Annotated in this window: 50 protein-coding genes and 1 pseudogene (1 of these 51 running past the window's edge); 33 read left to right on the top strand and 18 right to left on the bottom strand. The window is 72.4% G+C overall.

All coding sequences use genetic code 11. The features are described from left to right. From EAO76_RS28100 to glmM, 4 genes are all read left to right on the top strand, one after another. A protein-coding gene (locus tag EAO76_RS28100) for an ATP-binding cassette domain-containing protein (protein WP_187438819.1) crosses the window boundary here: on the top strand, positions 1–1,022 show its 3' portion. The gene continues 607 nt to the left of window position 1, outside the view; 1,022 of the gene's 1,629 nt are visible here — the last part of the coding sequence; the start codon falls outside the window, past its left edge; the stop codon is at positions 1,020–1,022. Positions 1,023–1,283: 261 nt separating this feature from the next. Then, on the top strand, positions 1,284–1,727 hold the full coding sequence (gene rplM / locus EAO76_RS28105) for a 50S ribosomal protein L13 (RefSeq protein ID WP_148838718.1): 444 nt from the start codon (positions 1,284–1,286) through the stop codon (positions 1,725–1,727). Between the two features lie 44 nt (positions 1,728–1,771). Beyond that, a complete protein-coding gene (gene rpsI / locus EAO76_RS28110; protein ID WP_148838719.1) occupies positions 1,772–2,299 on the top strand; it encodes a 30S ribosomal protein S9 in 528 nt (175 codons plus the stop codon). Positions 2,300–2,530: 231 nt separating this feature from the next. Next, positions 2,531–3,889 (top strand): phosphoglucosamine mutase, encoded by a 1,359-nt coding sequence (gene glmM, locus EAO76_RS28115; protein WP_148838720.1) that lies wholly within the window; start codon positions 2,531–2,533, stop codon positions 3,887–3,889. 127 nt (positions 3,890–4,016) lie between these two features. Here glmM and EAO76_RS28120 read toward each other — a convergent pair whose 3' ends face one another. The 3 genes from EAO76_RS28120 to EAO76_RS28130 form a co-directional block, all read right to left on the bottom strand. Continuing rightward, positions 4,017–4,988 (bottom strand): DUF389 domain-containing protein, encoded by a 972-nt coding sequence (locus tag EAO76_RS28120; protein ID WP_148838721.1) that lies wholly within the window; start codon positions 4,986–4,988, stop codon positions 4,017–4,019. 114 nt (positions 4,989–5,102) lie between these two features. Then, the gene (coaA, locus tag EAO76_RS28125; RefSeq protein ID WP_148838722.1) at positions 5,103–6,098 is read right to left on the bottom strand and encodes a type I pantothenate kinase; all 996 of its coding nucleotides are present in this window, start codon (positions 6,096–6,098) and stop codon (positions 5,103–5,105) included. Between the two features lie 68 nt (positions 6,099–6,166). After that, complete coding sequence (locus tag EAO76_RS28130) at positions 6,167–6,673, bottom strand: hypothetical protein (RefSeq protein WP_148838723.1); 507 nt, start codon at positions 6,671–6,673, stop codon at positions 6,167–6,169. A 515-nt stretch (positions 6,674–7,188) separates the two neighbouring features. Here EAO76_RS28130 and glmS point away from each other — a divergent pair. The 8 genes and pseudogenes from glmS (at position 7,189) to EAO76_RS28170 (ending at position 14,960) form a co-directional block, all read left to right on the top strand. Beyond that, positions 7,189–9,036 (top strand): glutamine--fructose-6-phosphate transaminase (isomerizing), encoded by a 1,848-nt coding sequence (glmS, locus tag EAO76_RS28135; protein ID WP_148838724.1) that lies wholly within the window; start codon positions 7,189–7,191, stop codon positions 9,034–9,036. 20 nt (positions 9,037–9,056) lie between these two features. Beyond that, on the top strand, positions 9,057–9,425 hold the full coding sequence (locus EAO76_RS28140) for a holo-ACP synthase (protein ID WP_148838725.1): 369 nt from the start codon (positions 9,057–9,059) through the stop codon (positions 9,423–9,425). Positions 9,426–9,429: 4 nt separating this feature from the next. Further along, positions 9,430–10,932 (top strand): NAD(P)H-hydrate dehydratase, encoded by a 1,503-nt coding sequence (locus EAO76_RS28145; RefSeq protein WP_148838726.1) that lies wholly within the window; start codon positions 9,430–9,432, stop codon positions 10,930–10,932. 60 nt (positions 10,933–10,992) lie between these two features. After that, complete coding sequence (locus tag EAO76_RS28150; protein WP_148838727.1) at positions 10,993–11,379, top strand: DUF488 domain-containing protein; 387 nt, start codon at positions 10,993–10,995, stop codon at positions 11,377–11,379. Positions 11,380–11,485: 106 nt separating this feature from the next. Next, the gene (gene alr / locus EAO76_RS28155) at positions 11,486–12,640 is read left to right on the top strand and encodes an alanine racemase (protein ID WP_148838728.1); all 1,155 of its coding nucleotides are present in this window, start codon (positions 11,486–11,488) and stop codon (positions 12,638–12,640) included. Positions 12,641–12,748: 108 nt separating this feature from the next. Then, positions 12,749–14,063, top strand: a pseudogene (locus EAO76_RS28160) (alpha/beta fold hydrolase); the annotation flags it as partial. Continuing rightward, entirely contained in the window at positions 14,032–14,562 is a 531-nt protein-coding gene (tsaE, locus tag EAO76_RS28165) for a tRNA (adenosine(37)-N6)-threonylcarbamoyltransferase complex ATPase subunit type 1 TsaE (RefSeq protein ID WP_148838730.1), read from the top strand. The pseudogene EAO76_RS28160 and the gene tsaE, both read left to right, overlap by 32 nt. A gap of 215 nt (positions 14,563–14,777) precedes the next feature. Further along, complete coding sequence (locus EAO76_RS28170; RefSeq protein WP_148838731.1) at positions 14,778–14,960, top strand: hypothetical protein; 183 nt, start codon at positions 14,778–14,780, stop codon at positions 14,958–14,960. Between the two features lie 91 nt (positions 14,961–15,051). On the opposite strand, the gene EAO76_RS28175 is transcribed toward EAO76_RS28170, so the two are convergent. Further along, positions 15,052–15,621 (bottom strand): L,D-transpeptidase, encoded by a 570-nt coding sequence (locus EAO76_RS28175; RefSeq protein WP_376038217.1) that lies wholly within the window; start codon positions 15,619–15,621, stop codon positions 15,052–15,054. A 155-nt stretch (positions 15,622–15,776) separates the two neighbouring features. On the opposite strand from EAO76_RS28175, the gene tsaB reads away from it, so the two are divergent. Genes tsaB through EAO76_RS28195 form a run of 4 tightly spaced genes read left to right on the top strand, consistent with a single transcriptional unit; the run spans position 15,777 to position 18,341 of the window. Then, complete coding sequence (gene tsaB, locus EAO76_RS28180) at positions 15,777–16,439, top strand: tRNA (adenosine(37)-N6)-threonylcarbamoyltransferase complex dimerization subunit type 1 TsaB (protein WP_262375801.1); 663 nt, start codon at positions 15,777–15,779, stop codon at positions 16,437–16,439. A 29-nt stretch (positions 16,440–16,468) separates the two neighbouring features. After that, positions 16,469–16,954 carry a ribosomal protein S18-alanine N-acetyltransferase gene (gene rimI, locus EAO76_RS28185; protein WP_148840348.1) on the top strand — a complete coding sequence of 162 codons (486 nt, stop codon included), beginning with the start codon at positions 16,469–16,471 and terminating at the stop codon, positions 16,952–16,954. Next, positions 16,954–18,060: a tRNA (adenosine(37)-N6)-threonylcarbamoyltransferase complex transferase subunit TsaD gene (tsaD, locus tag EAO76_RS28190; RefSeq protein WP_148838732.1), complete on the top strand. Its 1,107-nt coding sequence runs from the start codon at positions 16,954–16,956 to the stop codon at positions 18,058–18,060. The genes rimI and tsaD overlap by 1 nt, the downstream gene beginning before the upstream one ends. Before the next feature lie 20 nt (positions 18,061–18,080). Further along, positions 18,081–18,341, top strand: coding sequence for a hypothetical protein (locus EAO76_RS28195; protein ID WP_148840350.1), 261 nt, complete (start codon positions 18,081–18,083; stop codon positions 18,339–18,341). 77 nt (positions 18,342–18,418) lie between these two features. Here EAO76_RS28195 and EAO76_RS28200 read toward each other — a convergent pair whose 3' ends face one another. After that, complete coding sequence (locus EAO76_RS28200; protein WP_376298209.1) at positions 18,419–19,216, bottom strand: TetR/AcrR family transcriptional regulator; 798 nt, start codon at positions 19,214–19,216, stop codon at positions 18,419–18,421. Between the two features lie 77 nt (positions 19,217–19,293). On the opposite strand from EAO76_RS28200, the gene EAO76_RS28205 reads away from it, so the two are divergent. From EAO76_RS28205 to EAO76_RS28225, 5 genes are all read left to right on the top strand, one after another. Then, positions 19,294–20,880, top strand: a complete 1,587-nt coding sequence (locus EAO76_RS28205; RefSeq protein ID WP_187438820.1) for an MFS transporter — start codon at positions 19,294–19,296, stop codon at positions 20,878–20,880. A gap of 40 nt (positions 20,881–20,920) precedes the next feature. Continuing rightward, positions 20,921–21,289, top strand: coding sequence for a YciI family protein (locus tag EAO76_RS28210; protein ID WP_148838734.1), 369 nt, complete (start codon positions 20,921–20,923; stop codon positions 21,287–21,289). 90 nt (positions 21,290–21,379) lie between these two features. Next, complete coding sequence (locus EAO76_RS28215) at positions 21,380–22,732, top strand: RNA polymerase sigma factor (protein ID WP_148838735.1); 1,353 nt, start codon at positions 21,380–21,382, stop codon at positions 22,730–22,732. An 11-nt stretch (positions 22,733–22,743) separates the two neighbouring features. After that, positions 22,744–23,409, top strand: a complete 666-nt coding sequence (locus EAO76_RS28220; RefSeq protein WP_148838736.1) for a hypothetical protein — start codon at positions 22,744–22,746, stop codon at positions 23,407–23,409. Between the two features lie 47 nt (positions 23,410–23,456). Continuing rightward, the gene (locus EAO76_RS28225) at positions 23,457–23,822 is read left to right on the top strand and encodes a hypothetical protein (RefSeq protein ID WP_148838737.1); all 366 of its coding nucleotides are present in this window, start codon (positions 23,457–23,459) and stop codon (positions 23,820–23,822) included. Positions 23,823–23,865: 43 nt separating this feature from the next. Here the strand turns inward: EAO76_RS28225 and EAO76_RS28230 are convergent, their stop codons facing one another. Further along, entirely contained in the window at positions 23,866–25,146 is a 1,281-nt protein-coding gene (locus EAO76_RS28230; protein WP_148838738.1) for a class I SAM-dependent methyltransferase, read from the bottom strand. Between the two features lie 118 nt (positions 25,147–25,264). Here EAO76_RS28230 and EAO76_RS28235 point away from each other — a divergent pair, with 118 nt between their 5' ends. From EAO76_RS28235 to groL, 4 genes are all read left to right on the top strand, one after another. After that, positions 25,265–26,242 carry a polysaccharide deacetylase family protein gene (locus EAO76_RS28235; RefSeq protein ID WP_148838739.1) on the top strand — a complete coding sequence of 326 codons (978 nt, stop codon included), beginning with the start codon at positions 25,265–25,267 and terminating at the stop codon, positions 26,240–26,242. Next, positions 26,239–26,523: a hypothetical protein gene (locus tag EAO76_RS28240; protein WP_148838740.1), complete on the top strand. Its 285-nt coding sequence runs from the start codon at positions 26,239–26,241 to the stop codon at positions 26,521–26,523. Before EAO76_RS28235 ends, EAO76_RS28240 begins: the two co-directional genes overlap by 4 nt. Positions 26,524–26,674: 151 nt before the next feature. Continuing rightward, positions 26,675–26,983, top strand: coding sequence for a co-chaperone GroES (gene groES / locus EAO76_RS28245; RefSeq protein ID WP_148838741.1), 309 nt, complete (start codon positions 26,675–26,677; stop codon positions 26,981–26,983). Positions 26,984–27,081: 98 nt separating this feature from the next. Then, positions 27,082–28,707, top strand: coding sequence for a chaperonin GroEL (gene groL, locus EAO76_RS28250; protein WP_148838742.1), 1,626 nt, complete (start codon positions 27,082–27,084; stop codon positions 28,705–28,707). A 149-nt stretch (positions 28,708–28,856) separates the two neighbouring features. On the opposite strand, the gene EAO76_RS28255 is transcribed toward groL, so the two are convergent. From EAO76_RS28255 to EAO76_RS28285, 6 genes are all read right to left on the bottom strand, one after another. Beyond that, on the bottom strand, positions 28,857–29,570 hold the full coding sequence (locus EAO76_RS28255; protein WP_148838743.1) for an ester cyclase: 714 nt from the start codon (positions 29,568–29,570) through the stop codon (positions 28,857–28,859). A 147-nt stretch (positions 29,571–29,717) separates the two neighbouring features. Then, positions 29,718–30,746 carry a hydroxyacid dehydrogenase gene (locus EAO76_RS28260; RefSeq protein WP_148838744.1) on the bottom strand — a complete coding sequence of 343 codons (1,029 nt, stop codon included), beginning with the start codon at positions 30,744–30,746 and terminating at the stop codon, positions 29,718–29,720. Between the two features lie 35 nt (positions 30,747–30,781). Beyond that, entirely contained in the window at positions 30,782–31,636 is an 855-nt protein-coding gene (locus tag EAO76_RS28265) for a carbohydrate ABC transporter permease (RefSeq protein WP_148838745.1), read from the bottom strand. Continuing rightward, on the bottom strand, positions 31,633–32,526 hold the full coding sequence (locus tag EAO76_RS28270; protein WP_148838746.1) for a carbohydrate ABC transporter permease: 894 nt from the start codon (positions 32,524–32,526) through the stop codon (positions 31,633–31,635). Before EAO76_RS28270 ends, EAO76_RS28265 begins: the two co-directional genes overlap by 4 nt. Continuing rightward, positions 32,526–33,851, bottom strand: coding sequence for an ABC transporter substrate-binding protein (locus EAO76_RS28275; RefSeq protein ID WP_148838747.1), 1,326 nt, complete (start codon positions 33,849–33,851; stop codon positions 32,526–32,528). The genes EAO76_RS28270 and EAO76_RS28275 overlap by 1 nt, the downstream gene beginning before the upstream one ends. 344 nt (positions 33,852–34,195) lie before the next feature. Beyond that, positions 34,196–35,290 carry a substrate-binding domain-containing protein gene (locus EAO76_RS28285; RefSeq protein ID WP_148838748.1) on the bottom strand — a complete coding sequence of 365 codons (1,095 nt, stop codon included), beginning with the start codon at positions 35,288–35,290 and terminating at the stop codon, positions 34,196–34,198. Positions 35,291–35,493: 203 nt separating this feature from the next. On the opposite strand from EAO76_RS28285, the gene EAO76_RS28290 reads away from it, so the two are divergent. Next, positions 35,494–37,023, top strand: a complete 1,530-nt coding sequence (locus tag EAO76_RS28290) for a right-handed parallel beta-helix repeat-containing protein (protein ID WP_148838749.1) — start codon at positions 35,494–35,496, stop codon at positions 37,021–37,023. A gap of 278 nt (positions 37,024–37,301) precedes the next feature. On the opposite strand, the gene EAO76_RS28295 is transcribed toward EAO76_RS28290, so the two are convergent. Beyond that, complete coding sequence (locus EAO76_RS28295) at positions 37,302–38,075, bottom strand: SDR family oxidoreductase (protein ID WP_148838750.1); 774 nt, start codon at positions 38,073–38,075, stop codon at positions 37,302–37,304. Positions 38,076–38,307: 232 nt separating this feature from the next. Next, positions 38,308–39,003: an MOSC domain-containing protein gene (locus EAO76_RS28300; protein WP_148840351.1), complete on the bottom strand. Its 696-nt coding sequence runs from the start codon at positions 39,001–39,003 to the stop codon at positions 38,308–38,310. 98 nt (positions 39,004–39,101) lie between these two features. Here EAO76_RS28300 and EAO76_RS28305 point away from each other — a divergent pair, with 98 nt between their 5' ends. Next, the gene (locus tag EAO76_RS28305) at positions 39,102–39,992 is read left to right on the top strand and encodes a LysR family transcriptional regulator (RefSeq protein WP_148838751.1); all 891 of its coding nucleotides are present in this window, start codon (positions 39,102–39,104) and stop codon (positions 39,990–39,992) included. A gap of 334 nt (positions 39,993–40,326) precedes the next feature. On the opposite strand, the gene EAO76_RS28310 is transcribed toward EAO76_RS28305, so the two are convergent. After that, positions 40,327–40,650 carry a WhiB family transcriptional regulator gene (locus EAO76_RS28310; RefSeq protein ID WP_148838752.1) on the bottom strand — a complete coding sequence of 108 codons (324 nt, stop codon included), beginning with the start codon at positions 40,648–40,650 and terminating at the stop codon, positions 40,327–40,329. A 411-nt stretch (positions 40,651–41,061) separates the two neighbouring features. On the opposite strand from EAO76_RS28310, the gene EAO76_RS28315 reads away from it, so the two are divergent. The 4 genes from EAO76_RS28315 (at position 41,062) to EAO76_RS28330 (ending at position 45,537) form a co-directional block, all read left to right on the top strand. Continuing rightward, positions 41,062–41,673: a response regulator transcription factor gene (locus EAO76_RS28315; protein WP_003948568.1), complete on the top strand. Its 612-nt coding sequence runs from the start codon at positions 41,062–41,064 to the stop codon at positions 41,671–41,673. Positions 41,674–41,985: 312 nt separating this feature from the next. After that, positions 41,986–42,561, top strand: a complete 576-nt coding sequence (locus EAO76_RS28320; protein ID WP_148838753.1) for a sigma-70 family RNA polymerase sigma factor — start codon at positions 41,986–41,988, stop codon at positions 42,559–42,561. Between the two features lie 238 nt (positions 42,562–42,799). Further along, a complete protein-coding gene (guaB, locus tag EAO76_RS28325; RefSeq protein ID WP_148838754.1) occupies positions 42,800–44,305 on the top strand; it encodes an IMP dehydrogenase in 1,506 nt (501 codons plus the stop codon). Positions 44,306–44,412: 107 nt separating this feature from the next. Continuing rightward, positions 44,413–45,537, top strand: coding sequence for a GuaB3 family IMP dehydrogenase-related protein (locus tag EAO76_RS28330; RefSeq protein WP_148838755.1), 1,125 nt, complete (start codon positions 44,413–44,415; stop codon positions 45,535–45,537). A 145-nt stretch (positions 45,538–45,682) separates the two neighbouring features. Here EAO76_RS28330 and EAO76_RS28335 read toward each other — a convergent pair whose 3' ends face one another. Together EAO76_RS28335 and EAO76_RS28340 are read right to left on the bottom strand one after the other, a co-directional pair. Continuing rightward, complete coding sequence (locus EAO76_RS28335) at positions 45,683–46,282, bottom strand: proline-rich domain-containing protein (protein ID WP_148838756.1); 600 nt, start codon at positions 46,280–46,282, stop codon at positions 45,683–45,685. 105 nt (positions 46,283–46,387) lie between these two features. Next, positions 46,388–47,650, bottom strand: a complete 1,263-nt coding sequence (locus EAO76_RS28340; RefSeq protein ID WP_148838757.1) for a nucleotide sugar dehydrogenase — start codon at positions 47,648–47,650, stop codon at positions 46,388–46,390. 257 nt (positions 47,651–47,907) lie between these two features. On the opposite strand from EAO76_RS28340, the gene EAO76_RS28345 reads away from it, so the two are divergent. Beyond that, the gene (locus EAO76_RS28345) at positions 47,908–49,614 is read left to right on the top strand and encodes a glycerol-3-phosphate dehydrogenase/oxidase (RefSeq protein WP_148838758.1); all 1,707 of its coding nucleotides are present in this window, start codon (positions 47,908–47,910) and stop codon (positions 49,612–49,614) included. Positions 49,615–49,696: 82 nt separating this feature from the next. Here the strand turns inward: EAO76_RS28345 and EAO76_RS28350 are convergent, their stop codons facing one another. Further along, complete coding sequence (locus EAO76_RS28350; protein WP_187438822.1) at positions 49,697–50,788, bottom strand: serine hydrolase domain-containing protein; 1,092 nt, start codon at positions 50,786–50,788, stop codon at positions 49,697–49,699. Positions 50,789–50,908: 120 nt separating this feature from the next. Between EAO76_RS28350 and EAO76_RS28355 the strand changes: the two genes are divergently transcribed. Next, the coding region (locus EAO76_RS28355; RefSeq protein WP_148840353.1) for a serine/threonine-protein kinase at positions 50,909–51,971 on the top strand (1,063 nt) is incomplete at its 3' end.

Here is a 51,971-nt window from a genome sequence, read left to right on the forward strand (position 1 = left end):
GGCTGGAGGAGCGGCTGAAGGAGACCCGCAAGACGGTCCTGTTCGTCTCCCACGACCGCGAGCTGCTGGCCCGCGCCGCCGAGAAGATCGTCAGTGTGGAGCCCAGCCCGGCGGGCAGCGACGTGTGGGTGCACGGTGGCGGCTTCGACACGTACCACCAGGCGCGCAAGGACCGGTTCGCCCGGTTCGAGGAGCTGCTGCGGCGCTGGGAGGAGGAGCACGCCCGGCTGAAGGCGCTGGTCCTCCGGCTCCGGCAGCAGGCGGCGAACAGCCCCGACATGGCGTCCCGCTACCGGGCGATGCAGACCCGCTTCAAGAAGTTCGAGGACGCGGGCCCGCCGCCGGAGCCGCCGCGCGAGCAGGACATCAGGATGCGGCTGCGCGGCGGCCGGACCGGGGTGCGGGCGTTGACCTGCGAGAACCTTGAGCTGACCGGGCTGATGAAGCCGTTCGACCTGGAGGTCTTCTACGGGGAGCGGGTCGCCGTCCTCGGTTCGAACGGCTCCGGCAAGTCGCACTTCCTGCGTCTTCTGGCGGGCGAGCCGGTGGCGCACACGGGGCAGTGGAAGCTCGGGGCGCGGGTCGTGCCCGGACACTTCGCGCAGACCCACGCCCACCCGGAGCTGCTGGGGCACACGCTCGTCGAGATCCTGTGGACCGAGCACGCCAGGGACCGCGGCGGCGCGATGTCCGTGCTGCGCCGCTACGAGCTGGAGCGCCAGGGCGACCAGCCCTTCGAGAAGCTGTCCGGCGGCCAGCAGGCCCGTTTCCAGATCCTGCTCCTGGAGCTGGCCGGCACGACCGCGCTGCTGCTCGACGAGCCCACGGACAACCTCGACCTGGAGTCGGCCGAGGCGCTCCAGGACGGTCTTGAGGTGTACGAGGGGACGGTGCTGGCCGTCACGCACGACCGCTGGTTCGCGAAGTCCTTCGACCGCTATCTGGTCTTCGGCTCCGACGGGGTCGTGCGCGAGACGCGGGAGCCGGTGTGGGACGAGCGCCGGGTGGAGCGGGCGCGGTAGGGCTTCCGGGAGCGGTGGGGCCGGGGCGGCCGGCCCCGGCGCCGCGTTTTGACCCGCCCGGGGCGGGACGGGTAATGTCGACTGCTGTTATGCGTATGGGCTGCGTGTTCTCACGCGAAGAGCCCTTGCGCAAGTTCTCTGGAGCAGTTACCAGTGGCTCGCATACGGGTGTGTTCCCGGCACTGTGGGCCCCAGCTGCATGATCGCTTCAGAGGTGTCGTGTGTATGGACCCCATCCACTGAAGAAGCGAAGGCTACGAAGTGCGTACGTACAGCCCCAAGCCCGGCGATGTCACTCGCCAGTGGCACATCATCGACGCTCAGGACATCGTCCTGGGTCGTCTGGCCACCACGGCTGCGAACCTTCTCCGCGGTAAGCACAAGGCGATCTACGCCCCCCACATGGACATGGGCGACTTCGTCATCATCATCAACGCCGACAAGGTTCACCTGTCCGGCAACAAGAAGACCCAGAAGATGGCGTACCGCCACTCCGGGTTCCCGGGTGGTCTGCGCTCCGTCCGTTACGACGAGCTGCTGGCCAAGAGCCCCGAGAAGGCCGTCGAGAAGGCCATCAAGGGCATGATCCCCAAGAACAGCCTGGGCCGCCAGATGCTCTCGAAGCTCAAGGTCTACGCGGGCGACCAGCACCCGCACGCTGCTCAGCAGCCGGTCCCGTTCGAGATCACCCAGGTCGCGCAGTAGTTCCGGCCTCCCCCTAAGACCAAAAGAAAGATCTGAGGAGAATCGTGGCCGAGACCACTGTTGAGAACCCCGTCGAGGGCACCGAGGGCGAAGAGGTCTTCGCCGAGGTCACCACCTTCGAGTCCGAGGTTCCCGTCGAGGGCGAGTACACCAGCGAGTCGCTGGCGTCCCGCTTCGGCGACCCGCAGCCCGCCGCCGGCCTTGGCCGTCGGAAGAACGCCATCGCCCGCGTCCGGATCGTTCCGGGCACCGGCAAGTGGAAGATCAACGGTCGCACCCTTGAGGACTACTTCCCCAACAAGGTGCACCAGCAGGAAGTCAACGAGCCCTTCAAGGTGCTCGAGCTCGATGACCGCTACGACGTCATCGCCCGCATCTCGGGTGGCGGCGTCTCGGGTCAGGCCGGTGCCCTGCGCCTCGGCGTGGCCCGTGCGCTGAACGAGGCCGACGTGGACAACAACCGTCCCACGCTGAAGAAGGCCGGCTTCCTCTCCCGCGACGACCGTGCGGTCGAGCGCAAGAAGGCCGGCCTCAAGAAGGCCCGTAAGGCCCCGCAGTACAGCAAGCGCTAAACCGCCTGCTCATCTGCTTTACACGCACGCCCCGGCGGCACACCTCGTGCTGCCGGGGCGTTCGTTTATCGACACCTCCGGGCGTATAACGGCATAAGACGTTCATAGTCTTGTTTGCGTGACGTTGTGTTGCTCGGCGTTCGATGCGTGGCGTTGTGCGCATTGTGTCGTTGTGTTGCATTGCTTTGGTCGGTTTGGTTTGCGGTTTCGGAGCATCTTCGGAGGACACCAGTGGGACGACTCTTCGGCACGGACGGCGTGCGCGGTGTCGCCAATGCGGATCTGACGGCGGAGCTGGCGCTCGGCCTCTCGGTGGCCGCGGCGCACGTGCTCACCGAGGGGAGCGCCGCCGACGGCGCCCGGCCGACGGCCGTGGTGGGCCGTGACCCACGCGCCTCCGGGGAATTCCTGGAGGCCGCGGTCGTGGCCGGTCTCGCCAGCGCGGGCGTGGACGTCCTGCGGGTCGGTGTGCTGCCCACCCCCGCGGTGGCGTACCTCACCGGCGCGCTGGGGGCCGACCTCGGCGTGATGCTCTCGGCGAGCCACAACTCCATGCCGGACAACGGTGTCAAGTTCATCGCCCGCGGCGGTCACAAGCTCTCCGACGAGCTGGAGGACCGGATCGAGTCGCTCTACGAGCAGCACCGCACCGGTGAGCCGTGGGCGCGCCCGACCGGTGCCGGCGTGGGACGCGTCACCGAGTACACGGAGGGCTTCGACCGTTACGTGGCCCACCTCGTCGCGGTCCTGCCGAACCGGCTCGACGGGCTGAAGGTGGTGCTCGACGAGGCGCACGGGGCCGCCGCCCGCGTCTCGCCGGAGGCCTTCGCCCGGGCCGGCGCCGAGGTGATCACGATCGGTGCCGACCCGACCGGCCTGAACATCAACGACGGCTGCGGTTCCACCCATCTGGAGCCGCTGAAGGCCGCCGTCGTCGAGCACGGCGCCGACTTCGGCATCGCGCACGACGGCGACGCCGACCGCTGCCTGGCGGTGGACGCCTCCGGCGAGGAGGTCGACGGCGACCAGATCCTCTCCGTCCTGGCCCTCGCCATGCGCGAGGCCGGGCAGCTGCGCAAGGACACCGTGGTCGGCACGGTCATGTCCAACCTCGGCTTCAAGATCGCTATGGAGCGGGAGGGCATCCGGCTCGTCCAGACCGCCGTCGGCGACCGCTACGTGCTGGAGTCGATGAAGGCCGAGGGCTACGCGCTGGGCGGCGAGCAGTCCGGCCACGTCATCGTCCTGGACCACGCCACCACCGGCGACGGCACGCTGACCGGCCTGCTGCTGGCGGCCCGGGTCGCCGCCACCGGCCGTACGCTCGCCGACCTGGCCGGGGTCATGCAGCGGCTGCCGCAGCTGCTGATCAACGTTCCCGACGTGGACAAGTCCCGGGTCGGGACCTCCCCGGAGATCGCCGAGGCGGTCGCCGCGGCCGAGCGCGAGCTGGGCTCCACCGGGCGCGTGCTGCTGCGCCAGTCGGGCACCGAGCCGCTGGTGCGGGTCATGGTCGAGGCGGCCGACATCGAGCAGGCGCGGGCCATCGCCGAGCGGCTGGCCGACGTGGTGAAGTCCGCGCTCGGCTGACCGCCGCCGCACGGATCGGGGCCGTCCCGAGATTCCCGACCGCCGGGGGATCACGGGACGGCCTTTTCCGTCCCCCCGCCCGCGGGCCTCCCTGCCCGCCGACCCCCGCTCCGGCGGCGGGATTCCCTCAGTCCTGCCCGCCGGTCCTCCGGCCCGGGGCGCCGGGCTTCCCGCTCCGGCGGTGGTGCGCCGCCCACAGGACCCGCTGGACCAGCAGCGTCAGGGTGCCCGCGACCACGATCCCGCCGAGGTTGGCCATCAGCTGGGCCGTGGAGCCCCACATCTGGCCGTAGTCGCTGTAGCTGAACGCCACCGCCGCGTTGGCCGCGGCCGGCACGGTCGTCACCGAGATGGCAACCCCGATCAGCGCCCCCGACTTCGCCGAGGTCAGCGAGAGCGTCCCGGCGATCCCGGCCAGGAACGCCACCACGAACGACATCGCGTCCGGCTTCCAGATGAACGCCGTGTTGGGGCGCTCGCCCTCGATCATCGAGCGGGCGAACAGCCCGAAGGAGTCCATCAGCCAGGCGAACCCGGCCGTCAGCACCATCGCGACGGCGAAGCCGCCGACCAGCGCGTACAGGGACCGCAGCGCCAGCCGGGGCGCGCGCTGCACCAGGGCCGTGGAGATCCCGGCCAGCGGACCGAACTCCGGGCCGACCGCCATCGCGCCCACGATCAGAATCGCGTTGTCGAGCATCACACCGCAGGCGGCGAGCATCGTCGCGACCGCGAGGAACGCCACGTACGTGACGCTGAACGTCGACTCCTCGTGGGTCGCCTCCGTCAGCTCCTCCCACAGCACCGCGTCCGCGCCCTCGCCCGGGGCGGCCTCCTCGGCCCGGTCGGCGTGCGCGGAGAGCGTCAGGTCCATGTTCTCGACGGTGATCGAACCGGACTCGTCGATGCCCAGCCCGCGCAGCGCGGAGATCAGCCCGTCGCCCGCCTCGCGGGCCACGTCGCACAGGACCAGGTCGCCGGCGGGGTCGCGGGCGGCCCCCGCCACCACCACGAGGTGCGTCGTGCCGACGGTGTTCTCCACCAGGCGGAGCACCTCGTCCGTGCGGCCGGCGGGGACGATCAGACGCAGGTGCAGCACGCGGGCACTCCCGGGGCGAGGACGGCGAGGACGGCGAGGACGGCGAGGACGGCGAGGACGGCGAGGACGGCGGGGAAGCTGGGGACGGCGGGGCTCAGGGCCTGCGCGGGGACGTCAGAGCTTGCGCAGGGACAGCCGCTGGACCTTGTGGTCCGGGCCCTTGCGCAGCACCAGGGTGGCACGGCCCCGGGTGGGCGCGACGTTCTCCACCAGATTCGGCTTGTTGATGGTCCGCCACATCGTCGCCGCGTACTCCATGGCCTCCTCCTCGGAGACCTGGGTGTACTTGCGGAAGTACGAGGACGGGTCCTGGAACGCGGTGTCGCGCAGCTTGCGGAAGCGGTTGAGGTACCAGGTCTCGATGTCCTCGGTGCGCGCGTCCACGTACACGCTGAAGTCGAAGTAGTCGGCGAGCCCGACCCTGGTCCGGCCGTCCTTGCCGGGCATCGCGGGCTGGAGGACGTTGAGCCCCTCGACGATCAGGATGTCGGGGCGGCGCACGCTGAGCCGCTCGTCCGGGACGATGTCGTAGATCAGGTGCGAGTAGACGGGCGCCGTCACCTCGTCCTTGCCGGCCTTGATGTCGGCGACGAAACGGGTCAGGGCCCGCCGGTCGTACGACTCGGGGAAGCCCTTGCGGGACATCAGACCGCGGGCCCGCAGCTCCTTCATCGGCAGCAGGAAGCCGTCGGTGGTCACCAGCTCGACGCGCGGGTGCTCGGGCCAGCGGGCCAGCAGGGCCTGGAGGATGCGCGCGGTGGTGGACTTGCCGACCGCGACGCTGCCCGCGACGCCTATGACGAACGGGGTGCCGCGCTGCTCGCCGTGGCCGTTCCCGGCGTCCCCGAGGAAGGTGTTCAGCGCGCCGCGCAGGCCCGAGGTGGCCTGGACGTAGAGGTTGAGGAGCCGGGAGAGCGGCAGGTAGACGTCCCGTACCTCGTCCAGGTCGATGACGTCCCCGAGGCCGCGCAGCCGCTCGACCTCGTCGGCGCTCAGCGGCAGCGGGGTCTTGTCGCGCAGGGCGCTCCATTCGGCGCGGGACAGATCGACGTACGGCGTCGCCGCGGGTTCGGCGCGTCGGTGGGTGCTCCGTGGCGGCGAAGTGATCACGGGTTCATTGTCGCGGGAGTTCCGACGGAGTGGGGGGTGGGCTCGGTCACGTGGGGTACGGGTGGCGCCTACGGCCGGTCCACCTTTTCGAGCACGCAGAGGACCCCGCTGTCGGGGTCGCCGACGTAGGTCCACAGGACGGGGGAGCCGCGGTGGCCCCTGGCCTCCAGGAAGCCGCTGACGTCCTCGGCGGCGTACCCGGGGGCGAAGTCGAGGGTGACCCCGGTCGCGCCGTCCCGGTACGAGCCGTCGTCGGAGTCCCACGTCCCGGTGCCGCTCATCCTGGACGGGAGGTCGAAGCCGGAGTGGGTGCCCTCGTCGAAGTCCGCGTAGTCGCCGCAGGCCTCCGTGGTGCTGAAGGTGCCGTCCGCGGCGAGGACGAGGATCCCGCCGCGGTCGTCCTGCCAGGTGCCCGCCAGCTCGCTCGCGGTCAGCGCGAGCGGGGACCCGTCCGGCGGCGGGGCCGCGTTCACGGCGCGCAGGGTGAGGAGCAGGGCGACCAGGACCAGGGGGACGAGGACCACGAGGACCGCCCCGATGGACAGCCCCAGCAGGATGCCGCCCCAGATCGGCATCCGGAGCCTCGGCGGGGGCGGTACGGGCCAGGGACCCCGCGGCGGACGTCCCGACGGTGCCGCCGGTTCTCCGGTGCCGGACATGCGCTCCACCCCCCGGTGCTCGGCCGGCGGGCGTCCGCGACGACCGTCGGCGACGCAATGATGCACCCGGGGGCGCCGGCCGCCGACGGCGGGGCCCGGTGCCGCGTCGCGACGGCCCGGCCCCGGGCCCGTTCCGGCCGGGACCCGGCGGGGCCCGACATCCTCCCGTACCTGCCGGGCGTCCGGTGCGGACGGGCACCGGACGCCCCGGTGCCGCGCCGCCGGCTCGGACGGGCACCGACCGCGCCGCGCCGTCGGCTCGCGGACCGCCGGGCGCGGGACGAGGGACGCCTCCAGGGCCCGTTCCCGCCGTTCCTTCCGCACCGGACGCCCCAGTGCCGCGCCGCCGTCCTCCCTGCCGCCCCGTGCGCCTTCTGCGACGATGCGGAGAGGAGGGGGGTTCGGCCGTGAATGGGCATGAAGGGAACGGTATGTGCGGAATCGTCGGTTACGTCGGTGGGCAGTCGGCGCAGGACGTCGTCGTGGCGGGCCTCAAGCGCCTCGAATACCGGGGCTACGACTCGGCGGGCATCGCCGTCCTCGCGGACGGCGGTCTGGCCGCGACGAAGCGGGCCGGAAAGCTCGTCAACCTGGAGAAGGCACTGGTCGAGGCGCCGCTCCCGGCCGGGAACACGGGCATCGGGCACACCCGCTGGGCCACCCACGGCGCGCCCACCGACGCCAACGCCCACCCGCACCTGGACAACGCGGGACGCGTCGCCGTCGTGCACAACGGGATCATCGAGAACTTCGCCGCCCTGCGCGCCGAACTCGCCGACCGCGGCCACGACCTGGCCTCCGAGACCGACACCGAGGTCGTCGCCCACCTGCTGGCCGAGGCGTTCTCCTCCTGCGCGGACCCGGCGGAGGCGATGCGGCAGGTCTGCCGCCGGCTGGAGGGCGCGTTCACCCTCGTGGCCGTGCACGCCGACGCGCCCGAGGTGGTCGTCGGGGCCCGGCGCAACTCGCCGCTCGTGGTGGGGGTGGGGGAGGACGAGGCGTTCCTGGCCTCCGACGTGGCCGCGTTCATCGCGCACACCCGCTCCGCGATCGAACTGGGCCAGGACCAGGTGGTGGAACTGCGCCGGGAGGGCGTCACCGTCACCGACTTCGACGGGCGCCCCGCCGAGGTCCGCAAGTACCACGTGGACTGGGACGTCTCCGCCGCCGAGAAGGGCGGCCACGACTCCTTCATGCTCAAGGAGATCGCCGAGCAGCCCGGGGCCGTCGCCGACACGCTGCTCGGGAGGATCGACGGCGAGGGCTCGCTCCGCCTCGACGAGGTGCGCATCCCGCCGCACGAGCTGCGGGAGGTCGACAAGGTCGTCGTCGTCGCCTGCGGCACCGCGTTCCACGCCGGGATGATCGCCAAGTACGCCATCGAGCACTGGACCCGCGTCCCCTGCGAGACCGAGCTGGCCAGCGAGTTCCGCTACCGCGACCCGATCCTCGACCACCGCACCCTGGTCGTCGCGATCTCCCAGTCCGGCGAGACGATGGACACCCTGATGGCCGTGCGGCACGCCCGCGAACAGGGCGCGAAGGTCCTGGCCATCTGCAACACCAACGGCTCCACGATCCCCCGGGAGTCCGACGCCGTGCTCTACACGCACGCCGGACCCGAGGTCGCCGTCGCCTCCACCAAGGCGTTCCTCACCCAGTTGGTCGCCTGCTACCTCGTCGCCCTGTACCTCGGACAGGTCCGCGGCACGAAGTGGGGCGACGAGATCCGCACCGTCGTCCGCCAGCTCTCCGAGATCCCCGGGGCGGTCGAACGGGTCCTGGAGACCATGGAGCCGGTGCGCGAACTCGCCCGCTCCCTCGCCGCCCACGACACGGTGCTCTTCCTCGGCCGCCACGTCGGCTACCCGGTGGCCCTGGAGGGCGCGTTGAAGCTCAAGGAACTGGCGTACATGCACGCCGAGGGCTTCGCCGCGGGCGAGCTCAAGCACGGGCCGATCGCGCTCGTCGAGGCCGGGCTGCCGGTCGTGGTGGTGGTGCCCCCGCCGCGCGACCGGTCGGTGCTGCACGACAAGATCGTGTCGAACATCCAGGAGATCCGGGCCCGCGGCGCCCGCACCGTCGTCATCGCCGAGGAGGGCGACGAGGCGGTCGTCCCGTACGCCGACCACCTGATCCGGATCCCCGTTGCGCCTACGCTGCTTCAGCCGCTGGTGTCCACCGTGCCGTTGCAGGTCTTCGCCTGCGAACTGGCCCGGGCCCGCGGCAACGACGTGGACCAGCCGCGCAATCTGGCGAAGTCCGTGACCGTGGAGTAGCGAGGGATGAGGGGACGCCCGTGATCATCGGGGTCGGGATCGACGTGGCCGAGATCGAACGGTTCGACGCGGCGCTGCGGCGCACACCGCAGATGGCCGAACGGCTCTTCGTCGAGAGCGAGTTGCTGCTGCCCAGTGGCGACCGGCGGGGCATCGCCTCGCTCGCCGCCCGGTTCGCCGCGAAGGAGGCCCTGGCGAAGGCGCTCGGCGCGCCGGGCGGACTGCTCTGGACGGACGCCGAAGTGTACGTCGAGGACAGCGGCCGGCCCCGGCTGCGGGTGAGCGGCACGGTCGCCGCCCGCGCGGCCGAACTGGGCGTGCGGCACTGGCACGTCTCGCTCAGCCACGACGCGGGAGTGGCGTCGGCCGTGGTGATCGCGGAGGGTTGAGCACATGCGTACCGCGTACAGCGTCGAGACCGTACGGGCCGCCGAGCGGGCCCTGATGGCCCGCCTCCCCGAGGGCGCCCTGATGCAACGTGCCGCCGCCGGGCTCGCGGCGGCCTGCGCCGACGTGCTGCGCGGGCGCGGCCGGGTGTACGGGGCCCGGATCGTCCTCCTGGTGGGCAGCGGCGACAACGGGGGCGACGCGCTGTACGCGGGCGCCCGGCTGGCCCGCCGGGGCGCGGGCGTGCGCGCCGTGCTCACCGCACCGGGCCGCGCCCACGCGGGCGGACTCGCCGCGCTGCTCGCGGCCGGCGGACGGGTGACGGACGGACCGGCGGACACGGCGGGGGACGGGCCGTCGGACGCGGCCGCGGACGTGGTGGCGGACGCCTGGGGCGGGCACGTCGACCTCGTCGTGGACGGCGTCACCGGCATCGGCGGACGCGGCGGGCTGCGCCCGGGGGCCGCCGCGCTCGTGCGGGCCTTCGCGGCGACCGGCGCGCCCCTGCTCGCCGTCGACCTGCCCAGCGGGGTCGAGGCCGACACCGGCGAGGTGCTCGGCGACGCGGTGCGCGCCGACGCCACCGTCACCTTCGGCACGTACAAGCCGGGCCTGCTCGTCGACCCCGCCGCCGAACTCGCGGGCGCGCTGCGCCTCGTGGACATCGGGCTCGGTCCGGAACTGCCCGCGGTGCCCGACCTGGAGGCGCTCCAGTACGCGGACGTCGCCGCGCTGCTGCCGGTGCCCGGCGGCGGGAGCGACAAGTACCGGCGCGGGGTCGTCGGCGTCGTCGCGGGGTCCGCCCGCTACCCCGGGGCGGCGGTGCTGGCCGTCTCCGGGGCGCTGCGCGGCGGCGCGGGAGCCGTGCGGTACGTCGGTCCGGGCGCCGACGCGGTGATCGCGTGCCATCCGGAGACGCTGGTGCACACGGGACCGCCGTCGAAGGCGGGCCGGGTCCAGGCGTGGGTCGTGGGGCCCGGCCTCGGCGACGGTGCGGAGGCCGCCGGGGCGGTGGACGACGTACTGGCCACCGAGGTGCCGGTGCTCGTCGACGCGGACGGGCTGCGGCTGCTCGACGCCGCCGCCGTGCGCGCCCGCACCGCGCCGACCGTCCTCACCCCGCACGCCGGGGAGGCCGCCGCGCTGCTGGGCGTGGCGCGCGAGGAGGTCGAGGCGGGGCGGCTCGCCGCAGTGCGCGAACTGGCCGCCCGCCACCGCGCCACGGTCCTGCTCAAGGGCTCCACGACGCTGGTCGCCGCCGGCACCGGGGACGCCCCGGTGCGGGTCAATCCGACCGGTACCGCCTGGCTGGCCACGGCCGGCAGCGGCGACGTCCTCTCCGGCCTGATCGGCTCCCTGCTGGCCGCGGGCCTGGCCCCGCGCGACGCCGCGTCGGTCGGCGCCCATCTGCACGGACTGGCCGCCCGGCTCGCCGCCGACGGTGCCCCCGTCGCCGCGCAGGACGTCGCGGAGGCGATCCCGGCGGCGTGGCGGGACGTGGGGGCCTGAGCGATCCTGGGCGCAGGCGGACACCGACCGGACCGAAGGACGCCGACAGGAGGACCGACCGTGGGCAGCAGCGACGAGGTGCGCGTACGCCGGGTGTACGAGCCGAAGGAGGCCGGGGACGGCACCCGCGTCCTGGTCGATCGGCTCTGGCCGCGCGGCGAGTCCAAGGAGAGGGCGGCGATCGACAGGTGGCTCAAGGACATCACCCCGTCCGATGAGCTCCGTGCCTGGTACCACGAGGACCGCACCGCCATCCGCTACGACGAGTTCGTCGACCGCTACCGCGCCGAACTGGCCGACCCCGTCCACACGGCGGCCGTCCGGGAGCTGGTCGAACTGGTCCGGGAGGGCGGCCCGGTGACCCTGGTCACAGCGGTCAAGGACGTGCCGCACAGTCATGTCCCGGTCATCGTCGACCACCTGGAGCACGAACTGCGCAGGCGTTGAGAGCCGGTCGGGGGCCGTCCGGCGGGTCCTGGGGCGCCCCGCGCCCGGCGGGCACCCGGCCCGCCGCCCCGGTACCCCGCCGTAGAGCTCTGAGAGACTGGGCGCGATGAACGAGACAGCGTCCTTGAGAGCCCGTGCCGAGATCGACCTCGCCGCATTGCGTGCCAATGTGCGCGAACTGCGCGCACGGGCGGCGGGCGCGCAACTCATGGCCGTCGTCAAGTCCGACGCCTACGGGCACGGGGCGGTGCCCTGCGCCCGCGCCGCGCTGGAGGCCGGGGCGACCTGGCTGGGCACCGCCACGCCGCAGGAGGCGCTCGCCCTGCGGGCCGCCGGACTCGGCGGCCGGGTGATGTGCTGGCTGTGGACCCCGGGCGGCCCCTGGCGCGAGGCGATCGAGGCCGACATCGACGTGTCGGTGAGCGGGATGTGGGCCCTGCGCGAGGTCCTCGCCGCGGCCGGGGAGGCGGGCGCGCCGGCCCGGGTCCAGCTCAAGGCCGACACCGGCCTCGGACGCAACGGCTGCCAGCCCGCCGACTGGCCGGAACTGGTCGCCGCCGCCCGCGCCGCCGAGGCCGCGGGCAGCATCCGGATCACCGGCCTGTGGTCCCACTTCGCCTGCGCCGACGAGCCCGGCCACCCCTCCATCGCCGCCCAGCTGACCGCGTTCCGGGACATGGTGGCGTACGCGGAGAAGGAGGGCGTCGACCCCGAGGTGCGCCACATGGCCAACTCCCCGGCGACGCTGACGCTCCCCGAGGCGCACTTCGACCTGGTGCGGACCGGGATCGCGATGTACGGCATCTCGCCCAGCCCCGAGCTGGGCACCCCGGCCGACTTCGGGCTGCGCCCCGTCATGACGCTCGCCGCCTCGATCGCCCTGGTCAAGCGGGTGCCGGCCGGGCACGGGATCAGCTACGGCCACCACTACACCACCACCGCCGAGACCACCCTGGGCCTGGTGCCGGTCGGCTACGCGGACGGCATCCCGCGCCACGCCTCCGGCCGCGGCCCGGTCCTGGTCGGCGGCGTCACCCGGCGGATCGCGGGCCGGGTCGCGATGGACCAGTTCGTCGTCGACCTGGGCGGGGACGAGGTCGGGGTGGGCAGCGAGGCGGTGCTCTTCGGCCCGGGGGACCGGGGCGAGCCCACCGCCGAGGACTGGGCGCGGGCCGCCGACACTATCGCGTACGAGATCGTCACCCGGATCGGTACCCGCGTGCCGCGCGTGCACCTGAACGCGACCCCCGCCGAGTCCTGACCGAACGTGCACACCTGACCGGGCACGATTGACCGGGCACGGTCCGAGTCACGGCCGGAACGGGCCGGTCCCGACCTGACGGATACGACCGACGAGGAGCGCGGCACGGTGAGCGAGATCGGTGCGGGGGACGCGGTGACGACGGCCGCCACGGCGGCCGGCTGGCGCCGGGCGGGCATCGCCGGAGCGGCCATAGGCGTGCTCGCGGCGGGCGCGGCGGCCGGTGTCGCGGTCGAACGGCTCACCGTCGGCCGGGGCATGCGCCGCAGGGCCAGGCTGACGCTGGACGCCACGGGCCCGTACGGCTCGCTGCGCGGGATGCCGGGCCGGGCCACGGCCGACGACGGCACCGAGCTGTACTACGAGGTCGACGAGGTCGAGCCGGACGGCGGCACGGCGGACGCCCCGGCCGACGACGACGCCACGGGCACCGGAACGCGCCGCCGCAGGCTCTTCGGCCGCAAGGCCCCCGCGCCCGTCACCGTGATCTTCAGCCACGGCTACTGCCTCGGGCAGGACTCCTGGCACTTCCAGCGGGCGGCGCTGCGCGGACTGGTCCGCACCGTCCACTGGGACCAGCGCAGCCACGGCCGCTCCGAGCGGGGCCGGTCCCAGGCCCAGGGGGTGCCGGTCGGCATCGACCGGCTCGGCCGCGATCTGATGGCCGTGATCGAGGCGGCGGCCCCGGAGGGGCGGCTGGTGCTCGTCGGGCACTCGATGGGCGGCATGACGATGATGGCGCTGGCCGACCAGTACCCCGCACTGATCCGGGACCGGGTCGCCGCCGTCGCGTTCGTCGGCACGTCGAGCGGGAAGCTGGGCGAGGTCAGCTTCGGGCTGCCGGTCGCGGGCGTGAACGCGGTGCGGCGGGTGCTGCCCGGGGTGCTCAGGGCGCTCGGCTCCCAGGCCGAACTGGTGGAGCGGGGCAGGCGGGCGACCGCCGACCTCTTCGCGGGGCTGATCAAGCGGTACTCGTTCGGTTCGCGGGACGTCGACCCGTCGGTCGCGCGGTTCGCCGAGCGGCTCATCGAGTCCACCCCGATCGACGTGGTCGCCGAGTTCTACCCGGCCTTCACCGAACACGACAAGAGCGCCGCGCTGCCCGCCTTCCGGGACGTCCCGGTGCTGATCCTGGCGGGCGACAAGGACCTGGTGACGCCCGCCTCGCACAGCGAGGCCATCGCGGACCGGCTCCCGGACGCGGAGCTGGTGATCGTGCCGGACGCCGGCCACCTGGTGATGCTGGAGCACCCCGAGACGGTCACGGACCGGCTGGCGGACCTGCTGGCCCGGGTCGGCGCGGTGCCGGCGGCGAAGCCGCGGGGCCGGTGACCGGGCGGCGCGTTCCGCCCGCCGCGTCGCCACCGCCCGATCCTCTAACGTTGGCGGGCATGGAAGCACCGCACAACAGCCCTGCGGCCGAGACCGTCGGGAACGCCGCGCCGGACGGCGTCACCGTGAGCCTCCCCGTCGAGTCCCCCGAACAGATGCAGGCCCTGGGGCGCCGGATCGCCGGCATCCTGCGCCCCGGCGACCTCGTGATGCTCACCGGCGAGCTCGGCGCAGGGAAGACGACGCTGACCCGGGGGCTCGGCGAGGGCCTCGGCGTGCGCGGCGCGGTCACCTCTCCCACCTTCGTGATCGCCCGCGTCCACCCGTCGCTGACCGGCGGCCCGGCGCTGGTCCACGTCGACGCGTACCGCCTGGGCGGCGGGCTCGACGAGATGGAGGACCTGGACCTCGACGTGTCGCTGCCGGAGTCGGTGGTGGTCGTGGAGTGGGGCGAGGGCAAGGTCGAGGAGCTGTCGGACGACCGGCTCCACGTGGTGATCGACCGCGCGGTCGGCGACACGGACGACGAGCGGCGCGAGGTGACGCTGATCGGCATCGGCGCGCGCTGGGCGGGGCTGCGCGAGTTCTAGGACGTTCCCGGCCGACCGGGACTTTCGGAACGCGCCCCGACGGCCCCGGGCACCGGGCGGGCCCGAGGGGCGGGAACCCGCCCTCGGCACGTCATCCTTTCCGACAGTCTGTCGGCAAATTGTTGCGCGGGGCGGTGCGGGCGTGGTCACATGGATGGCGAGAGCGGGTTAGGTCTGCCTAACCACGCCTTCCGCCGGAGCCCCAGGAGGCATCCATGACGACGTTCGCCGACCGTGAAGTGCCGCCGCCGCCGACATCGATGAGAGACCTGCTGGCGGCCTGCGCCGCGGCCACGGCGGTCTCCACGCCGCCCACCACCCCGGCGGCCGTCACCCCCGTCACTCCCGTCACCGCCGTGCCCCGGACCGAGGCCGTCCCCGAACGCCGCGCGAGCTGACCGGCACCCCGATCCGGTGAAACGGCCCCGGGATTCCCTCCCGGGGCCGGACCGGATTCCGCGGGGCGGACCGGGGGTTACGGGACAGCCCTCAGCGGACGACGACCACCTTCGTGCCCACCATCGCGAACTCCCACATGGCGTCGCCGTCCTCCCGGGACATCCGCACGCCGCCCGTCTTCAGCGTCGGGTCCGGGCTCTCCATCGAGCCGTCCACCGCCGCGCTGAATCCCACGGCGGCGTCGCCCACCACCGCGAACCGCACCACGTGCTCGATCATCACGCCGTCCGAACCCTTGGTCGGGGCGCCCGAGCGCGTGCCCACCCGGTAGGTGCCGGGCAGCGGGTTCAGCGCGCTGGGCATGACCTCGAAGGTCCGGGTCGCCTTCCCGGACGCGTCCACGAGCCACACCCGCCGGTCGGCCAGCGCGTACACGACCCGCTGCCCGGTGCCGGAGCCCGCGGGGAGCGCGGTCGGCCGCGACTTCTTCTTCTCCTTCGGCTCGGCGTGCTCGGTGGCGGAGGCCGAGGCGGAGGCCTTCGGCCGGGGTGCCGCGAGGTTGTCGGGGACGTTCGCCGAGGCCTGGTAGGCCAGGACGCCGACCGCGACGAGCGCGGCCGCGGTGAGCCCGGCCACGATTCCCGAGCTGCCTCTGGACACCGTGCGCGCCCCTTTCGCTTCCGTATGTCGTACAAGCGTTTAGCGTTTACGTCGTACCCGCGTGTGTGCACGGTGACGGTAGCAGCCGGGGCAGGTCGGACCGGGACGCCGTACGGGGCGCCGTGCATCGGTCGGCGGAGCCGTAGGCTGTTTGCGTGCTCTTGCTCGCCGTGGATACCGCAACCCCCGCCGTCACCGTCGCCCTGCACGACGGGACCTCCGTCGTCGCCGAGTCCGGTCAGGTCGACGCCCGAAGGCACGGGGAGCTGCTGCTGCCCGCCGTCGACCGGGTCCTGGCCGAGGCCGGCCTGAAACTCGACGCGGTGACGGACGTGGTCGTGGGCGTCGGTCCCGGCCCCTACACCGGACTGCGGGTCGGCCTGGTCACGGCCGCGACCTTCGGCTCCGCCCTCTCCGTCCCCGTGCACGGGCTGTGCACCCTGGACGGCCTCGCGTACGCCGCGGGCCGGGCCGGGCTGGAGGGCCCGTTCGCCGTCGCGACGGACGCCCGCCGCAAGGAGGTCTACTGGGCGCGGTACGAGGACTCCCGCACCCGGGTCGCCGGGCCCGCCGTGGACCGGCCCGCCGACATCGCCGAGCAGCTGGCGGGGCTCCCCGTCGTCGGCGCGGGCGCGGTGCTGTACCCGGAGGCGTTCCCGGACGCCCGGGGACCGGAGCACGTCGGCGCCGGGGCGCTCGCCGCGCTCGCCGCCGAGCGCCTCGCCGAGGGCGCCGAACTGATGCCGCCGAGCCCGCTCTACCTGCGCAGGCCCGACGCCCAGGTCCCGAAGAACTACAAGGTGGTCACCCCGCAGTGACGACCACGACCGCCGCCGTGCTGCGCGAGATGCGCTGGTGGGACATCGACCCGGTGCTGGGGCTCGAACAGGAGCTGTTCCCGGACGACGCCTGGTCGGCCGGGATGTTCTGGTCGGAACTGGCGCACTCCAGGGGCCCCCGGGCCACCCGCCGCTACGTCGTCGCCGAGGACCGCGCCACCGGCCGGATCGTCGGGTACGCGGGACTCGCCGCGGCCGGCGACCTCGCCGACGTGCAGACCATCGGGGTCACCCGCGACCACTGGGGCGGCGGCCTGGGCGCGGAACTCCTCACCGACCTGCTGAGGCACGCCACCGCCTTCGAGTGCGCCGAGGTGCTCCTCGAAGTGCGCGTCGACAACACCCGGGCGCAGAAGCTGTACGAACGCTTCGGCTTCGAACCGATCGGCTTCCGCCGCGGCTACTACCAGCCCGGCAACGTCGACGCGCTCGTCATGCGCCTCCACGTACAAGAGCACGTGCAAGAGCACGCACAGGGAACAGAGACTGACTGATGGCTGACGAACCGCTCGTACTCGGCATCGAGACCTCCTGCGACGAGACCGGCGTCGGCATCGTCCGGGGCACGACGCTGCTGGCCGACGCCGTCGCGTCCAGCGTGGACACGCACGCCCGCTTCGGCGGAGTCGTCCCGGAGATCGCCTCCCGCGCGCACCTGGAGGCGATGGTCCCGACCATCGAGCGCGCCCTGAAGGAGGCCGGGGTGAGCGCCCGCGACCTCGACGGCATCTCCGTCACCGCGGGCCCCGGACTCGCGGGCGCGCTGCTCGTCGGCGTGTCGGCGGCGAAGGCGTACGCGTACGCGCTGGGCAAGCCGCTCTACGGGGTGAACCACCTCGCCTCGCACATCTGCGTGGACCAGCTGGAGCACGGCCCGCTGCCCGAGCCGACGATGGCGCTGCTGGTCAGCGGCGGTCACTCCTCGCTGCTGCTCGCGCCGGACATCACCGCGGACGTGCGGCCGCTCGGCGCGACCATCGACGACGCGGCGGGCGAGGCGTTCGACAAGATCGCCCGGGTGCTGAACCTGGGCTTCCCCGGCGGCCCGGTCATCGACCGGCTGGCGAAGGAGGGCGACCCGGCGGCGATCGCGTTCCCGCGCGGGCTGACGGGTTCGCGCGACCCCGCCTACGACTTCTCCTTCTCGGGCCTGAAGACCTCCGTGGCCCGCTGGATCGAGGCCAGGCGCGCGGCGGGCGAGGAGGTGCCGGTACGGGACGTGGCGGCGTCCTTCCAGGAGGCCGTGGTGGACGTCCTCACCCGGAAGGCCGTGCGCGCCTGCAAGGACGAGGGCGTCGACCACCTGATGATCGGTGGCGGCGTCGCGGCCAACTCGCGGCTGCGGGCGCTGGCGGAGGAACGGTGCGAGCGGGCCGGCATCCGGCTGCGGGTGCCGCGGCCCGGACTGTGCACGGACAACGGCGCGATGGTCGCGGCGCTGGGCGCGGAGATGGTGGCCCGCAACCGGCCGGCCTCGGACCTGGAACTGTCCGCGGACTCCTCGCTGCCGGTCACCGACGCCCATGTGCCCGGTGCCCACGCGCACACCCACGACCACGACCACGTGCACGAGATCAGCAAGGACAACCTCTACTCGTGAACCGTACGACCGTCGCCCTGATGTGGGAGGCCCGCGCCACCGCCGGCCGGGGTCCCGAACTGCTGGAGTGGGCGCGGGCCCGCGCGGGCGAGCTGGCCCGCGAGCCGCTCCGCCGCGAGCTGCTGCGCGCCCCGCAGGACCGGGTCCTGGTCATCACCTGGTGGGCGGGCGAGTACGGCGACGAACTGCCCGAACTCCCGGAACCGGAAGCGGAGTTGATCACCCGTCCGGTGCACCGCTGGCGGTTCGAGTCCCTGGAGGCCGTCGAACCCGCCGAGTGAGCCGGCCGGGGCGCCCCGGCCGGGCCCCCGGGGTTCCTCAGGCGGACGGGGCGTCCCGGCCGGGCCCCCGGGGTTCCTCAGGCGGACGGGGCGTCCCGGCCGGGCCCGGTTCCCCGGGCGATCAGCCCCCCGACGATCGCGTCGAGCTCCTCCGCCACCTCGTAGTCGGAGACGTACCCGCGCCACCGGTCCCTCAGCTCGACGAGCCGGGGCAGTTCGTCGGCGTCCTCCTCGGTGACCATCTCCGGGAAGTAGCGCCTGCTCGGCGGGTTCGCCGCACGGCGTTCGGCCGCCCGGCGGAAGATCAGGTCGCCGTAGACGTAGTTCCAGATCGCTCCGTACGCGCGCACCGCGCGGGCGGGGGAGAGACCGCAGGCGATCGCCGAGTCGACGATCTCCTCGACCATCCACAGCGCGTTCCGGTCGGTCAGCCCGCCCAGCGCCAGGACGTCCAGCACCCACGGCAGCCGCGCCAGGATGCCGTGCATGTGCACCGACACCGCGACCAGCCGCTCGCGCGGGTCCTCGGGCAGCTCGGGGCGGGGGAGGGCGGCCGCGGTGCCCGACAGGGTGAGCATCAGCAGCTCGTCCTTGTCCCGCACGTAGTGGTAGAGCGCCATCGGGGTGGAGCCGAGTTCCTTCGCCACCCGCCGCATGCTCAGGGCGTTCACGCCCTCTTCCTCGATGATGCGGCGCGTGGTGGCGACCATCGCGTCCGGGTCGAGCCTGCGCGGCCGCCCCACGGAGCGCTTGGCCGCCGCCCGCTTCTTGGCGGCTTCGGGGGTCTTCGGCTTCCCGGCCGTTCCCGGTTCCTTCGCCGCTCCCGGTTCCTCCGGGTTTTCCGGCGTTCCCGGTTCCTTCTCTGTCCCTGACACCCGGGCATTGTCCCCCGTCCCCCTTCCCGGCCTGCTCGCGATCAATTTCTATACGCGTATAGTAATGGCTCGACCGGATGACCGCGAGGGAAGGGGAAGTCGTGAACGACCAGTCACGGCACACGCGTTGGCTGTTGGTGGCGGCGCTCACCGTGCAGTTCCTGGTGGCGTTGGACATGTCCGTGGTGAACGTGGCGCTGCCGGACATGCGCCGGGACCTCGGCTTCACGCCCCAGGGACTGCTGTGGGTGGTGAACGCCTACGCCCTGGCGTTCGGCGGGCTGCTGATGCTCGGCGGACGCCTCGCCGACCTGCTCGGCAGCCGCCGGGTCCTGACGGCGGGCCTGGCGCTGTTCGGCGCGGCGAGCCTGGCCGGGGGAGTGGCCTGGTCACCGGCCGGGCTGGTGGCCGCGCGGGCGGTGCAGGGGGTCGGTGCGGCGGCGCTCGCCCCGGTCGCCTTCGCCCTGATCGCCATCGCCTTCCCGGCCGGGCCCGCCCGTTCGCGCGCCCTGGGGCTGTGGGGCATGGCGGGCGCGGCGGGCGGCGCGGTCGGCGTGCTCGCGGGCGGGGTGCTCACCGACGTGGCGGGCTGGCGCGCGGTGATGCTGGTGAACGTGCCGATCGTGGCGTTCGTACTGGCGGGCTCGGCGCGCGCCGGGCTGGAGCGCGACCGGCCCCGGACCGGCGCCCGGCTCGACGTGGCGGGGGCGCTGCTGGCCACCGCGGGCACGACGCTGCTGGTGCTCGGGCTCGTCCGCACCTCGACCGTGCCCTGGGGATCGGCCGGGACGCTGGGCACGCTCGGTGCCGCCGTGCTCCTGCTGGCCGCCTTCGCCGTCGTCGAACTGCGGGCCGGCACCCCGCTGCTGCGCCCCGGCCTGCTGAAGGGGCGGCCGGTCCTGGCCGCGAACCTCTTCTGCCTGCTGCTCAGCTCGGGGCAGTTCGCCGCGTTCTACTTCGCCTCGCTCTACATGCAGCAGGTGCTCGACTACGGGCCGACCGCCGCCGGAGTGGCCTTCCTGCCCTTCTCGGCGGGCGTCGTCGCGGGCTCCCTCGTCGCCACCCGCGCGGTCGCGGTGCTCGGCACCGGGCGGCTGCTGGCGCTCGGCGGCCTCCTGGCCGCGCTCGGCCTCGCCGGGTTCGCGGCGACGGCGCGGGCGGACGGCGGTTTCCTGTACTCGGTCCTCGGCCCGTCCCTGGTGTGCAGCATCGGCGTCGGGATGTGCTTCGTGCCGCTCGGCACCGCGGCCACCACCGACGTCGCGCCGGAGGAGGCCGGGATGGCCTCCGGGCTGCTCAACAGCGCCCGCCAGGTCGGCGGTTCGCTGGGGCTCGCGGCCCTGGTCACCGTCGCCGCCCGGGTCACCGGCGACGGCGGACGGCCCGCCGATCTGGCGGCCGGCTACTCGGCGGCCTTCTGGGTCTGCGCCGGACTGCTCGCGGTCGCCGCGCTGGTGGCCCTGGTACTGCTCCCGGGGAGCGGACGGCCGGCCCCGGAGACCGCCGGCCCGGGTACCGGCCCGACTGCCACCGACCCGAATGCCGCCCCGGACACCGCTCCGGACCCCGGCCCCGCGACCGCCCCGGTGGCCCGTCCCGAAAATTCTCGGAAGAATTTTCCGGGAGCCGTCGATCCGGCCGGTTCCCGTTCGACGCAAGGGTGAGAGGCGGGGAGGGTCCCCGTCCCCCGACCGAGGAGTCACCATGCCCCGCTTCATGACCCTGATCCGCATCGACGAGCAGAACCTGCCCGCCGAGGCGCCGGACCCCGACTTCGAGAAGCGCATGGGCGCCCTGTTCGAGGAGATCACCGGGGCCGGCGTGATGCTGGAGACGGCCGGCCTCACCCCGACCTCCGAGGGCACCCGCGTCACCTGGTCCGGCGGGAGGATCAGCTGCACCGACGGGCCCTTCACCGAGACCAAGGAGGTCGTCGGCGGCTACGCCATCCTCCAGACCAAGGACAAGGCCGAGGCCCTGGAGTGGACCGAGCGGTTCCTGCGGGCCCACCCGGAGAACTGGACCGTCACCTCCGAGGTGCGCCGGATCGACGAGGCCACCCCGCAGGTCTGAGGGCCCGCCGGACGGTCTTCGGACGCCCTCCGTCCGGCGCCGTCCGTCGCGGCTTGCCGCTCCCCGGCACGGCTGCTCTGATGGGTGACCGTGACGGGAACGAGCACGCGGGCGGCGGTCGAGACGGTCTTCAGGATCGAGTCCGCGCGGATCATCGCGGGGGTCGCCCGCATCGTGCGGGACGTCGGCATCGCGGAGGAACTCGCGCAGGACGCCCTGGTGGCCGCGCTGGAACAGTGGCCGGAGTCAGGCATCCCGGACCGGCCGGGAGCCTGGCTCATGGCCACCGCGCGGCACCGCGCGATCGACCTCGTACGCCGCAAGGAGACGTACGCGCGCAAGCTCGCCGAGGTGGGGCGGGCCCTGGAGGACGTCCCGCCGCCCGAGCCCCCGGAGCCGGACGGCATCGACGACGACCTGCTCCGGCTGATCTTCACCGCCTGCCACCCGGTGCTCTCCACCGAGGCCCGGATCGCCCTCACCCTGCGGCTGCTCGGCGGCCTCACCACCGAGGAGATCGCCCGCGCCTTCCTGGTCCCCGAACCGACCGTCGCCCAGCGCGTCGTCCGGGCCAAACGGACCCTGGGCCGGACGGGCGTCCCCTTCGAGGTGCCGGGGGGACCCGAGCGGGCCGCCCGCCTCGGCTCCGTGCTGGAGGTCATCTACCTGATCTTCAACGAGGGGTACGCGGCCACCGCGGGCGACGACTGGCTGCGCCCCGGGCTGTGCGAGGACGCGCTGCGGCTGGCCCGGGTGCTCGCGGGACTGATGGCGCACGAGCCCGAGGTCCACGGACTGGCCGCGCTGCTGGAGCTCCAGGCGTCGCGCACCGCGGCCAGGACCGGGCCGGACGGTTCGCCGGTGCTCCTCGCCGACCAGAACCGGGCCCGCTGGGACCGCCTGCTGATCAGGCGGGGCGTCGCGGCCCTGGAACGGGCGGTGGCGGCGACCGGTGAGGGCGCCGGACTCGGCCCGTACACCGTGCAGGCCGCGATCGCCGCCTGCCACGCCCGCGCACCGGCGTACCGGGACACGGACTGGACCACCATCGCGGCCCTCTACGACCGCCTCGCCGCGATCGGGCCCTCCCCGGTCGTCGAACTGAACCGGGCCGTGGCCGTCTCGATGGCCCGGGGCCCGGCGGCCGGCCTCGCCCTGGTCGACGCCCTGGCCGACGACCCGGCGCTCAAGGGCTACCACCTGCTGCCCAGCGTGCGCGGCGACCTGCTGGCCAGGACCGGGCGCACGGACGAGGCACGGGCGGAGTTCGCGCGGGCGGCCGGACTGGCCCGCAACGAACGGGAACGGGCCATGCTCCTGGAACGCGCCGCGCACCCGGCCGGTGCGGGCTCGGACGCCCCGGCCGGTACGGGCACGGGAACAGGCGCCCCGGGCGGCACGGAGGCGGCGGGCGGCACGGAGGCGGCGCGGTCCGCTCGATAGGGTCTGGTCCCATGTCCCCTCGCGCCCAACTGCCGCCACCGCCGCCCCCCGTGGAGATACGTTCCTGGCCCGACCGGGAGTCCCTGCTCGCCGACCGGGCCGTGGTGCTCGGGGCACTGGTGAAGGCCCACGTCTCACCGGGGCGGCTGGGGATGCTGTGGCTCCGGGGAGCGCTCTGCACGCTCGGCTGGGCGCTGGTGGGCTCGGGGCTCATCACCTTCAAGGAGACGTACGACGTCATCAGCGCCGGGGTCGGTGTGATCCTGCTCGCCATGGGCATCTGCTGCGTGGTGCCCGCCGTCATCCTGGTCGTCGTCGGACTGCGCCGCGACCGGAGGATCCGCGAACTGCTGTACGCCTGGGGCGGCTTGGACCGCGACCCGGGGCGCGACGCGGCGCTGCGGATGCCGGGCGCCGCCCTCGCCTGGCTGCTGACGTCCTTCGCGCTGTGCGCGGTGGGCCTGTACCTGTGCTTCGTCATCCCGGCGAACCCCCCGGCGGGCAGGGTGGGTTACGGCGAGATCGTCCTGGTCATGGGGGTCGGGATGACCTGCTGGCTGGTCGGACTGATCGGCCTCGTCAAGGCGTTCGCGCACCGCAGGTGGGTGCTGCGGGTGCTGGCCGGAGCGCCCGCCCCGGAGCGGGTGTTCTCCGCCGGGGGCGGCGCCCACCGCTGACCGCGGGCCTATCCTGACGGGCACACACCGGACCGGGGGAGGACGACGTGGAGTGGTACTGGTGGCTGCTCATCATCTTCTGGACGGGCGGATTCGGCTGGGCCGTCGACAACGTCCGCACGTCACTGCGCAATCGGCACACCCGCAAGCTGGAACTGCTGGAGGCGGCCAAGCAGGAACGGCTGGCCGTCGAGGCGGCGAACAAGCCGCCCGAGCCGGTCTGCGGCTGCACGCACCACCTCGCCAAGCACGACAGGCAGGGCCGGTGCCATGAGCGGGTCGAGGTGCCGACGGCCTGGGACGAGAACAAGAAGCCGGTCCGCTTCGAGGCGGGGCAGTGCAACTGCCAGCAGTACGTGGGACCGCAGCCGCTCTCGCAGGTGTACGCGGAGGACCTGACCGACCTGGCCTGACGGCCGCCGGGCCGTCCGGACCGGGCCGGTCGGGCCGTCCGGGTCAGGCCGGGCCGGCCATCGGGCGGCCGATCAGCATCGTCGGCGCCCCGGCCACCCGGGTCAGGAAGACCGTCGCGGAGTTCGGGCCGTGGAGCTTCATCCTGCGGCGCAGCTCCTCCGGTTCGACCGCCGAGCCGCGCTTCTTGACGGTCAGCACACCGACCTCCCGCTCCCGCAGCAGCGCCTTCAGCTTCTTCATGTTGAAGGGCATCCGGTCGGTGATCTCGTACCCGGAGGTGTATGGGGACGCGTACGGCTCGTCGCCGGTGACGTACGCGATGGTCTCGTCGATCAGCCGGCCGCGGCACCGTGCCACGACGTGGGCGACCAGGCCGGCGCGGATGACGGCGCCGTCCGGCTCGTACAGGTAGCGGCCCACCGGGCCGACCGGCGGTGCGGGCGGCGGGCCCGCGGACCACAGCGAGGCGCCGTCCGGGAGGACCGTGGCCCGGTACGAACCGGCCGCGAAGCCCTCGCCGAACCAGAGCACCGCCTCCTTCACGTCCCCGCCGTCCGAGATCCACTCGGCCTCCGCCCGTTCCGGGATCGCCTCGTGCGGGATGCCGGGGGCGATCTTCAGCGCGGCGCGGGACGCCCCGAGCGCGGCGCCGACCGCCCAGGACAGCGGCGGCGAGTACGCCTCGGGGTCGAAGATCCGGCCCCGCCCGCCGCGCCGGGCCGGGTCCACGAACACCGCGTCGTACGGCGAGGTGTCGATGTCGGTGACATCGGCGCACCGCACCTCGATCAGCCCGTCCAGCCCGAGGGCGGCGGCGTTGGCGCGGGCGACCTCCGCGGTCAGCGGGTCGCGGTCCACGGCGAGCACGCGGATGCCCGCCCGCGCGAGCGCGATCGCGTCGCCGCCGATCCCGCAGCACAGGTCGGCGACGCTCCGCACCCCGCCCGCCGCCACGAACCGCTGCGCGCGCCGGGCGGCGACCGACGTACGGGTCGCCTGCTCGACGCCGTTGGGCGTGAAGAACATCCGGTACGCGTCCTCGGCGCCGAACTTCGCCACCGCCCGCTGCCGCAGCCGCGCCTGCCCCAGCGCCGCCGAGACCAGGTGGGCCGGGTGGCTGCGGCGCAGCCGGGTGGCGGTGGCGAGTTCCTGCGCGGGGTCGTACGACCGCAGTCCGGCCAGCAGCTCGGCGCCCTCGGGGGTGCGCAGGGCCAGGAAGGCGGCGAGGGGGTCGGACGGGTCGGGGGAGCCGGGCCGGTCGGTGTCGTTCGGCCGGCCCGGGTCGTGCGGGCCGTTCGGGGCGAGAGCGTTCACCCGCCCCATTGTGAGCCAGCCGGGTAGACCGGCGGGCCCGGCGGCGGTGTCGGACCGGGCGGCCGATCGAGTGCTGGCAGTATGCGGCGCCATGCAGCTTGTACGACAAAAGGAAAAAAACACCACAATGCGTCATGGGTCGGGTGTGCCCGGGTCGGGGCGCGGCCGGGGCTCCGGCGGGCACCGGTCCGTCCGCGCGGTCCTGGTCGCGCTCCTGGTCGCGGCGGTCGGCTCCGGCTGCGCCTCGGGCGAGGGGGAACGGGCGGGCGGCACCGGGCACGGCGACCGTCCCGCGGCCGGGAACCCCGGCGCTCCTGCGGCGCCCGCCCGCCCCGGGAGCCGGGCCGGCGTGCCGGAGACCGGCCGTGAGAACGCGAAGCTGGCCCCGGCCGTCCGGGCCGCCCTCGCCGAGAAGTGGGGCCTGGACAAGCCCCCGCTGATCGCCCCCGGGCCGCCCGCCGTGAAGCCCCGCATCACCACCCGCGAGGGGTTCGAGGTGGAGGGCGGCGACGACTCGCTGCCACCCGTCTTCACCACGGTCCCGACCGAGGAGCGGATCGTCTTCCTGACGATCGACGACGGCGCCGAGAAGGACCCCGAGCTGCTCCGGATGATGGACGAGCTGGACATCCCGTACAGCGCCTTCCTCAGCGACTACGAGGTGAGCGACAACTACGGGTACTTCGGCGAGGCGCGGCGGCGGGGCGCCGCCCTCAACAACCACACGCTCAACCACCCCTACCTGCCCGGCCTCTCGTACGCCGAGCAGGAGCGCGAGATCTGCGGCCAGCAGGAGGTCATCAGGGAGCAGTACGGGAAGCAGCCCGTCCTCTTCCGCCCGCCGTACGGCAACTACAACGGGGACACCCTGCGCGTCGCGAAGTCCTGCGGCATCAAGGCCGTCCCGCTGTGGAACGCGGAGGCGTTCCCGGACCACATGGAGTGGCGCGAGGAGGACCAGGACCTGCACCCCGGCGACATCATCCTCACCCACTTCCGGGGCCGGTCCGAATGGGGCGGCAGCATGACCGACCTGGTCCGGGCGGTCATGAAGGTCGTCACGGACAAGGGGTACGCCGTGGCCCGGCTGGAGGACTACGTATGAGGAGGGCGCACCGGCTGGCGGCCGGACTGCTGGCGGCCGGTGCGCTCCTGACCGCCACCGGGTGCGCGCAGTCGGTGGACCCGATCGAACGGCTCGGGCGCAAGGCCGCGCAGTGGGTCGGCCATCCGGACCGGGCCCCGGGCAGCCGTGCGGAACGGCACGGCCCGTCCGTGCGTTGTCCCCTCGACGTCCGTACCGGTGCCGGGGCGGGAGAGGGCGGGAGCGGTGCGGACGCGACGCCACGATCGCTCGAATTGGCACTCCGCTTGACCGAGTGCTAATCCCGGTCATAGTCTCGGTGCTGGCACTCACCACTGGAGAGTGCCAACACCACTGCGCGACTGGCAGGTCCGGCACCCGCGACGACGGATCCACCTGGTCGCCACCCCAAGACTGTTACCCCGTGAGATCTCCGAAGGGGGAGACCGGATCGTGTCGACCGCCAGCTCCAAGGTTGCGATCAAGCCGCTCGAGGACCGGATTGTGGTCCAGCCGCTCGACGCCGAGCAGACCACGGCCTCCGGCCTGGTCATTCCGGACACCGCCAAGGAGAAGCCCCAGGAGGGCGTCGTCCTGGCCGTGGGTCCGGGCCGCTTCGAGAACGGCGAGCGCCTTCCGCTCGACGTCAAGACCGGCGACGTCGTGCTGTACAGCAAGTACGGCGGCACCGAGGTGAAGTACAGCGGCGAGGAGTACCTCGTCCTCTCGGCTCGCGACGTGCTCGCGATCGTCGAGAAGTAATTCACCCACGTTTGCTTCTGTTCTGCGCCCCTGGCCCCCGCGAATAACCAGCCGGGCGGTCGGGGGCGCAGTTCGTTCGAGAGGAAAGCTCAGCTCCCATGGCGAAGATCCTGAAGTTCGACGAGGACGCCCGTCGCGCCCTTGAGCGCGGCGTCAACAAGCTTGCCGACACGGTCAAGGTGACGATCGGCCCCAAGGGCCGCAACGTCGTCATCGACAAGAAGTTCGGCGCCCCCACCATCACCAACGACGGTGTCACCATCGCGCGCGAGGTCGAGCTCGACGACCCGTACGAGAACCTCGGTGCCCAGCTGGTGAAGGAGGTCGCCACCAAGACCAACGACGTCGCGGGTGACGGTACGACCACCGCCACCGTGCTCGCCCAGGCGCTCGTCCGCGAGGGTCTGCGCAACGTTGCCGCCGGTGCCTCCCCGGCCGCCCTGAAGAAGGGCATCGACGCCGCGGTCAAGGCCGTGTCCGAGGAGCTCCTCGCGACCGCCCGCCCGATCGACGACAAGACCGACATCGCCGCCGTGGCCGCGCTCTCCGCGCAGGACCCGCAGGTCGGCGAGCTCATCGCGGACGCGATGGACAAGGTCGGCAAGGACGGCGTCATCACCGTCGAGGAGTCCAACACCTTCGGTCTGGACCTCGACTTCACCGAGGGCATGGCCTTCGACAAGGGCTACCTGTCCCCGTACATGGTGACCGACCAGGAGCGCATGGAGGCCGTCCTCGACGACCCGTACATCCTGATCCACCAGGGCAAGATCGGTGCCATCCAGGAGCTGCTCCCGCTGCTGGAGAAGGTCATCCAGGCCGGTGGCTCCAAGCCGCTGCTGATCATCGCCGAGGACGTCGAGGGCGAGGCCCTGTCGACCCTGGTCGTCAACAAGATCCGTGGCACCTTCAACGCCGTCGCGGTGAAGGCCCCGGGCTTCGGTGACCGCCGCAAGGCCATGCTCGGCGACATCGCCACCCTCACCGGCGCGACCGTCATCGCCGAGGAGGTCGGCCTCAAGCTCGACCAGGCCGGTCTGGACGTGCTGGGCACCGCCCGCCGCGTCACCGTCTCCAAGGACGACACCACGATCGTGGACGGCGGCGGCGAGCCCGGCGACGTCAAGGGCCGGGTCAACCAGATCAAGGCCGAGATCGAGGCCACGGACTCCGACTGGGACCGCGAGAAGCTCCAGGAGCGCCTCGCGAAGCTGGCCGGCGGCGTGTGCGTGATCCGCGTCGGTGCCGCCACCGAGGTGGAGCTCAAGGAGAAGAAGCACCGTCTGGAGGACGCCATCTCCGCGACCCGCGCCGCGGTCGAGGAGGGCATCGTCTCCGGTGGTGGCTCCGCCATCGTCCACGCCGTCAAGGTCCTGGAGGACAACCTCGGCAAGACCGGCGACGAGGCCACCGGTGTCGCGGTCGTGCGCCGCGCCGCGGTCGAGCCGCTGCGCTGGATCGCCGAGAACGCCGGCCTCGAGGGCTACGTCATCACCTCGAAGGTCTCCGAGCTCGACAAGGGCCAGGGCTTCAACGCCGCCACCGGCGAGTACGGCGACCTGGTGAAGGCCGGCGTCATCGACCCGGTCAAGGTCACCCGCTCCGCGCTGGAGAACGCCGCGTCCATCGCGTCGCTGCTGCTCACGACCGAGACCCTGGTCGTCGAGAAGCCGGCCGAGGAAGAGGCGGAGGCCGCCCACGGCGGTCACGGCCACGCGCACTGACGCACGGTCGCCCTCCGGCTCGCGCAGCCGACGGAAGGCCCCTTCCCCCACCGTTCGACGGTGGGGGAAGGGGCCTTCGGCGTTACGACGGGGGTCCTCGGCGTACGACGGGCTCCCGGCGCGCGACGGGGCTTCGGCTCACGACATGGTCAGGCGGGTGCCGCGCCCCGGTCGGACGCGCCGAGCCAGCGCATCAGGCCCATGAGGTCCTCGTGCCACCAGCCCTCCTTGATCCTGCCGTCCTCGAACCGGAAGATCGTGGTGCCGGACATGACGCACTGTCTGCCCGTGGGGGCGATGCCCATGAACGCGCCCTTGTGGGTGCCGGTCCAGGTCCACAGCGTCACGACGTCGTCGCCCCCGCAGATCTGCCGGTCCAGGTCGAAGGTGAAGTCGAAGGCGGCGCGCCACCGGGCGACGTCCTCGCGCAGCCGGTCGGAACCGACCACGGACTCCGCGGTCTTCGCGATGTCGTGGTCGGTGTAGTCGGCCGCGAACACCTCGTCGATGGCGTCGAGGTTGCCCCCGACGGCGATCTCGTGGAAGAAGCGGCGGGACTGCGTCCGGTTCAGCTGCTCGTCGCGGACCACGTCGAGGTCGGTGAAGGTGGGCATCCCGTCGCAGAGCGCCACCATCTCCCGGAAGATCCGCTCGGTCTCCGGCAGCCCCGAATCGGCCATCGCGGCCTCGTACGACGGGAACTCGACGATCTCGACGTAGTGGGACCCGTCGGAGCGGTCCTTGCCGATGAGGCTGTGGGTGGCGGCCCGGGTGCCCCTGGTCCGCTCGGCCCACTGGTCCATGAGCCGGTCCATGTCCGCGAACCGCTCCGTCTTGCAGTCGATCATCTGTACGAATCTCATGACGGCTCCCGGTCTCACGTGCTGGTGGGATGCCTCCAGTTTAGTGAGAAACGGGCATTTCGACGGCCTGGACCGAGGGAGCCGGCGCCCCGGATCGAGCGGCTCGAAGGGGCGGGCCGGGCGGTTCGAAGGGACGGCCCCGGGGGCTCAGGCCGAGTGGCCCAGGCTCCCGGAGTGCACGGGGTCCGCGAAGGGCAGACCGGCCGTGAACCGCTCCAGCTCGTCCAGGGCCTGGTCGGCCATCCGGTGCAGCTCGTCGCCCAGCGAACCCGCCACGTGCGGGGTGAGCAGCACGTTCGGCAGGGTGTACAACGGCGAGTCGGCGGGCGGGAGTTCGGGGTCGGTCACGTCCAGCACCGCCTGCAGCCGCCCGGTCGTCAGCTCGGCCAGCAGCGCCGCCTCGTCGATCAGCGACCCCCGCGCCGTGTTGATCAGCGTCGTCCCGGCCGCCATCGCCGACAGCTGCGCCGCGCCGATCAGATGGTGCGTCTCCGGGAGCTGGGGCGCGTGCACCGAGACGACGGAACTGCTCGCGCACAGCTCGTCGAGCGGGGTGAGCCGCACCCCGAGCCGCTCCGCCTCGGCCCCGTCCACGTACGGGTCGTACAGCAGCACGTCCAGGTCGAAGGGGCGCAGCAGCTCGATCACCCGCCGGCCTATCCGGGAGGCGCCGACGATGCCGACGGTGCGGCGGTAGTTGCCGGCCCCGTCGAGCTCCGCGAGCCAGTCGTGGTCGGCGCGCAGCCGGCGGTAGCGGTCCGCGGCGTGCAGCACCCGCTTGCCCGCGAACAGGATCGCGGCGAGGGTGAACTCGGCGACGGGCAGGGCGTTGGCCCCGGCCGCCGAGGTGACGACGATCCCGCGTTCCCAGCAGGCGTCGGTGATGTGGTGCTTCACGGAGCCCGCGGCGTGCACCACGGCCCGCAGCCGCGGCGCGGCCGCCAGCACCTCGGCGGTGAGCGGTGTGGCGCCCCAGCAGGTGAACAGCACCTCGGCCTCGGCGAGCGCGGCGGCCACCTCGGGCGTCGGCTCGGCCAGGTCGTGGGCGACGAGGCGCGGGTCGGTGCGGGTGAGGGCGGCCAGCCGGGCGCGGTGGCGGTCGGCGAGGAGCCGGTCGGCTATGCCGGGGCCCATCGCGAGCAGGGCCGCGGGCCGGTTGTCAGTGGTGTGGGGCATGGTGGGACTCGTACTCCTCGGGCTCGCGGTGGGGGTCACTTGACGCTGCCGGCGGTCAGTCCGGCCTTCCAGTGCCGCTGCAACGAGACGAAGGCGACGATCAGCGGGATGACGGCGAGGAGGGAACCGGTGACGACGAGCGGGTAGAAGCTCGGCTCGCCGTGGGTGTTGGTGTTCCAGGAGTACAGACCGAGGCTCAGCGGGAAGAGCTTGCGGTCCGAGAGCATCACGAGGGGGAGGAAGAAGTTGTTCCAGATCGCGGTGAACTGGAAGAGGAAGACGGTCACGAAGCCGGGCATGACCATGCGCAGCCCGATGGACCAGAAGACCCGCAGTTCGCCGGCCCCGTCGATACGGGCGGCCTCCAGCGCCTCGTTCGGGATGTAGCCGGTGCTGAACACCCGGGCGAGGTACACGCCGAACGGGTTGACCAGTACCGGGATCAGCACGGACCAGTAGGTGTTGACCAGGCCGGTCTTGGAGGCCAGGAGGTACATCGGCAGGGCCAGTGCCGTGGTGGGCACGAGCACGCCCATCAGCACGAGGCCGAACAGCTTCTCCTTGCCCCGGAACTCGTACTTGTCGAAGGCGTACCCCGCGGCGACGCAGATCAGCGAGCAGACGAGGGCGCCGACGCCCGCGTACAGCAGGCTGTTGAGGTACCAGCGGAAGTAGATGCCGTCGCCGTAGGAGGCCAGGTTCGACAGGTTCTCGCCGAGGTTGAAGCCCTTGAAGGAGAAGGCGTTGCCCGCGAGCAGGTCACCGGTGTCCTTGGTGGCGGCGGTGACCAGCCAGACGAGGGGGAAGAGCATGTAGACGACGGCGAGCAGGAGGAAACCGTTGACGGCGGTCTTCGACATCCACCGGCTGCGGGAAGCGGGGGAGTTCATGCTTTCTTGCCCTTCCGGCCGGTGAAGCGGGTGACGACGAAGGACAGCAGCGCGGCCATGAGCGCCAGCAGGATGGAGGCGGCCGCGGCGAGACCGTAGTCGTTGCGTTCGAAGGCCGCGGTGTACGCGTACATGTTCGGCGTCCAGGTGGAGGTGACGGCGGAGCCGGTCCCCTTGTTGAGGATCAGCGGCTCGGTGAACAGCTGGAGCGAGCCGATGACCGTGAACAGCGCGACCATCACGACGGAGGCGCGGATCAGCGGGACCTTGATGCTCAGCGCGGTGCGCCAGGCGCCGGCCCCGTCGACCGTGGCCGCTTCGAGCACGGAGCGGTCGATGGCCTGCAGCGCGGCGTAGAAGATCACCATGTTGTAGCCGAGCCACTCCCACAGGGCGATGTTCACGACGGAGGGGAGCGCGCCCTCGGGCGAGAAGAAGTCGAAGCCGATCCCGCCGGACTCCATGGCGCTGACCACCGGGCTGAGCTGCGGCGTGTAGAGGTACACCCAGATCAGCGCGGCGATGATGCCGGGCACTGCGTGCGGCAGGAAGAGCGCGAGCTGGAAGAACCGGCGGGCGCGGGCCAGCGCGGAGTCCAGCAGCAGGGCGAGGGCGAGGGCGCCGACGAGCAGCAGCGGAATGTAGAACAGGCAGTATCCGAGGAGTACGCCGAAGCCCTCGCGGAACGCCCGGTCGCCCAGGGCCGCCGTGTAGTTGTCGAGTCCGCTGAAGACGGTCTCGGTGCCGCCGAAGCCCAGGCCGGACTGTTTCTCGGTGAACAGGCTGAGCCAGACCGCGTAACCGATCGGCAGCACCATGGCCACGGTGAACAGTACGAAGAAGGGCCCCAGCAGGATGGCGGCGGCTCTGGTCGTCCGGGCGCGCTTCATCAGCCTGCGTCCTCGACCTTCAGACCGCGCTTCTTCAGCTCGGCGACCGTGGCGTCGTGCCCGGCCTTCACGGCGTCCTTGATGGTGGTGCCACCGCTGGCGACCTTGCCGAACTGGTCCTTCATGGTGGTGTTCGTCGTGCCGGTGGTCGGGCCCCAGTTCCAGTTCTGGCCGATCGACGCCGCGGCGCCCTCGAAGACCTGGTAGATGTCCTGGCCGCCGTAGAAGCCGGCGTCGAAGGACTTCTTGGCCGCCGGGCGCAGCGCCGCCGCGGCCGGGAAGGCGCTCGACGTGCCGGACTCGATGCGGGCCTTGATGCCTTCCTCGGTGGTCGACATCCAGGTGGCGAACTCGACCGCGGCCTTCGCCTTCTCGCTGGTCCTGGTCACCGCGAAGGTGGAGCCGCCGAGCATGCCGCTGGCGGCCTCGCCGTCCCAGCTGGGCATCGGGGCGACGGCCCACTTGCCGCTCTGCTCGGGCAGCGTGCCCTTGAGGACGCCCGCGCCCCAGGCGGCGCCGAGGTAGCCGACGGTGCCGCCGTTCTTGAGGGAGTTGGTCCACTCGGGGCTGAACGAGGCGTTGGCGCGGATCAGGTCGTCGTCGAGCAGACCCTGCCAGTAGTCGGCGACCTTGTTGGTGGCCGCGTCCGCGGTGCTGACCTTCCAGGTGTCGCCCTCGGGCTTGTACCACTGGGCGCCGGCCTGCCAGGCCATCGCCTGGAACGTGGTCGGGTCGTCGGGGAAGAAGGTGCCGATGCGGGCCTTCTTGTCGGCCTTCTTGATCTTCTCCGCGGCCTTGCGGAACTCGTCCCAGGTCTTGGGGACCTCGACGCCGTACTTCTCGAACAGGTCCTTGCGGTAGTAGAAGGACTGCGGCGAGGCGTCGAACGGGACGGCCCAGTTCTTCCCGCCGAGGGTCGTCAGCTCGACCGCCTGCGGCAGCAGCTTCTTCCTGATGTCCTCGGTGAAGTACTCGCCGATGTCCTGGAGGGCGCCCTGGCTGACGTACTCCGGGAGCTGCGGGTACTCGATGGAGACCAGGTCGGGGGCGTTGCCCGCCTTCACCGCGTTGGAGATCTTGGCGTAGCCGCCCGCGTTGCCGGACGGGATCTCCTCGTACACCACCTTGATGTTCTTGTGGGAGGCGTTGAAAGCGTCGACGACCTCCTTGGAGCCCTTGGCCCAGCCCCAGAAGGTGATGCTGACGGGCTTGCCGTCGCTCCCGGTGGAGGAATCGTCGCCGCTGCCGCCACAGGCCGTGAGAACGGCGAGTGCGGTGACGGCGCCGACGACGGCGATGGACGTTCTGCTCGAACTGCGGCTCACAGCGAGACTCCTGAACAGGCGACGACATTGGCGTTGGCCGTGATCCTTGGACCAGCCGTGACCGAAGTCAAGAGCGAAAGAGCGATTGATCGAAAAAAGATCAGATAAGTTACGTACGGAGGCGAGTGGGACACGCTGCGGAACGGGTGCGCGGGGCACGGGCGCGCGGGCACGGGGGGCGCCCAAGCGCGAGGTCGGCCGCCACGCGACGGAACTGCTGGTCGAGCGGCTGGGCCAGGGCTCGGGCGCGCCCCGGCGGCATCTGACCCTGCTGCCGCAGCTGCGCGTCCGGCGCCACGCCGGTGCCCGCGCCCGGACACATGCCCGGGCGCGGACACCGGCGGCTACCGGGGTGCCCCGCAGGAGTCCCGGACGCGCAGCTGCGGCAGCAGGGTCAGATGCCGCCGGGGCGCGCCCGAGCCCTGGCCCAGCCGCTCGACCAGCAGTTCCGTCGCGTGGCGGCCGACCTCGCGCTTGGGCGGCGCCACCGCCGTGAGCGGGGTGTCCGCGAGCGCCGCCACCTCGTCGTCGTAGGCGATCAGCGCCAGGTCCTCCGGCACCCGCACGCCCAGCTCGGCCAGGCGCTGCACCACCTGGATCGCGTCCACGTCGTTGTGGATCAGCGCCGCCGTGGCCACTCCCGAGCGCACCGCCTCGCGCAGCGCCCGCACGGCCTCCTCGAAGGCCTCCGGGGCGAGTTCGGCCGGTACGGAGTCGATCACGTCCTGCGGCGCGCGCAGCCCGAGCACGGCGAGGGCCTCCTCGTACCCGGACCGCACCGCGACGGCGGTCGGGGAGTCGGCGCGGGCCATCAGCAGCGGCGCCCCGTGCCCGAGGCCCACCAGGTGGCGCACCGCGAGCAGGACGCCGTGCGCGTGGTCCGAGCAGACCCGGTCCAGGCCGTCCAGCGGGGAACCGGGAGCGGGGCGCCGCTCCAGCAGGACGGTCGGCACGGGCAGTGAGGCGATCCAGTCGCCGAACGCGGCGGGGTCGCCCGGGTGCTGCCACCCGGGCGCGACCAGCAGTCCCTCGGCGCCTGCCGAGAGCAGGCCCTCCGTGCGGGCGTGGTCCTCCTGCGGCCGGTAGTCGGAGATCCTCAGCACGAGCCGGGCCCCGGCCCTGGCCGCGGCCTCGTGGGCACCGCGGATGACCTCGGCGAAGTAGTAGGTGGACGAGGGCGCGAGCATGCCGATGACCGGGCCGCCGCCGCCCGCGCCGCCCGGTCCGGAGGCGGCGGAGGCGGGCTCGGCGTCCCGCGGCCAGGACACCGAGCCGTGCACCCGGTCGAGCAGGCCGCGGCCGGCCAGCTCCTCCACGTCCCGGCGGGCGGTGACGGGCGAGACCCCCAGCTGCGAGGCCAGGTCCGAGACCCGGGCCGAACCCCGTTCCCGTACCAGTCCGAGCAGGCGGTCATGACGTTCAGCAGCACTTTCGCGCACGGCAGCAGTCCCCTCGCAGTGTGTGGCCCGGCCCCTGGTCCGGCCGGTGCCGGGGCCGTAGTCCGACCCTAGACCAACGTGATCGAACGATGGGAGTTTCGATCATTCAAACGCGATCCATTGACGTTCGATCAATCCGAGTCCAGGATTCCGGCGGTGCGGACTCGTCCCGTCCCGAACCCGACTGTTTGTACGGAGGAATTGTGAGACATCGCGTCACCGCAACGGCGCTCGCGGCGCTTACGGTCGCCGGCGGTCTGACCGTCGTGGGTCAGACCGCCGCGCAGGCGGCGCCCACCGGCCGTACCTTCCACGTCGACTGCGCCGCCGACCAGGCGGGCGCCACCGGCAGCAGACAGCACCCCTGGACCTCGCTCGCCGAGGCCAACGCGCAGACCTACGGGCCGGGCGACCGGCTGCTCTTCAAGCGCGGCACCACCTGCACCGGCACCCTCGCCCCCGAGGGCACCGGTTCCGCCCGCGCGCCGTTCACCATCGCCGACTACGGCGGGGGCCCGGCGCGGGCCAAGCTCGACGGGGCGGGCGCCCACGACGTCGTCCTGCTCGCCGACATGCAGTACGTGCACCTCAAGGCCCTGGAGATCGTCAACGCCGCCGACCCCGGCAGCGAGCGCAACGGGGTCCGGCTGCGCCTCACCGACTACGGTGTCGCCCGCGGCTTCGACATCTCCGGCCTCTACATCCACGACGTGCGCGGCGGTGATCACAAGACGATCTCCGGCTCCAGCGCGATCCACATCGCGGTCGAGGGCAGGACGAAGGCCAGCTGGTACGACGGCCTGAACATCGCGCACAACCGCATCGAGGACGTCGACCGCGAGGGCATCTACTTCAAGTCGACCTTCTCCAAGCGCGACCTGGTCGGCCAGCAGCAGGACCCGAACGTCTACCCGGGGGAGTGGACGCCCAGCACCCGGGTCCGCATCCACCACAACACGCTCAAGTCCCTGGCCGGCGACGGGATGAAGCTCGACACCACCAGCGGCGCCCGGGTCGACCACAACCGGGTGGACGGCTTCCAGCTCCGCTCGCCCTCCGCCAACGCGGGCATCTGGACCTTCAACACCGACGACACGACCGTCGAGTACAACGAGGTCTCGGGCGGCGGCAACACCCACGACGGGATGTCCTTCGACGCCGACGGCGCCTCGCAGAACACCGTCTTCCAGTACAACTACAGCCACGACAACAAGGGCGGCTTCCTGCTGATCTGCCCGTACAGCGGCGCCAAGACCATTGGCACGGTCGCCCGTTACAACGTCAGCCGCAACGACGGCGCCCGCCTCGTCCAGAACTGCTGGGGCCCGATCCTGGGCACCGAGATCTACAACAACACCTTCCACAACAAGGAGCAGATCCCCGGCTACCTCGTCCAGGACGACGCCGGCAGCCCCGCCACCACCCAGCACGAACTGTCCATCCGCAACAACGTCTTCGTGAGCGAGGGCACCGGCGGCTACGCCTTCAAGAACCCGACCCCCGGGCTCTCCTTCGACCACAACGCCTTCTACGGCATCGACATGACCCGCCCCGACCCCGGCGGCATCACGGCCGACCCGAAGCTCCTGGACGACTTCCGGCTCGGTGCGGGTTCGCCCGCCCTCGCCGCCGGAGCCGTCATCGAGAACAACGGCGGCAAGGACTACTTCGGCAACAGGCTGAAGCCCGGCGCCCCCAACATCGGCGCCTACTCGGGTCCCGGCGTGGAGTGACGGCCCGAAGGACGGCGGCCCGGTGGGTGAACGTTCACTGCGCGGCCGCTCGGTGGGTGAACACTCACGGAGCCGCCGTCCGGTGAGTGAACACTCGCTGTCCTGCGACCTGGTGGGTGAACACTCACTGCCCGGCAGCCCGGTGGGTGAACACCCGCTGAGCGGTCGCCCGGTGAGTGGGCGTTCGCCGGGCGGCGGCCCGGTGGGTGAAAACTCACGGAGCCGCCGCCCGCCCGGTAAGCAGCCGTTCGGTATCCGCCCGGCCGCCGGCCGAACTCTCACTGCGGACCGTACTTGCGGCCCGTCCTGGAGGTGACGCCCCCGAGCAGACCGCGCGGCGTCAGCTTCACGACCCCCATCAGCGCCTTGTACCGCGGGTCCGGGATCGAGAGGGACCGGCCGCGCGCCAGGTCGGCCAGGGCCGCCGCCACCAGCTTGTCCGCGTCGAGCCACATCCAGCCCGGGATGTTGCCGGTCCCCATCCCGGCCCGCTGGTGGAACTCCGTCCGCACGAATCCCGGGCACAGCGCCATCAGCCGTACGCCCGAACCGGCCAGGTCCTTCGCCGCGCCCTGGGTGAACTGCACGACCCACGCCTTGGACGCGCCGTACGTCCCGCGCGGCACGAACGCCGCCACCGAGGCCACGTTGACGACCCCGCCCCGCCCGCGCTCCCGCATCGCGGTCGCCGCCGCCGAGGTCAGCCGCAGCACCGCCTCGCAGTGCACCTTCAGCATCTTCAGCTCGTCGGCCATGGGCACGTCCAGGTACTGGCCCTTGTTGCCGAACCCGGCGTTGTTGACCAGCAGGTCGACCGGGTGGCGACGGTCCGTCAACCGTTCCTCGACCGCGGCGATCCCCTCGTCCTCGGACAGATCGGCCCGCAGCACCTCGGCCTCGATGCCGTGCCGGTCGTGCAGTTCGGTCGCCTGCTCGCGCAGTCGTTCGGTGTCGCGCGCCACCAGCACCAGGTTGTGCCCGTCGGCCGCGAGCCGCCGCGCGAAGGCGGCGCCGATCCCCGCGGTCGCGCCCGTAATCAGTGCAGTCGTCATACGCGGCACGTTAGTGCCCCGCGCGCACCCGGGTCCGACCCGCCCGCCACCCCTTCACCGCGGCAGGGCGCATGTCACGGAATCACGGGCACGGCCGCGGAGCTGGAGGTATGCGCGCGGAGTGCCGGATCCCGGACCGGCCCTGCGCCCGAGGGCCGCGTGCGCGCGCGGAGTGCCGGATCCCGGACCGGCCCGGCGTCCAAGGGCCGCGTGCGCGCGCGGAGTGCCGGGATCAGTCGGTGCTCGTGGACGCCGGTGGCCGGTCGCCGTACTTCTCCACGCGGTCCCGCGCGGCGCGCAGCGACTCGGGGTGCAGCGCGTCCCCGGCCGCGAGCAGTTCCGGCAGCAGGTCCCGGCGGGTCGTCATGGCCAGGAACTCCAGCTTCACGGTGACGTCGTGGTCCGGCCGGTGCACGATCTCGATCGGGTCCCCGGCCCGGATCTCACCCGGCTCGATCACCCGCAGGTAGGCGCCCGGGGCCGCCGCCGCGGTGAACCGCTTGACCCAGCGCTGCTCGCCGAGGTGACCGGCGAACGTCCGGCAGGGAATCCGGCCCGATGTCACCTCCAGCACCAGATCGGGGCCGATCCGCCAGCGTTCGCCGATCCTGGCGCCGCTCACGTCCACGCCGCCGGTCGTCAGGTTCTCGCCGAACACGCCGTTGGCCAGTGGACGCCCCAGCTCCCGCTCCCACGCGTCGAGCTCCTCGCGGGCGAAGGCGTACACCGCCTGGTCGGAGCCGCCGTGATGGCGCAGGTCGCACACCGCGTCCCCGGCCACGCCACTGCCGCCGGTCCCCTTCGGACCGGGGTCGGCGACCCGCACGGGGCCGTCGACGGGCCGCTTGTCGATGCCGGTCGTGCCACTGGGGGAGTCGGTGTGGGCGACGGCCTCCGGCCGTCCCGCGTTCACGCTCAGCAGCGTCATCGGTTCCATGGACGTCATACTGAGAACGCTAACCACCACATCTGAAAGATGCATGGCAATAATTCGCCCGCGCTCCAAGTTTCGCTTATCTTTCATGGGTGATCGAAGCCCGGCACCTCCGAGTCCTGCGCGCCGTGTCCACCACCGGTTCGTTCTCCGCCGCCGCCCGCGAACTGGGCTGCACCCAGCCGGCGGTCAGCCAGCAGATGAAGGCCCTGGAGGCATCCGTGGGCACCACCCTGCTGATCCGCACCGGACGCGAGATGCGCCTGACCCAGGCGGGTGAGGCCCTGGTCCGGCACGCCTCCGGCATCCTCGCCGGGCTCACCGCCGCGGAGGAGGAGGTCGCCGCCATCGCCGGGCTGCGGGCCGGCCGGGTCCGGCTGGTGTCGTTCCCCAGCGGCAGCTCCACCCTGGTCCCCGGCGCCCTGGCGGCACTGCGCGCGGCCCATCCGGGGACCCGGGTCTCCCTGGTCGAGGCCGAGCCGCCGCGCTCGGTCGAGATGCTGCGCGAGGGCGACTGCGACATCGCCCTGGCGTTCCGGTACGGCAGCTGCGGCGCCGAGTGGGAGGACCTGGTCGTGCGCCCGCTGCTCACCGACCGGCTGATCGGGCTGGTCCCCGAGGGGCACCGGCTGGCCGGGGAGGACGCGGTGGGCATCGCCGAGCTGGCCGACGAGTCGTGGATCGCGGGCTGTCCGCGCTGCCGTCGGCAGCTGGTCGAGGTGTGCGAGGAGTCGGGCTTCACGCCCCGGATCGACTTCGCCACCGACGACTACCCGGCGGTGGTCGGCCTGGTCGGTGCCGGGCTCGGCGTGGCCGTGCTGCCGGAACTGGCGATCGAGTCGGTACGCCCCAAGGGGGTGCGGACCGTGACGGTGGAACCGGCCGTCGAGCGCGAGATCGTCGCGCTGACCCTGCCCGACCTCGCGCAGGTCCCGGCGGTGGCGGCCACGCTGGACCGGCTGTCCCTGGCAGCTGCCCGCTGAGCGTCCCGGGAGGGCCCGGCTCACGGAGGCGGGGCGTCGGTCGTCCGGGACCGGCGGGTGTCCGAAATGGGCGGGTGTCCGGGACCGGCAGGTGTCCGAAGCGGGCGGGTGTCCGGGACCGGCGGATGCCCGAAGTCGGCGGGTGTCCGGAGCCGGCAACTGTCCGGAGCCGTCGGGTGTCCGGGGCGTGACGGTCGTCCCGGGGTGATGGCCGTCCCGGGCCGGACGGGCGTCCGGGATCGGCGGCCGTCCGGGGCGGTGGTCGTCGGGCACCGTGCGGCCGGTTGAAGTGCAGAAACGTTTCTCCGCTGGTTGTGCGGGGGCTGTGGTGGGGTCAGCCGTGCCCCGGGGCGGACGGCACGCCCGCCGCGATCAGCCGGCTGCGGGCCCGTCCCATGAGCTCCTCGCGCTCGTCCTCGGTCAGTCCGCCCCACACGCCGTAGGGCTCTCGTACGGCCAGGGCGTGCGCCGCGCACTCGGCGCGCACCGGGCAACGCATGCAGACCTCTTTCGCCGAGTTCTCGCGGGCGCTCCGGGCGGCTCCGCGCTCACCCTCCGGGTGGAAGAACAGCGAACTGTCGACCCCGCGGCAGGCCGCCAGCAGCTGCCAGTCCCACAGATCGGCGTTGGGTCCGGGAAGGCGGGAGAAATCTGCCATTGCTTGTCCCCTCGAAACCGTGCTGAGTCGGAAACGTCGAGTCGTCTGTCGTTGACCGTGCCCACGACCGTACAACTACGGTGTAAGCAGATGTAAATATGACTGATTGCGAATCTAGTCATAGACGCCAGCAAAAGGGAAGAAAACCCGCTAAATGGGGCATATCTTCATGTGAAGTTTCGGTTGACCGTTGGATGATCCGTGCCGTTCCCCTCTGTGTGCGGCCTCTCACGTAGAGTGCCGAACCCGCTTGTCCGACCCGTAACTCTTTCGAGTGACCGTCGTTGAGAGGGCGGAGGCGGTTGGCGGAAAAAGCGATCGGGCAGGTGTCCGAGAGTGTCAACCGCGCAGGTGACGACTTGTAACAGCCTGGAGGCACAAGGTGACGCGCATCAGCTGCGGAGGACGGTCATGACATCCGTTCTCGTCTGCGACGACTCCCCGCTCGCCCGAGAAGCGCTCCGACGCGCGGTCGCGACCGTGCCCGGCGTCGAGCGGGTGACGACGGCGGCCAATGGCGAGGAAGTCCTCCGCCGCTGGGGCGCCGACCGTTCGGATCTGATTCTGATGGACGTACGCATGCCCGGCCTGGGAGGTGTGGAGACGGTCCGGCGGCTGCTCTCCGCCGACCCCGGCGCCAGGATCATCATGCTGACCGTCGCCGAGGACCTGGACGGGGTCGCGCTCGCGGTCGCCGCCGGCGCCCGCGGCTATCTGCACAAGGACGCCTCCCGGGCGGAGCTGCGGGCCACCGTCACCCAGGCGCTGGCCGACCCGACGTGGCGGCTCGCCCCGCGCCGGCTGCGGTCGGCCGAGATGGGGGCGGCGCCGACGCTCACCGCGCGGGAGATCCAGGTGCTGGAAGGGATGAGCCACGGCCGTTCGAACGCCGAGATCGGCCGCGAGCTCTTCCTCTCCGAGGACACGGTGAAGACCCACGCCAGGCGTCTGTTCAAGAAGCTCGGGGCCTCGGACCGGGCGCACGCCGTCGCGCTCGGCTTCCGCTGGGGGCTGGTCCGCTGAGGGGCGGCCGGGTCCGGCGGCCGAGTGGTTCCCCGCCCGCACACCGGCGGGCGGGGCGACGCGGCCGACGTGCGCCCGGCGGCTTCCGTGCCGTCCGCGGCGCCCGCCGGGCCGACGGTATGTGACGCTTCCCGGCCGATGCCGCATCCTTGAGACGTGGAGTTCCTCGGGGTGGAGTTCCTCGGGAACGATTCGGTCCAGCGGAAGGGGAGGGCGCAGGACATGACTTCCGGCGCACCCGCTCATAACGCTTCGGTGCACAACTCCGGACGCGGTGGCACGGATGGCGAGGCTCCGAGGCACCATGGTCCGATGCGCGACGACGAGACGACGGCGATCGGTGCCCTGGTGCACCGCGCCGTCGAGGGCGACGCGCAGGCCACTCACGATCTGCTGGCCCACGTCCACCCCCTCGCCCTGCGCTACTGCAGGTCGCGGCTGAACCGGCTGCCCGGTGACGCCCGCCACTTCGTGGAGGACCTGGCGCAGGAGGTCTGCGTCGCGGTGCTGATGGCGCTGCCGCGCTACAAGGACACCGGCAGGCCCTTCGAGGCGTTCGTCTTCGCCATCGCGGGGCACAAGGTCGCCGATCTCCAGCGCGCCGCCATGCGGCACCCGGGATCGACCGCCGTGCCCTCGGACGAGATGCCCGAGCGGCCCGACGACTCGCTCGGCCCCGAGGAGCGGGCCCTGCTCAGCAGCGATGCCGCCTGGGCGAAGAAGCTTCTCGCCAACCTCCCGGACAACCAGCGCGAGCTGCTCGTCCTCCGGGTCGCCGTGGGGCTGACGGCGGAGGAGACCGGGCAGATGCTGGGTATGTCCCCGGGGGCGGTCCGGGTCGCCCAGCACCGGGCGCTGAGCCGGCTGAGGGCCCTCGCGGAACAGTGAGACCGGGCCCGGCGAAGCTCCCGACCGGGTTCCGGCGAAGCTCCCGACCGGGCCCGCGAATCCTTTGCCGGGCCTTGACGAGGCTTCCGTACCGGCCCCCGCGAAGCCTTCGTGCCGGCCCTCATCGGCCTGTGCGAAGCCACAGAACCTCCAGGTGATCTTGTTCGTGGAATGAGACACCCCCGAAGGCCGTTAGCATGGACATCCGCACCGATCAAGGCCATTTGGGGAAGGTGTCATGACTGCAAACGTCGACGGAGTGCCCGAGAAATTCGCGACGCTCGGGCTGACATACGACGACGTGCTGCTGCTGCCCGGCGCGTCCGACATGGCGCCCGACCAGATCGACACCTCCTCGTACATCTCCAAGAACGTGCGGGTGAACATCCCGCTGCTCTCCGCCGCGATGGACAAGGTCACCGAGGCCCGCATGGCGATCGCCATGGCCCGGCAGGGCGGCGTCGGTGTGCTGCACCGCAACCTCTCCATCGCCGACCAGGCCAACCAGGTCGACCTGGTGAAGCGCTCCGAGTCCGGCATGGTCACCGACCCGATCACGGTGCACCCGGACGCGACGCTGCGCGAGGCCGACGAGCTGTGCGCCAAGTTCCGCATCAGCGGTGTCCCGGTCACCGACGCCGCGGGCAAGCTGCTCGGCATCGTCACCAACCGCGACATGGCCTTCGAGTCGGACCGCACGCGCCAGGTGCGCGAGGTCATGACGCCGATGCCGCTGGTCACCGGCAAGGTCGGCATCTCCGGCGTGGACGCCATGGAGCTGCTGCGCCGCCACAAGATCGAGAAGCTCCCGCTGGTCGACGATTCCGGGGTCCTCAAGGGCCTCATCACCGTCAAGGACTTCGTCAAGGCCGAGAAGTACCCGAACGCCGCCAAGGACAAGGAAGGCCGGCTGCTGGTCGGTGCCGCCGTCGGCGTCGCCGGTGACGCCTTCGAGCGGGCCCAGGCGCTCGTCGAGGCCGGTGTCGACTTCATCGTCGTGGACACCGCCCACGGCCACTCCCGGCTGGTCGGCGACATGGTCGCCAAGATCAAGTCGAACGCGTCCGGCGTCGACGTCATCGGTGGCAACATCGCCACCCGGGACGGCGCGCAGTCGCTGATCGACGCGGGTGTCGACGGCATCAAGGTCGGCGTCGGCCCCGGCTCCATCTGCACCACCCGCGTCGTCGCCGGCATCGGCGTCCCGCAGGTCACCGCGATCTACGAGGCGTCGCTCGCCGCCAAGGCGGCCGGTGTCCCGGTCATCGGCGACGGCGGCCTGCAGTACTCCGGCGACATCGCCAAGGCCCTGGTGGCCGGTGCGGACACCGTGATGCTCGGCTCGCTGCTCGCGGGCTGCGAGGAGTCCCCGGGCGAGCTGATGTTCATCAACGGCAAGCAGTTCAAGTCCTACCGGGGCATGGGCTCGCTCGGCGCGATGCAGAGCCGCGGCGACCGCAAGTCCTTCTCCAAGGACCGCTACTTCCAGGAGGGCGTGGCCTCCGACGAGAAGCTGGTCCCCGAGGGCATCGAGGGCCAGGTCCCCTACCGCGGCCCGCTCTCCGCGGTCGTCCACCAGCTCACCGGCGGTCTGCGCCAGTCGATGTTCTACGTCGGCGGACGCACCGTTCCCGAGCTCCAGGAGAACGGCCGGTTCGTCCGGATCACCTCGGCGGGTCTCAAGGAGAGCCACCCGCACGACATCCAGATGACGGTCGAGGCGCCGAACTACAGCAGGAAGTGACGCGGCCACACGCCTGAGGGGCGGCCCCGGGGGTTCCCGGGACCGCCCCTCAGGCGTGTGTCGGGGATACTGGACAGCGCAGACATAGAGGGAAAGGCCACACCATCGTGACTGAGATCGAGATCGGGCGCGGCAAGCGCGGCCGCCGGGCGTACGCATTCGACGACATCGCCGTCGTACCGAGCCGTCGCACCCGCGACCCGAAGGAGGTCTCGATCGCCTGGCAGATCGACGCCTACCGGTTCGAGCTGCCGTTCCTGGCCGCCCCCATGGACTCGGTGGTCTCCCCGCAGACCGCGATCCGCATCGGCGAGCTCGGTGGCCTCGGCGTCCTCAACCTGGAAGGGCTGTGGACCCGGCACGCCGACCCGCAGCCGCTGCTCGACGAGATCGCGGAGATGCCCGTCGAGTCGGCGACCCGCCGCCTCCAGGAGATCTACTCCGCCCCGATCCAGGAGGAGCTGATCGGGCAGCGCATCAAGGAGGTGCGCGACTCCGGCGTCGTCACCGCCGCCGCGCTCTCCCCGCAGCGCACCGCCCAGTTCTCCAAGGCCGTCGTCGACGCGGGCGTGGACATCTTCGTCATCCGCGGCACGACGGTCTCCGCCGAGCACGTCTCCGGCGCGGCCGAGCCGCTGAACCTCAAGCAGTTCATCTACGAGCTGGACGTCCCGGTGATCGTCGGCGGCTGCGCCACGTACACCGCCGCCCTGCACCTGATGCGCACCGGCGCGGCCGGTGTCCTCGTCGGCTTCGGCGGCGGTGCCGCGCACACCACGCGCAACGTCTTCGGCATCCAGGTCCCGATGGCGACCGCGGTCGCCGACGTGGCCGGGGCCCGCCGGGACTACATGGACGAGTCCGGCGGCCGGTACGTGCACGTGATCGCGGACGGCGGCGTCGGCTGGTCCGGCGACCTGCCGAAGGCCATCGCCTGCGGTGCGGACGCCGTGATGATGGGCTCCCCGCTGGCCCGCGCCACCGACGCGCCGGGCCGCGGCCGGCACTGGGGCATGGAGGCCGTCCACGAGGACGTACCGCGCGGCAAGCTGGTGGACCTGGGCTCCGTCGGCACCACCGAGGAGGTCCTGACAGGCCCCTCGCACACCCCCGACGGCTCGATGAACATCTTCGGCGCGCTGCGCCGGGCGATGGCGACGACGGGGTACAGCGACCTCAAGGAGTTCCAGCGCGTCGAGGTGACGGTGGCGGACTCGCAGCACAGCCGCTGAGCACCGCCCCGCACGGGACGTACGGGACGCACAGGGCGTACGGGACGTACGGAAGAACGGGCGAGGGCCCCGCACACCGCGATCGCGGTGTGCGGGGCCCTCGCCCGTGTCCGGTGGATCCGCCCGGTGCGGGACCGGGCCGGGGTTACGCGGCCTTCTTGGCGCCACCGAAGGCGGCGACGGCACCGAGCAGCAGGAAGATGTACGCCTTGAAGTCCGCCGCCTCGCTCCACGCCTTCGTCAGCACGTCGAAGTTGTCGAAGAACAGCGTGGCCGCGGACTGCTGGGCCAGGTCGGACAGGATGATCGAGACGCCGATGAGCTGGCCGAGGTAGACGGCGCCCACCGACAGGACGGCGCTGACCACGGGCAGGATCGGGTTGCGGCCGCCGACCTTGCTCGCCGCGAAGCCGATCAGGAAGCCGACACCGATGGCGATGTAGCCGATCTCGCGCTCGATCGCACCGGCGATGACGCCGTACAGGAAGGCCGCGACCAGCGCCGTGACCAGCGCCGTCAGCAGACCGAGGCCCACCTTGTCGCGCACCGGGGCCGGAGGGGCGAACGGCGCGCCGCCGAACGGCACGCCGGGCTGGCCGGGCTGCTGGCCCCCGAACGGGTTGCCACCCGGCTGCTGGCCCCCGTACGGGTTGTCACCCGGCTGCTGGCCCCCGTACGGGTTGCCGCCGGGCTGGGCGTTGTACGGCTGCTGCGGCTGGTTCGGCGGCGGCACGGGCTGGCTCATGAAGGAATCCCCCTGGGACGGAAGCGCACGATTGTGCGAGAAGTGACGCCGCAGGCTAGCAGCCGTCTGTGACATCGCCCACCGGAATCTTCCGCGAAACCCTCCTCACAGCCGATGCGCGGCCCCCGCCGGGGTGGCCCCACGGGTGTCCAGGAGGAGCTGTGCCTTCACCGCGAGGCCCTGGAGGTCGTAGGTCCGGTGGTGCTGGAGCAGCACCGTGAGGTCGGCGCTCGACGCGGCCTCGTACAGCGAGTCGGCACGGGGAACGGGCAGCTCGCGCACCCGCCAGTCCAGGACGTGCGGGTCGTGGTAGCCGATCTGCGCCCCCATGTCCATCAGCCGGCCCGCGATCTCCCGGGCGGGGGACGCCTCCTGGTCGGCGAGGTCGGGCTTGTAGGTGACGCCGAGCAGCAGCACCCGGGCGCCGCGGACGGACTTCCCGTGCTCGTTCAGCAGGGTGGCGCACCGCTGGATCACGTACTGCGGCATCCGGTCGTTGATCTCCTGGGCGAGCGAGACCATGCGCAGCGGGTGGCCGGGGGTGCGGCTGCGGTACGGGAGGCAGCCCGGGTCGACGGGGGCGCCGTGGCCGCCGACGCCGGGGCCGGGCCGGAACGGCTGGAAGCCGAAGGGCTTGGTCTCGGCGCACCGGATGACGTCCCAGAAGTCGACGCCGAGGTCGTGGCAGAGCACCGCCATCTCGTTGACCAGGGCGATGTTGACGTGCCGGAAGTTGGTCTCCAGGACCTTCGTCATCTCGGCCTCGCGCGTGCCGCGGGCCCGTACGACCTTGTCGGTGAGCCGGCCGTAGAAGGCGGCGGCGGATTCGGTGCAGGCGGGGGTGAGGCCGCCGATGACCTTGGGGGTGTTGGCGTAGCCGTGGGTCCGGTTGCCGGGGTCGAGGCGGCCGGGGGAGCAGGCGAGGTGGAAGTCGCGGCCGGCGCGCAGCCCGGACCCGGCTTCGAGCAGCGGCAGCACGTGGTTCTCGGTGGTGCCGGGCGGCACGGCCGACTCCAGCAGGACGGTGGTGTGCGGGCGCAGCCGGGCGGCGAGCGCGCGGGCCGCGTCGCCGACGGCGGTGAGATCGAGGTTGCGGTCGGCGCCGAGCGGGGTGGGCGCGCAGATCACGGCGGTGCGGACGCGGCCCAGTTCGGCCGGGTCGGTGGTGGGGCGGAACCCGCCGGAGAGCATCCGGCGGATCTCCGAGGCGGTGAGCGACCCCTCGACGGGGGTGCGGCCCGCGGAGAGCTCCGTGCAGGCGCGTGGGTCGGTGTCGTAGCCGACGGTCTCGATGCCGGCGGACACGGCGGCTTGGGCGAGGGGCAGGCCGAGGTGGCCGAGGCCGATGACGGCGAGGTCTGCGGGCATGTGGAGGGCCGTCCTTCCCGATCGGTCCAGGACCATGAAGGCAGAAAGCGCAACTGCTGGGACAGCGCAATGTCACACTAGGGTTAAATATGACCTATATGTCGCATTGCGGGGCTCCCGTCGTCCTGGTGTTGTCCACAGGCGGTGGCCGAAGTCGTGGACGGCGGACAGAATCGAGAGGTGGGCACGGGCCGTCCGGCTTTCACGTCGGGTCGCGCTCCGGTGCCGGACCACCCCGATCCATCCGGGAGGCAGCGGTGAGGACAGCGACACTGGGACCCGCGGAACGCGCCGAGGCGCTGGCCGCGATGGCCGAGCGCGAACTGGACGTGCTGGTCGTGGGAGCGGGCGTGGTCGGCGCCGGTACGGCGCTGGACGCGGTGACGAGAGGGCTCTCGACCGGCCTGGTCGAGGCCCGGGACTGGGCGTCGGGCACATCGAGCAGGTCGAGCAAGCTGATCCACGGCGGGCTGCGCTATCTGGAGATGCTCGACTTCGCGCTCGTGCGGGAGGCGCTGAAGGAGCGCGGGCTGCTCCTCCAGCGGCTGGCCCCGCACCTGGTGAAGCCGGTGCCCTTCCTCTACCCCCTGCAGCACAAGGGCTGGGAGCGGTTCTACGCCGGCTCCGGGGTCGCGCTCTACGACGCGATGTCGGTGTCCTCGGGCCACGGCAGGGGGCTGCCCGTGCACCGGCACCTCTCCCGCCACCAAGCCCTGCGCGTCGCCCCGGCGCTGCGGAAGGACGCCCTGGTCGGGGCGTTGCAGTACTACGACGCGCAGATGGACGACGCCCGCTACGTGGCGACACTGGTGCGCACCGCCTCCGGTTACGGCGCGCACGTGGCCAACCGGGCGCGGGTGATCGGCTTCCTGCGGGAGGGCGAACGGGTCGTCGGCGCCCGCGTCGAGGACGTCGAGACGGGCCGGGAGTACGAGGTCAGGGCCAAGCAGGTGGTCAACGCGACCGGGGTGTGGACGGACGACACCCAGGCGCTGATCGGGGAGCGCGGCCAGTTCCACGTACGGGCGTCCAAGGGCATCCACCTGGTCGTCCCCAAGGACCGCATCCACTCCACGACCGGGCTGATCCTGCGGACCGAGAAGTCCGTCCTCTTCGTCATCCCGTGGGGCCGGCACTGGATCATCGGGACCACGGACACCGACTGGGACCTGGACAAGGCGCACCCGGCGGCGTCCAGCGCCGACATCGACTATCTGCTCGAACACGTCAACTCGGTCCTGGCCACGCCCCTGACCAGGGACGACGTCGAGGGCGTCTACGCCGGCCTGCGGCCGCTGCTGGCCGGGGAATCCGACGCCACCAGCAAGCTCTCGCGCGAGCACACGGTGGCGCATCCGCTGCCGGGCCTCGTGGTCGTGGCGGGCGGCAAGTACACGACGTACCGGGTGATGGCGAAGGACGCGGTGGACGAGGCGGTGCACGGCCTCGACCAGCGGGTGGCGGCCTGCGTCACCGAGGACGTCCCGCTGCTGGGGGCCGAGGGGTACCGGGCGCTGTGGAACGCCCGCGCGAGGATCGCGGCCAGGACCGGCCTGCACGTCGCCCGGGTCGAGCACCTGCTCAACCGCTACGGCTCCATGACCGAGGAGATCCTCGAACTCGTCGTCGGCGATCCGGCGCTGGGCGAGCCGCTGCCCGCGGCCGACGACTACCTGAAGGCCGAGATCGTCTACGCGGCCTCGCACGAGGGCGCGCGTCACCTCGACGACGTACTGACCCGTCGCACCCGGATCTCCATAGAGACCTTCGACCGGGGCACGCGCAGCGCCAGGATCTGCGCGGAGCTGATGGCACCGGTGCTGGGCTGGGACGAGGGGCAGGTCGACCGGGAGGTCGAGCACTACGAGAAGCGGGTGCAGGCGGAACGGGAGTCGCAGCGGCAGCCGGACGACCTCACGGCCGACGCGGCGCGGCTGGGGGCCCCGGACATCGTGCCGATCTAGGCGGCCCCGCCGGGGCTGCCGTCGCGCGGCCGTGTGCGCCGGCAGGGGACGGCGCACACGGCTCGGGAAAAGGGACGGCGGCTCAGGAGGGAGAGGGAGCGGGGGCGGCCGGGGTGCAGAACTCCGCGTCGAGCAGTGCCTGTTCGAGGGAGTCCCCGTCGGTCAGGGTGTCCGTGTCGGTGCGGTACGTCAGGGTGTGCCGCCCGTCGCGGGTGGCGGCGGTACGGACGTAACTGCCCGCTATGCGGCCGCTGTGGCCCCAGACGGTGATGCCGCAGGACAGCTTCAGCGGATGGATGCCCAGGCCGTAGGCGCCGTGCGTGGCCTCCGTGTCCAGCATGGCCGTCAGCTGGGCCGGCGGGAGGAGGCGGCCGCCCAGCAGGGCCGACTGGAAACGGTCGAGGTCGCCGAGGGTGGAGATCAGCTCCCCGGCCGCGCCCGCCGCGCGCGGGTCGAGGACGGTGACGTCGCGGAGCGTGCCGTCGGCCGGGTCGCGGGTGTAGCCGCGGCCGTGCGGGGCGGGCAGGTGGGTGCGGGCGCCCGGGAGGGAGGTGCCGGTGAGACGGAGGGGGTTGATGATGCGGTCGCGGATCTCGGTGGCGTAGCTGTGGCCGGTGACCCGTTGAACGACGAGTCCGAGTACGGCGTAATTGGTGTTGGAGTAGGCGTAGTGGCCGGGGGCGCCCGTCGGGCGGTGGGCCAGGGCGACCCGGATCGCGTCGGCGGGGGAGACGGGATGGGCGGACGCGTCGGCGGTGTAGTCGTACAGGCCGCTGGTGTGGTTGAGCAGGGCGCGCAGGGTGATGCGGCGGCCGTCGTTGCCGTGACCCCCGATCAGTCCGGGCAGCAGCCGGTCGACGGTGTCGGACAGGCGCAGCCGTCGTTCCCCGGCGAGTTGGAGCACGACCGTGGCGACGAAGGTCTTGGTGACGCTGCCCGCCCGGAACCGGTCCGCCTGTCGGATGCCCGGCCCCGTCGAACGGTAGGTGTCGTACGGTGCGGAGGAGACCCGACGGGCCAGCAGCGCCGCCGTGGGGGTGCCTCCCCGGGCGACGAGCCGCGGAAGGTGGGTGGCTGCGGGGGCGAGGTGTGGTTCGCTGGGCGGGGTCGCTGTTCCCAGAGCGAACAGCACCAGCACCAACGGGGTGACGAACAGTGCCCTGGGCATCGGCATGGCGGGGAAACCCTTTCTCCGGGCACATCATGACGGGCCCGTGGACCCGGCACCACGACCGGTGCCGGGGTGAGGGACAATGAACGCTCTGCCAGGGCGGGTTGATCGCAGAGGGGACGCATGTCGGAGGCGGAGCAGGCACGGGAGCCCCAACGGGACACGGACGGACGTCTCCTCGCGGGTCGGTACCGGCTCGGGGAGGTGCTCGGCCGGGGCGGTATGGGCACGGTCTGGCGTGCCGCCGACGAGACGCTGGGGCGCACGGTCGCGGTCAAGGAACTGAGGTTCCCCTCGGCCATCGACGAGGACGAGAAGCGCCGGCTCATCACGCGCACCCTGCGCGAGGCGAAGGCGATCGCCAGGATCCGCAACAACGGCGCCGTGACGGTCTACGACGTGGTCGACGAGGACGACCGGCCGTGGATCGTGATGGAGCTCATCGAGGGCAAGTCCCTCGCCGAGGCCATCCGCGAGGACGGGGTCCTGACGCCGAAGCGGGCGGCCGAGGTCGGCCTCGCGATACTCGACGTGCTCAGATCGGCGCACCGCGAGGGCATCCTGCACCGTGACGTGAAGCCGTCCAACGTGCTGATCGCCGAGGACGGCCGGGTCGTGCTGACCGACTTCGGCATCGCCCAGGTCGAGGGCGACCCGTCGGTCACCTCGACGGGCATGCTCGTCGGCGCGCCCTCGTACATCTCCCCGGAGCGCGCCCGCGGGCACAAGCCGGGCCCGCCCGCCGACCTGTGGTCGCTCGGCGGCCTGCTGTACGCCAGCGTCGAGGGCACCCCGCCGTACGACAAGGGGTCGGCGATCGCCACCCTGACCGCGGTGATGACCGAGCCGCTCGACCCGCCGAAGAACGCCGGTCCGCTGAAGGACGTCATCTACGGCCTCCTCGCCAAGGACCCCGAGCAGCGGCTCGACGACGCGGGCGCCCGCACCCTGCTCAACGACGTGATCCACGCTCCCGAGAAGCCGGAGCCGGTGGTGGTTCCGCCCGCCGAGGCCACCCAGGTCATGGCCCTGCCCAAGGCGCCGGACGAGCCCCGCCCCAAGGCGGCGTCGAAGTCCGCGGAGCAGGGCGAGGGCGCGCGGGACCGGCTGCGGGGCGCGCTGCGTTCCGTGCGCAACGCGAAGGCGACCCCGGTCGCCGCCGCCGGTACGGCCGCTGCCGCCACCC

The organism is Streptomyces sp. sk2.1, from assembly GCF_008120935.1.
Classification (GTDB): Bacteria; Actinomycetota; Actinomycetes; order Streptomycetales; family Streptomycetaceae; genus Streptomyces.

Bases quoted from the DNA above. Each gene is read 5' to 3' on its own strand.
- EAO76_RS28260 (WP_148838744.1), bottom strand. From the start codon at position 30,746: ATGCCCCACACCACTGACAACCGGCCCGCGGCCCTGCTCGCGATGGGC.
- EAO76_RS28240 (WP_148838740.1), top strand. From the start codon at position 26,239: ATGAGGAGGGCGCACCGGCTGGCGGCCGGACTGCTGGCGGCCGGTGCG.
- EAO76_RS28335 (WP_148838756.1), bottom strand. From the start codon at position 46,282: ATGAGCCAGCCCGTGCCGCCGCCGAACCAGCCGCAGCAGCCGTACAAC.
- tsaD (WP_148838732.1), top strand. From the start codon at position 16,954: ATGGCTGACGAACCGCTCGTACTCGGCATCGAGACCTCCTGCGACGAG.
- EAO76_RS28300 (WP_148840351.1), bottom strand. From the start codon at position 39,003: ATGACGCTGCTGAGCGTGAACGCGGGACGGCCGGAGGCCGTCGCCCAC.
- EAO76_RS28230 (WP_148838738.1), bottom strand. From the start codon at position 25,146: ATGGGGCGGGTGAACGCTCTCGCCCCGAACGGCCCGCACGACCCGGGC.
- alr (WP_148838728.1), top strand. From the start codon at position 11,486: ATGAACGAGACAGCGTCCTTGAGAGCCCGTGCCGAGATCGACCTCGCC.
- rimI (WP_148840348.1), top strand. From the start codon at position 16,469: ATGCGCTGGTGGGACATCGACCCGGTGCTGGGGCTCGAACAGGAGCTG.
- EAO76_RS28170 (WP_148838731.1), top strand. From the start codon at position 14,778: ATGACGACGTTCGCCGACCGTGAAGTGCCGCCGCCGCCGACATCGATG.
- EAO76_RS28130 (WP_148838723.1), bottom strand. From the start codon at position 6,673: ATGCCGATCTGGGGCGGCATCCTGCTGGGGCTGTCCATCGGGGCGGTC.
- EAO76_RS28235 (WP_148838739.1), top strand. From the start codon at position 25,265: ATGCGTCATGGGTCGGGTGTGCCCGGGTCGGGGCGCGGCCGGGGCTCC.
- EAO76_RS28145 (WP_148838726.1), top strand. From the start codon at position 9,430: ATGCGTACCGCGTACAGCGTCGAGACCGTACGGGCCGCCGAGCGGGCC.
- guaB (WP_148838754.1), top strand. From the start codon at position 42,800: ATGACTGCAAACGTCGACGGAGTGCCCGAGAAATTCGCGACGCTCGGG.
- EAO76_RS28265 (WP_148838745.1), bottom strand. From the start codon at position 31,636: ATGAACTCCCCCGCTTCCCGCAGCCGGTGGATGTCGAAGACCGCCGTC.
- EAO76_RS28220 (WP_148838736.1), top strand. From the start codon at position 22,744: ATGTCCCCTCGCGCCCAACTGCCGCCACCGCCGCCCCCCGTGGAGATA.
- tsaE (WP_148838730.1), top strand. From the start codon at position 14,032: ATGGAAGCACCGCACAACAGCCCTGCGGCCGAGACCGTCGGGAACGCC.
- EAO76_RS28315 (WP_003948568.1), top strand. From the start codon at position 41,062: ATGACATCCGTTCTCGTCTGCGACGACTCCCCGCTCGCCCGAGAAGCG.
- EAO76_RS28320 (WP_148838753.1), top strand. From the start codon at position 41,986: ATGCGCGACGACGAGACGACGGCGATCGGTGCCCTGGTGCACCGCGCC.
- EAO76_RS28195 (WP_148840350.1), top strand. From the start codon at position 18,081: ATGTGGGAGGCCCGCGCCACCGCCGGCCGGGGTCCCGAACTGCTGGAG.
- glmS (WP_148838724.1), top strand. From the start codon at position 7,189: ATGTGCGGAATCGTCGGTTACGTCGGTGGGCAGTCGGCGCAGGACGTC.
- EAO76_RS28205 (WP_187438820.1), top strand. From the start codon at position 19,294: ATGACCGCGAGGGAAGGGGAAGTCGTGAACGACCAGTCACGGCACACG.
- EAO76_RS28310 (WP_148838752.1), bottom strand. From the start codon at position 40,650: ATGGCAGATTTCTCCCGCCTTCCCGGACCCAACGCCGATCTGTGGGAC.
- EAO76_RS28210 (WP_148838734.1), top strand. From the start codon at position 20,921: ATGCCCCGCTTCATGACCCTGATCCGCATCGACGAGCAGAACCTGCCC.
- EAO76_RS28350 (WP_187438822.1), bottom strand. From the start codon at position 50,788: ATGCCGATGCCCAGGGCACTGTTCGTCACCCCGTTGGTGCTGGTGCTG.
- EAO76_RS28295 (WP_148838750.1), bottom strand. From the start codon at position 38,075: ATGACGACTGCACTGATTACGGGCGCGACCGCGGGGATCGGCGCCGCC.
- EAO76_RS28255 (WP_148838743.1), bottom strand. From the start codon at position 29,570: ATGAGATTCGTACAGATGATCGACTGCAAGACGGAGCGGTTCGCGGAC.
- EAO76_RS28270 (WP_148838746.1), bottom strand. From the start codon at position 32,526: ATGAAGCGCGCCCGGACGACCAGAGCCGCCGCCATCCTGCTGGGGCCC.
- EAO76_RS28340 (WP_148838757.1), bottom strand. From the start codon at position 47,650: ATGCCCGCAGACCTCGCCGTCATCGGCCTCGGCCACCTCGGCCTGCCC.
- groL (WP_148838742.1), top strand. From the start codon at position 27,082: ATGGCGAAGATCCTGAAGTTCGACGAGGACGCCCGTCGCGCCCTTGAG.